Below are 57,671 nucleotides of genomic sequence, written 5' to 3'. Positions count from 1 at the left end.
ATATCGGTTATTCTTCTCAATATGAAGCAATCAAAAAACAATAAAAGGAAATTGGATGTTTTTCCGGTCAAAATGACACGGTTTACTTAATTTTAGAAGGTGCATGAAGGAATTGTTGCGCCTTCTTCTTTTTTTGTTTATAATAAGACCATGGTCTAAAAAAGAAAATGAACTAGGAGGTACTTTTATGCAGGGAGTGGCACAAAAGAAAAAGGACGGAAAAGTCCTCGATTTTATTGAGCGGGTCGGAAACCAGCTTCCTCATCCTTACATTTTGTTTTTATGGTTATGTCTCATCCTTGCGCTGATCAGCCTGGCCTGCAGCATGGCAGGTGTCAGCGTCGTAAACCCCACCAACGGAGAAACGGTTCTGGCCAAGAGCCTCATCAGCAAAGACGGACTGATCTGGCTTCTGGAAAATCTGCTTTCCAACTTCCAGGGATTCTCCCCGCTCGGTCTGGTCCTTGCCATGCAGATCGCAATTGGATTTTCGGAAAAAGTGGGGCTGCTGACCACGGCTATGCGAAGAGCGATTCTTGGAGTTCCGCTCTGGGCATTGACTGCAACCGTATTGTTCCTTGGTATCAACGGAAGTGTCGCTTCTGAGGCTTCCATCATCGTTGTTCCGGCTCTGGCAGCTGCTGCCTTCGAATCCGTTGGCATGCACCCGATCGCAGGACTTCTTGCCGGATATGCCGCAACCAATGCCGGTTTTACCGCCTGCGTGATCGTAGCCGGTACCGATGTGCTTCTTGCCGGTGTTACGGAATCCGCAGCGCAGATGATTGATCCGGCCATGACCGTAAATGCGACCTGCAACTGGTACTTTATGTTCGTATCTGTATTTACCCTGACTATAGCAGGTGTCTTTGTTAACAAGAAGTTTATCGTTCCGCGTCTTGGCACCTATGATCCGGCAGACGGAGAGGGTGTCGATGCTGTAGCATCCAGTTCTGAGATCACACCCGTTCAGGCAAAGGCACTGCGCGGTGCAGGTATCTTCAGCGTTCTCTACATTGTACTGTTCGCACTGATGGTCATCCCGTCCGGCGGTATCCTGCGTGCGGAGGACGGCTCCATCTTAAATGGACCGTTCATCAAAGGTCTGGTTCCGATCCTGATGATCTACTTTATCCTGGTAGGCGTTGTATATGGTCTGATCGCAGGCACGATCAAAAAGAGCTCCGATGTTCCGTTACTGATGGGACAGGCTCTGGAAGGCATGACCGGTTACATTGTACTGGTATTTGTCATCGCGCAGTTCATCAACATGTTCAGCTATACCAACCTTGGCATGATCATTGCCGTGAAGAGTGCCGATGCGCTGCAGGCAGCAGGCTTTACCGGCATCCCGCTGATGCTGTTCTTCATCATCCTTTGCTGCGTAGTTAACCTGTTCATGACCAGCGGCTCCGGTAAATGGTACATCTTCGCACCGATCCTGGTTCCGATGATGATGATGCTCGGATACAGCCCGGCATTCGCCCAGATCGTATACCGTATCGGTGATTCCACCACAAACGCAATCACCCCGATCTATCCGTATATCCCGATCGCGATCGGAATGGCAAAGAAATACGACCGCAACTTCGGTATGGGAAGCCTGATCTCCATGATGCTTCCGTACTCCATTGCATTCCTGCTCGTATGGATCGTCCAGATGATTGTCTGGGTACTGTTAAACCTGCCGCTTGGCCCGGGTGTCAACGTATTTTTATAAACAAACAGGAGACTTATCATGAAAAAAGGGATTATGAGTACACGGTATGCAGCAGCAGAGAAACTCCTGACTGCACATACCAGACATGCCGTTCTGAACGGAAATCCAAAAATCATCTGGAATCCGGATCACACTGCATTCCAGTATGAACGCCAGACCCGTTCTAACGGAGATGTTTTAAACGTTACCGTATGCGTCAATGCATCCGATGGAACAGAAACAACCATAAGCCTGAATCAGCAAGATTTACCTTGTAACGGACAGAGCTGCGAAAGCGGCTCTGTTTCCGGTTGTATTCCGGCAGATGATCGTATCACACCAGACATTTCAAAAATCATTCCAGAAAATACAATTTTTTCTCCGGATGGACATTATGCAATTTCTAATATCCGTCACAACCTGTTTCTGACTGAGGTAAAAACAGGAGAGCAGACACAGCTTACCTCTGACGGGAGCGAAGATTTCGAGTACGGCTGTTATATTGACATTTACAGCCAGATCACCGTAAAGCGTCAGAGAATGAAGGAGTGCCCGAACGTTTTATGGAGTCCGGATGGCACCCGTTTTATCACCTACCTTGCAGACCGCAGACAGACCAAGAAGCTCCCGCTGATCGCGTCCTATTCTGACAGTCTTAAGGATTTACGACCGGAGCTTTATGAATATCCGTGCCCGTTTGTGACGGATGCCGATGACGAGGTTCCTCACTACAGCCTGTATCTTGGCTCTGTCAAAGACAAATCCATGACACGGGTCGATGCACCGGAGTTCCTCTATCCTGTGTTTACCGCAGCAAACCAGTCTACGGTAAAGTGGATGGAAGATAGCAGACATTTCTATTTCACCTGGACCTCAAGAGGCTTTCAGAACGGGCGCCTCTACCTCGGTGATGCCGAAACAGGAGCCTGTGAGATCGTTGTAGACGAAACTACCGATCTGTTTCTGAACCTTGGCGCATTTGGCCTGGTAGACGGCTACGGAAGCTATCTGTTTTCCAACTGCATCACGCGTGACGGTACCTTAGCCTTCTGGCAGAGTGAGCGAAACGGCTATGCCCATCTTTACCGTTACCGCAAAAACAACCAAACATGGAGCTGTGAAGGTGATCTGTTTGATGAGTCTCACAAAGACCTGATCGTGCAAAAGCTGATCCGGGTTGATGAGAATACAGAAACGATCTATTTTATGGCAAACAACGTGCCGGAATGCTCCGACCCGCTGTATTACCAGCTTTATTCCATCCATTTTGATGGCAGCGCCCTTACCCGCCTGACCCCGGAGGATGCCGTTCACCACATTTCTATGGGACAGGATGCCTTTGTGGATACCTATTCCCGCGTTGACCTTCCTCCGGTTACCGTACTCCGGAAAACAGACGGAATGCTGGTGCGCGAACTGGAGCAGGCGGATATCACGGATCTTCTTGCCTTAGGTTACCAGATGCCGGAACGGATCACATTGACGGCAGCAGACGGAAAGACAAAGCTTTACGGCGTTTTTTTCCGCCCGGATACACCGGATTCCGAACATCAGGATTTCTGGCCGCTGATCGACTATATTTACGGCGGTGCCCAGCTTTACAATGTCCCGCGTGATTTCACCTGGGATAACGGCATGGATCGCGAGATCTACGGCGGACTGGAATCGTTTGCAAAGCTTGGATTTGCCGGACTGATCCTCGATGGTCGCGGGATCCCCGGTCGCGGCATGGACTTCCATAAGCTCAGCTACCACAACATTCATGCCTGCGCAGGACTGGAAGACCATGTCTACGCGTTAAATGAGCTGAAAAATCTGTATCCGCAGATTGATTTCAACCGGATCGGCATGTGGGGCAATTCTGCCGGCGGCTATGCAACCGTTTCTGCCATGTTAAAATACCCGGAGGTTTACCGTGTTGGTGTTGCTTCCTCCGGAAACTACGACCAGCGCATGTATGAGCATTCCTGGACCGAGCGTTACAACGGACTTTACAATGAGGAAGTTTACCGGTACGGAGACATCACCAGGCTGGCTGGCAACCTGAGCGGAAAGCTGATGCTGGCTTACGGCGCTATGGATGACAATGTTTCCATGGCACAGACCCTGCGGCTTTGCGATGAACTCAACGCACACAACAAACGGTATGATCTGGTTGTCCTGCCAAGAGCCAACCACAATGTACCGGCAAATGCCTACTTTGTGCGCCGGAAGATGGATTATTTTGTCCGGAACCTGCTTGGTACAGAGGATCCGGAAATCTTCGGAGAATAAGCAATGCCGGATCGCAACACAAAATTATAACAACAGGCTACTGTACTCACATTTAGAAACGGTAACCATAAAAAATGAACGATAAAGAGGATTTACAAATGGAAAAACGTTATCAGGTCCTTCGCTGCGGCTGTCTCTACGATGGCATTACCCCGGAGTGGAAGACTGGGCAAAGTATTTTAATCGAAGATGACCACATTGCTGAGATCGGCAATGAGGTGAATATCCCGGAAGGGGCCAGGATCATTGATCTGACTGACTGCCAGGTTACTCCTGGTATGATTGATGCGCATATGCACATGGACTTTTTTGACTGGCATACCGTACGCGAAGAGGTCTATTCCCAGAGTGAAGAAGCCAAAACACTGGCAATCGCCCGCTGTGCAAAGAAAGCACTGCGCAGAGGCTTTACAACCGTCCGCCATGTAGGCGGCATCACCAGCAACGGCTACGGTGTTCTGGATGTAAAGCATGCCATTGAAAAGGGCTACTTCGCCGGAAGCCGTATCGTGGCTGCCCCGATGTTTCTCTGCTCTGCAGGAAGCCACGGGGATCTCAGCCAGGGCTTTGCCAGAAATCCGCTTCTTTCCCAGAAGCTTCAGAACGAGCGCATGACCCTTGGTGTTGGCAAAGACTATTTTGTAAATGCTGTGCGGGAACAGGTCAAATATGGCTCAGATTTCTTAAAGATCATGGCAACCGGAGGCTTTTTCACGCCCTATGATACCCCGATCCAGCAGCAGCTCAATGACGAAGAATTAAAAGCCATTATGGATACCGCGCATGAGCTTGGAAAGACTGTGACTGCGCACGTGTACACCAATGAACTGATGCAGAAGCTGATTTCTTTCGGCATTGACGGAATGGAGCACGGAAGCCTGATGAATCGGGAAACCGCCCAGATCCTGGAAGAAAAGGGGATTTACCTGGTACCGACCTTCAGCCCGTACGAGGAAGCCGTTCACTATAATCCGGAAGAGATCAAAAAGAAACAGCCGGAGTTCCGCAAAAAACTGGAACTTTACAAGGATGCACTGCAGGCTGGCCGCGAAGTCATCTGCAGCAGTAAGATCAAACTCGGATACGGCACCGATTTTGTGGCAAACCACCAGAATTACGAGAGCGGCTACGAATATGAAGCATGGTTAAGCAGCGGCATGCACCCATTTGCCGCACTGAAGGCCGCAACCTCCGTGAATGCGGATATTTTACAGCTTTCTGACCAGATCGGTACTCTGGAACCAGGAAAACTGGCTGATATCTCTGCATGGAAGCGGGATCTGATGCATGACAAAAAAGCACTTCTGGACTGTGCTTTTGTCATGAAAGAAGGAATCCAGTACCAGACAGAAAGCTGTCTGTAACGCAGCCGAGGCGCAACGGCATTTTGGAGATACCCAATCGAATAAAGAAAAAAGGAAGTTGGTAAAATCCAGCTTCCTTTTTTTCAGGATAAACAGCCATATAAGCTGAATAGCAGTGTTCCTTTGCTATTTCCAACTATTCGCGAAAGAATAGTTTAACGAATAGTTGGAAAGCTACTTACCGGTTGTTCCCATATAATTGATCCCATCTGCATGTAATAAATCACTGCCAACCCACTCCTTATTTTCTGAGTCATAGATAAAATCTGTCACCTGGTACTTTGCTGTCCGGATGTCTCGAAGTACAACATGCAGGTTATCCTGTTCATCTGTCCATACATCGTCTTCATAGAATACGCCTCCAAATTGAAACTTTAAAAAGACAGCTCCAAACCGTGCCCCTTCATCCTGGAACGGATTCCTGAAATCAGAAGCACAACAATAGTCATAACGTATGGCAAAGCCAGGACTATTTGTGAGGGAATTCCGAAATTCTGCATGCTTGCAGCCAGGGCCTGTGCATACGCAAACATAAAACTATATACCGCTGCCATTACAGGATTTCCTTTTGCGATCATGATAGCTGCAACTGCTAAGAAGCCACGTCCGGCAGACATGTTTTCCGTGAAGATGGATGTACCGCCTAACGGCAGGATTGCTCCCGCAATTCCAACAAAAAAGCCGGTAATCAAGACAGAATACCACTTGTAGCGCAGAACGTTTGTCCCTGTTGTCTGGGCTGCCTTTTCATTAATTCCAACGCTTCTAAGCCTAAGGCCAAATGGTGTCTTATACATGGCAATCCAGGCACCCAGTATGGATAAAAGCGTAAAATACACCACAAGATTATGGGCACCCAAAATTTCTCCTAAATATGGGATTTTGCTGAGCAACGGAAGTTTGATCACCGGAAGGCTGATCAGACGAGAATCCATAAATGATCCGCGTTTCCCAAATATATTTAAGAGCAGAAAGGACGTAAATGCATCCATTCCGAGATTCATGGCAATGCTGACCACCATCCCGCTGGAGCCAAGATGAAATACCAGTGTGCCAAATATAACTGCACACACCAAACCGGCCAGAATACCGCATAATACTCCAATATAAGGATTACCTGAATAATATGTACCAAGAGTTGCAAAAAAAGCTGCACATAACATAAAACTTTCTAAGGCAATGTTAAAGATTCCTGTTCTGTCACCAAAGCAGCCTCCAACAGAGGACAGGATCAGCGGCACAGCCATTCTCAATGCCGCTGCCATGGTAATGGTTCCGATTAATATAGACAGCATTATCTTCCCACCACCTTTCTTCTAAACATACCAGCCAGTTTCCTGTAATCCAATGTGATAAACAGCACAAAAAGAGCCTGAATCAGCAATACTGTCAAACGATTTACATTACACATACGCTCCATGTGAAGGGAGCCTGCCTTCAAAATACCCCAAATCACAGCAACCACAAATACCATGATCGGATTATTCCCCGCGATCATAGAAATCATGATACCATCCCAGCCCAGATTGTTAGAAAAGCTGGCTGTAAACTTTCCATATGTACCCTGCACCTCAATACTTCCGCATAATCCGGCTACAAATCCGGAAAGCAGAAAGATTGCGAGGAAGGTTCTTGTCACATTGATACCACCTATTCTGGAAAACCTGCGGTTTTCACCAACCTGCTTTAACTCATAGCCGATGATCGTACATCGATAAACAAGATAAATGATCACTACAAGTCCGACCGCGATCAGGATTCCTGTGCTTGCATTTGTTTTCGGAATCAGATTTGTAAGGCGAGCTGTGTCTTCAATGGGAGGTGTGGACAATGCCAGAGAGTCTCCGGCAGCACTGATCCCCATTACAATGTAGGTAAGATACTCCGTGATCAGAACCGCAATGTAATTCAGCATCAGTGTAGTAATCATCTCATTGACATGAAATACCAACTTCATCACTGCCGGGACCAGCGCAAACAGCATTCCCGATACACCTGCTGCAAGCAGACATCCTGTCACATGAAGAGGCTTTGGCAGATGGATATAAAATCCAAACAGCGCCGCAGCATACGCTCCAAAGTAAAGCTGTCCTTCAATTCCAAGATTCATAACACCTGATTTGAATGCGATTGTTGCCGCAATTCCGGTTAAAATACAAGGTGTGATCCAGCGAAGCGTATTTCCAAAATTCCGGACACTTCCGAAAGCTCCCTGAAGGATGTATTGCATGGCAGTTGCAGGATTTTCACCCTGCCATAAAATAAGGACACTGCCGATCAACATAACAGCCATAAAAGAACATACATATTTCATCACATTCCAGGCGATATACTGCCCAGGAAGCCTTATTATTTTGCTCATGCGCAGCCACCTCCCGCCATCAAAAGGCCGATTTCCGTTTCCGTCTTCTGACCATGCACTCCTCCATCGTAGAGTTGTCCATCGTACATCACAAGAATGCGGTCTGAGACCTCCATAACCTCGTTCAATTCATGGCTGACAAGTAAAATTGCCGCACCTGCACTTGCAAGACTTTCAATCTTTTTCCAGATAAACTCAATTGCTCCGATATCAATACCACGGGTTGGATCCTCAATGATCAACAAACGGTTGTCCTGCAAGAATTCACGTCCAACAATCAGCTTTTGTATATTTCCGCCTGAAAGAGTCTGTATCTTCAGGTTCGGTGAGGATGCCTTTACATGAAAATCCTGAATGATATGATTGGTAAAGGATAATGCCTGCTTTCGATTCAAAAGATAACGGTTACCAAATCCCTTCACAATATGATAGCCCATAATAGCATTTTCCCATAGAGTTGCTTCTCGGTTAATACCCTCACTGATTCGATCCTGAGGTACATATCCAATATGACATAGCCTGTGTTCACGACAGTTTAAACTTGTAATATTTTTCCCATCAAAGAGAATTTCCCCATGACTTCCAGTTCTAAGTCCAAAGAGGGCCTCTACCAGTTCCTGCTGGCCAGAACCTGCTACACCTGCAATTCCGAGAATCTCTCCACTGCGGATTTCAAAGGAAACATCTTTGAGCTTTTCTCTTCCAAGATAATCCGGCATAGATAAATGTCTGACCTTTAAAAGTGCATCTCCCTGTTTCTTATCTTTCTTCTGTGCAGTCAGGATAACCTCTCTTCCTACCATCATAGTAGCAAGGCCGTGTTCATCTGTTTGATCTGGAGTGACTGTATCAACATAATGTCCATTTTTCAAGACTGTTATGCTGTCGGAGATTTCCATTACTTCCTTCAGTTTGTGCGTAATGAACAAAACCGTCTTGCCGTTTTTAACCAGAAAACGGATAGCTTCAAACAAACCCTGAATTCCCTGAGGTGTCAGCACAGATGTGGGTTCATCAAAAATAATAATATCTACTCCACGATACAGAATCTTCACGATTTCTACCTGCTGCAGCATCGAAACCGAAAGATTCTGAACAAATTCATCCAGGGGAATGTTAAAATGGTATTCCCTGCAAATGTTCTCCACATGCCGCCGGGCTTCTTCCCGGTTCAGGAAAATACCCCATTTTTTCTTTTCGTACCCCATCATGATATTATCAAGCACCGTCAATTCCGGGAATAGCATAAATTCCTGATGAACCATTCCGATACCAGCTTTACTGGCATCATTGGGATTTCGGAAATCAACTTTTTTTCCGTGTACAAACAGTTCTCCCTCATCCGGCCGGTACAGACCGCTGATCACATTCATGAGTGTGCTCTTTCCTGCTCCATTTTCACCAATAACAGCGTGAACCGTTCCTTTTCTGACAGACAGGCTGATCTTGTCATTTGCAGTCAGACTTCCGAAGCGCTTGGTTATCCCTCTTAATTCCAGCACAAAGTCCATAGATGCCTCCTTTATGTCACTATGACCTGCTATTTCAGTAAACTCTCCATATCAAGAGATCCGGATTTTACTGCTTCAAGAAGCTCATCCAACTGTGACTTTACATCATCTGGAAGTTTATCATAATCTCTCTCATCATAAATTGCAGACTGCGTCTCAATTCCGTAATTCGTTTTACCTGCTGCGAAATTTCCCTCTTTATATGCGGTAAATGAATCGAATACTGCTCCGTTAATATCCGTTAAGGAGGACCAGAATACACAGTCATCAACATCGCCCTGCCACTCGTCTACACCAATGCATTTAATTCCGGCATCTGAGCAGCCCTGAATTACGCCAAGTCCAGCTAAATTCGCAGTCTGGAAAATAATATCTGCGCCCTGGCTGACCATAATCTTAGTCTGTTCTCCTGCTTTTACCGTGTCACTGTCATCGCCCACATAAGCAGTCTGAACAACTACATCCGGGTTGCCATAATTTGCTCCGGCAAGATATGCATCACGGAAACGGTTAATAACCGGAATATCCAGACTTCCAATCCATCCAATAGTTCCGGACTCCGTTGTCTTAGCTGCTACAAATCCGGAAACAAACGCTGGTTCCAGGGAGTCTACATATACGTTGGCTACATTATCATACTTTGTATCCAAACTGCTATCGATCAGACAAAACATGGTATCCGGATATTCCGGTGCCAGCTCAACAGCCACCTCATTGATCGTATCAAACATGGTGTAGATCGGATTTGCGCCCATCTCTGCCATGGCTCTGATCTGCTCAGAATACTCAGCCTTATCAAGCGCTTCAATTAACTTGACATCCGCTCCATACTCATCCGCAATCCGTTCAAAACCAGTCCAGGTCAGATCTGTAAATGGAACACCAGCCGGCGCCTCAGAGATCAAACAGGTAAACAGTTTCTCATTTTCCGGCTTTTCCTTTTCATCTTTTTGATCCTTATTCTCAGTTTTTGCCTCACTTGCTGCCGGTGCCGGATCCTTAGGAGCTTCCTTCTTGCCCGCACATCCTGAAAGTGCACAAAGCACAGCTGCTGCAGTCAATACCAATCTCATCTTTCTCATATCCTTCTCCTTTTTTCTGAATGGTCAAAAATAGAACACAACTCTTTAATTTCATTTACCACACAATCCGGTGACTGTTCCATAAGGGAGTCCAGTGACCAGTTTCCTGATGGTACCGCTACTGTGTACACACCTGCCGTTACGCCTGCTTTGATATCAAAGGGGGATTCGCCAATATAGACACAATCTTCAGGATTCATCCCACAGGCTGCAGCTCCTTTTAAAATTGGTTCCGGATCCGGTTTGAAACAAGTTACATCATCTCTGGAAACCATATATCGAATATAGCGATCCAACCCCATTTGTTTCAGGATATGTGCGGCATTCTTTCTCCGTTCCGATGTGATCAGGCAGATGGGACATCCCAGACTCTCAATGTACTGCATCGTTTCCAGCGCTCCATCTATGAGCCTTGCATGCTCCATATGTATGGGATACTGCCTTTTATATTCTTCAATAAACTGGGTGATCGTTTCTTTGTTATCCTGACTGATATCTGTAAGGGTAGTAAGCATGACCTCAACCGGAAGGCCAAACATCCCCATGATCTGTTCTTTTGAAGGAATCACCCTGCTTACCTTTTGAAAAGCAGCAAACAGTGCATCACAGATGCAGTCCTGTGAATGGATCAGGGTTCCGTCCAGATCCGTTAGCAGTGCCTGATATCCTGACATTTCAACTTGTCTCCTCATTTTTTCAATATTGCATGATCCAGTGCATGACTGCACGGACAATCTCTGTCGTCGGAAAGCGTCGGTATTGCAAGATACAGAACCTGCTTAAAGTCCTCAATACCCTGCTTGAGTAATCTTGGGAAGTCATCTGCTTCAATCTGTTCTCCGAGACACCAGTTCGTTGGAACGCAGATATGTGCATAACAGATTGCTGCTTCTCTTGCAAATACAGCCTCCGGCAGGGTAGTCATGCCAATAAGATCTGCACCAAGCTGTCTGAACATTTTCAGTTCAAATGGTGTTTCAAATCTAAGCCCCTCATTGACAAAAATAACTGCCTTGTCATGGACATGACCAGGTTTTACCTTATTTGCTGCATCAATCAGAGCCTTTCTTAAATCCGGACAATATGCCGGGGTCATATCCACATGATATGCTTCCACCTCATCATCATATAAGGAACGTGGAAATCTTCTGGTCCAATCACAAAAATCATGAGGAATCACGAGACTGCCGAGCTCAATTTCCGGGTTACTGCTTCCCACACAATTGGTCGCCAGAATCCGCTCGACCCCCAGTTCCTTAAATGCCCAAATATTAGCTCTGTAATTAATACGTGGTACAATGATCTTGTGCTCCTCACCATGACGCGGAAGAAAATAAACCTTACGTCCCTGAATAGTACCCTCAAATATCTCTGAGGAACGCCCATATCGATTATTATGAACAAACATTCTTGGGTTTTCTAAAAGCTCATAAAATCCACTGCCTCCGATAATTCCTATTGGTTTCATTGTTCCTTCTCCTTCTCCTTTTTATTTACTCTCGGAATTTCCGTGAGTATAGAAATATTCCATACTGAAATCGTTTTCAGTATGAGTAAAAAAATGTTGGCCTTTTTACGACCACATTTTTTGCCCTCCAACTATTACAAAAAAGAATGCGCATCCATATGGAGCACTTTCAATTTCATAGGACGCAATTTCCTATGAAATATGAATGACCGATGTACGTTCAATAAACTTTAATTCCAGGCTTTCTATACAGGCACCCGCATTCGTTCCTGCACCTTCCAGTCTGTCAAGCAACAGCTTTACAGCTGAACTGGCAATTGCAGAAGTGTCCAGACGAAAACTGGTGATTCCATAGCGGGCAAATGCCTGTACGTCTTCGTCAGATTCTTCAAATCCAATAAGAGAAATGTCTTTTCCCAGTACCATCCCGTGATTTCGAATAGCCTCAAGAACTCCGACAGTCAGTGTATTATTTCCTGCTATGATAGCCGTTGGTGGATCAGGCTGTTCCAGCAGCAGCGATGCATACCGGATACCTGCTTCAATCTTCCAGCAGTCCTGTATCACATATTCATTCCTCCATGGAAGTCCATGAGACTTTAGGCCATCACGAAATCCGCGGATTCGTTCTTCAGCAATACCATTTCCTTCAGCTCCAACAAGAAATACCATTTTTTGATGTCCATGTTGAATCAAATACTCCGTGCCTCGATAAAGTGCCTCGTAATTTCGGTTCATAACACAGTCAATAGAAGTATTTCCTTCAAAGTAACGGTCAATCAGCACCATAGGCTTTTTTACCTTTTGCAGCGGCAACAATTCCTTTAAAGAAGTAGCATTCAAAATTCCATCCGCCATCTGACAAATCGGACTTCCCAGAAACAGACATTCTTCTTCTGCAGATTCAGTTGTATATACAACTACATAATAGCCATATCTTTTCATTTCCTGGATTACCGTATTAATCAACTGAATGAAAAAGTGATTATTAATGACCGGTACGATCACGATCACCATCTGGCTTCGACCTCGTACCATAGCCTTAGCTGTAAAATCCGGCACATAGTTAAGTTCGTCAATGGCTTTCTGAACGCGTTCCTTTACCTCTGGATTGATCCACTTATAGTCATTGAGTACACGTGAGACCGTAGCTGGCGACACACTTGCATATTCAGCTACATCTTTAATCGTGATTTTTCTTTTTTTCATGTGCACTTTTCCTCTTTTCCATAACTGAAATCCTTTTCAGTAAGGCAATTTTACCATATAGTTATGGATATTGCAATACTGTATACAGTACTTCATTCATACTAAATTGTAATGAGTATTTATAAAAAATCCAGCAATAAAACGGAGTGTATCGCTCATGTCATGAGTTATACACTCCGTTTTCCGAAACATCAGAGCATCATACTATACTTCCTACTCTTCTGCTTGATCCTCGGTGATTGCCACTGCATCTTTGTTGTCTTCCGTATCCGGATCCTGGGCTTCTTCTGAGGAAGAGTCATCATCCACTAACGTGTCTTTCTTGACTTCCTCTGCATCTTCCTTTGCATCGTTCTCAGCTGTCTGCTGATTTGATTTGCTATCATTCGTATTCTTTGATTCTGCAGCATCTGTCTGTTTTTTCTTATCTTCCGAATCCTTGCCTTCAGCAGAATCCATTCTGTCCTGGTCTGTGGATTTTTCATCGCTGTCATCAGAAATGATCGTATCTTCATCAAGAATCTGATCATCATCTGATGCTTCTTCCTCATCAGAGACCAGCATAATTGCTGCTTCTGAATGCTCTTCAGCAATAAGTGCTCCATTCTGATCCAGCATGAATGTCAGATTTTGATAACCATCTGCTGAAATTACGATTTCGTTCTCACTCTCAGTGAGGGAATTCTTACCAATGTAAATTTGGCAATCAGTTGGCCTAAGAAGATACTTATTCTGTTCCAGATAGAATGAATTAGAAACTGCAGTAAGCTCCGTCTCATTCAAGGTGATCAATTTTATAGCATCAAACCAGTCATCTAACTTTTCACCGCTTAATGTTACTGTATAATTGCCAGACAACGTATCTTTTGTGGCGGTACTGACTTCCGGCGCTGCATTTTCCTCACCATCTTCGTTTCCGATATCACCATTCAAACCGTCGGAAATCTTTCCATTCTGATCCAGCGTGATCGTCACAGCCAGATCTTCATAACCCTCTGCCTCAATCACGACTTCGTTTTCCTCAGAATTTTGAAAAGCAAAATTGCTTAATAAGATCTGCTTCAGCATCAAACTCGTACGATATTCATTTCTGTTTAAATCATAATCAGCTTTTTGATACTCAGTTTCATTAACCGTAACGGTAGTGATCTTGTCGAACCACTCTGCATCATCAAACTGAAGTGAGAATCCATCGGTAATACCCTTGATTTCAACAGGTTCTGCAAGCGTTTCCTTATTTTCTGTATCCGGATCCGACGTTTCGTCTACCAGTTTTCCTGTTTTGTCAATATAGAAGGTCAGGTCCTCGTATCCTGCTACTGAAATTACAATTTTATTTTTATCTTCCGTGATTTCCTGATTTCCGAGCATAACAAAACCATCCGTCTCCGAAATCGTATACTGGGCAGACCCATAAACATAGTTTCCTTTTTCGTATGGCTTACCATTGACGCTTACATCACTGATATTTTTGATCCAGTCACAGAAGTCTGTGCCAAACCGGAAGGTATATGCCCCCCAACTATCTTCCCCATCTACTGCTGCCGGCGGCTCCTTCGCTTCATCCGGATTTGTTTCACCAGGATCCGTCTGGTCCGCTTTTGAAATTTCAAAGGTGATCGTCTGGTTTTCATAATATGTAGCTTCGATCGTTACTTCGTATTCACCCTCCGTATCAAACAGATCTTTTCCAAGAATCAGCTGATTTTTCTGTTCCTCACTGATGCTGTAACCAACTTTTTCCCAGATATTCTCCTGTCCATCCGGACGAATGTTTTTCACGGTTCCGTCTGGTTTTTTCAATGACACCTTTGTGATATGCTTCCAGATATCTCCGCTTTCGTCTGCATCATTTGTAAGGATCACTGCATCGCCAACTTTCAGATTCTCCTCTACCGACAGATGAACATCCTTTTTATCCTTTACAACCGGTACCGAAACTGTATTATCCTGATAGCCATCCAGCTTGATCACAAGCGTATTACTGTCCTTTTCAAGACGGAACACATCTGCATCCAGCCGCAATAAACGACCACTTTCCGTTAATGCATATTTCGTGTTGGAAAGCTCCTGATAATCTCCATTAACATAGAGCTTCGCCTCCTCCGCTACAGTCTTAAGATAAGCAAGATCTTCACAGGAAAGATAAACATCCGTTCCTTCTTTGATCTCCGTGATCGTATTTCCGGTCTCATCCGTCAAATGAATCACAGGAGCCTCTTTTCCAAGGTAATTGCCATTCATCTGTGTCTCACCAAGCAGGTTATCTTCCAGTACATATTTCACTGCATAAGGACGATTTGGAGTTGTCTCTGCATTTCCTGCTGCTAAATAATCCGCAAAGCTTAAATAAGTTCCGGCATTCTTTGCCTGCTCTACTGCATCCCGGTATGCTTTAAAGCTGTAAAAGGTTTTTCTGTCCTCGCCAATAACCGCATCGTAACCAGACATATCGGATAACCAGCGATCTGCAATCGCATCAGCAGCTTCATTTTCAACCTGGAGCTTGCTTAAGATCAGCGCGTTTGCGAGAAGATCCGCATCAAAAATCAGGTCAGCAGTCATCGTAGTGCTTCCACCGTCTGATCCGTCAGAACTTCCGCTGCTGCTTCCGCCGCTGACCGTTGCACTGGAGATGGCATCCACTGCGGCAAGTGTATAGGATGCATGTGCTTCTTCACGGACCGCACTTGCTGCGTCAGATACCGTAAAGGTGTAAGACATATCCTTAAATCCGGTAGCATGAACTGTGATGGTATATTTACCCGGAACCGGAATGTTATTTCTGCCGTTTGTGGCAGATTCGTCGTTATAAAGAACAAAGCTGTCACCGATCAGATACCAGTCACGAATCTTTTCCAGATCTTCGGTAGTTCCGTCCGGGCGTTTCAGCTCTACACGATTCACCGGCATCGTTGCTCCATACGTCATATTCTGAACTGTAAAATGAAGATTTTTCCCGCTGACGATCGCACCGGCTTCACTTAAGATCATGGAAGGTGCCGTGCCGTTTACAACCTCGATCGGAATCAGCGTATCCGTATTTCCTGATTTTACACGAAGATAATACAGACCATTGGAATAAAAGTTCGTCTGTCCAAGCGGCACTGTGATCTGTCCAACCGTTTTTCCGTGATGATCCGCAAGATCACTGCTCCATGTCAGATCCGCATTGATCGTATTTTTATTTCCGTTTCCGGAAACAAGATCCACATCAGAAATACTGTCAAACCACTGTTTATCTGCCTCAGATGTATAGTTAAACATCACGATGGCTTCACCACTGACATGATATACATTGTCTGCTGTCTCATCGTCCTTCAATTCTGCTTTCGGCGCATAATACCGGATCTCATCTTTTTTCTGTCCGAGCGAAAAAGTAGTTGTTGACGGCTTCACACGGACCTGACCATGATCATCATAATTGGTCAGCTGATAATCCCATACATTAACAGATCCATGTGCAAGAAATGCAGAAGGTGCTGTATGCTTTCTCACTTGAATCATGCCAGAACCATTCTGACTGCCTCCAAGGGACACGGTCTGTGTGTGACCTTCTGGATCCATCGCAGTAATACTGCCGGGATTTAAAACCGTCAGCTCCCATTTTGCAATGGTACCGTCCGTATCCACCGGAGTCATTGCCTCGGTGACATCAACTCCATCGATCATGACTCTGCAGTTATTCAGAGAATATCCTTTTGCGAAAGCAACTGACACGTATTGGCTCCAGCCAAGATCTACGACTCTGGTCTGGCTTTCCAGAAGAAGGGAACTCTGCTGTTCATCCCGTCCGTTTGAAGTACCAGGAGATGATGGATTGCTGTTCGTATTTCCGGAAGAAGTACCTGAACCGCTTCCAGATCCATTAGAGCTGCTGCCGGATCCGCTGGAGCTGCTGCCGGATCCACTGCCTGAAGAACCGCCACTGCTTGTCTGCGTACTGCCAGAGGCTCTGTTTTGTCCGCTCATCCCTGAATATCCCTGACCCGGGCGTTCCTGAACCTTTCCGTTTTCATCCAGCCATGCTCCATCCTGATCTACCGGATAGCCGTCCGGAGTCGTTCCGTTCGTAAACATTTTTCCAGGGTGTTCACCGGATTCCGGTTCAAAATAATAACATCTGCCATCAATCCACTGCCATCCGGATACCATAGCACCCTCGGTCACATCTGCATTCGTACTGTAGAAATACCAGGCACCTTTCTCATCTTTGATCCACCCGGTATGCATTCTTCCCTCAAGACCATCGGATTGCTGGTCAAAATAGTATTGTTTTCCATCGATAACAGTTTTTCCTGTTTTCATAACTCCGGTATCCGGATCTAAATAATACCAGCCGGATGCCGTATGAATCCAGCCCTTTGCAAAGCTTCCATCTGCTGCCTGGTATCTCCAGTTCTGCCCCTCACGGACCCAGCTTCCATGATCCGGTGCCCCCCCAGCTGTGATCGTCGCACCGTAACCAGTCATTGTCTGAGCTGCAGTCATAATAGCCAGACATACAGCAAACGCCTGTTTTTGAATCTTGCGTGTTCTCATTTTTCTTCCCCTTCCGTTACGCAATTTCATCCTGTAAATTAGCATATGCTAACTCCAATAACGGATTTAGTATAAAAAGTAGAACTTCGATTGTCAATTTCATATTCGTCAGATGAGAAACATTGCTCAATAAAGATAAGTATGACGCAGAAGCTTTTTTGTGGTAAGATAGTCTTACGTTTTAGAGAAAGGATCCTCGTATAAAAAAGATGAAACTTCAAAAACTACTCAGCCTGCTGCGTCAGGCCATTGACCAATATCATATGATTGAAGCAAAAGATCACATAGCGATAGGAATCTCCGGCGGCAAAGACAGCCTTACCTTACTGTATGGTCTCGCCAGTCTTCAGAAATTCTATCCGATTCCCTTTACATTATCTGCCATTACCGTAGATCTCGGACTGGAACCTATGAATCTGAGACCAATTCAGGAACTTTGCAGCAGCTTTCACATTCCTTACGAGATTGTGACCACCGAGATTGGAAAAATCCTCTTCGACATCCGCAAAGAAACAAATCCATGTTCTCTCTGCGCAAAGATGAGAAAAGGCGCGCTAAACCAGAAAGCCATGGAACTTGGATGCAATAAAATCGCTTATGCCCACCATAAGGACGACATCATCGAAACTGCAATGATGTCTCTTCTCTATGAAGGACGTTTCTATGCATTTCCACCAGTTACCCATTTAGACCGCACAGACCTTACCGTCATTCGGCCGCTGATGCTGGTTTCCGAGGCAGATGTAAAAGGCTTCCGGAACAAGTATCAGCTTCCGGTCTGCAAAAATCCCTGTCCAATGGACGGTCACACAAATCGCGAAGCAATCAAAAATCTGATCCGTTCCATCAATGCGGAGGCACCTGGTGTGCGGGAACGACTGTTTCATGCAGTATCATATGGAAACCTTCCCGGATGGGAAAACCCTGATAAACATAAATAACAAATTCGGAAAGAGACACAATTATGGCAAATATACCTTATTATCAGCAGAAAGACATTGAAAATATCAAAAAGCTCAGGGAAATGATGAAAGAGCTTCCTCCATTTTGCACCGAGTTTTTCCGTGGGATTGAACCGCGCACCTCTACAAGGACCCGGATTGCCTATGCCTATGACTTATCTGTTTTCTTTGACTTTCTGAAAAAAGAAAATCCTGTCTTTTCCAAAATGAAACGAATGGATTTTCAGCTGGAACAGCTGGATGAAATCTCGGTGACGGATCTTGAAGAATATATGGAATACCTGAAATACCGATTCAACGAACAGAATCATGAGATTATGAATCAGGAACGAGGTATCATGCGCAAAATATCTTCTCTGAAAAGCTTTTATAATTATTTTTTTCGAACAGAAAAGCTTGCAACAAACCCGGCAGCTCTCGTCCGGCTCCCAAAGCTGCATGATAAAGAAATCATCCGCCTCGATGTAGATGAAGTAGCCCTTCTTCTGGATGCCGTAGAGCAGGGAGAAGGCCTGACTGAAAAACAAAAAACCTTTCATAAACGTACACGGCTTCGTGATCTGGCACTCCTGACGCTGCTTCTCGGAACCGGAATCCGCGTTTCCGAATGTGTCGGTCTCGATATCAACGATGTAGACTTTAAAAACGGTGGCATACATATTCATCGCAAAGGCGGAAAAGAAGTAACGGTGTATTTCGGGTCAGAAGTAGAAAATGCACTTCAGGACTATCTTGATGAACGCTTTGGAATCATTCCGGAAGAAGGAAGCGAGCAGGCACTCTTCCTTTCCATGCAGCGCAAACGCATGAATGTCCGCTCGGTAGAAAACCTGGTTAAAAAATACGCTCATATCGTCACACCGCTCAAAAAGATTACCCCGCACAAACTGCGCAGTACCTATGGCACCAATCTGTACCGGGAAACAGGCGATATCTATCTTGTAGCAGATGTTCTCGGACATTCCGATGTAAACACCACCAAAAAACACTACGCCGCACTGGAAGATGAACGGAGAAGAAGTGCCAGAAATGTAGTGAAATTGCGGGAACCATAGAATTAAAAAGTAAATAAATTTTTCACTTTTAAGAACGAAAGGAAGAAACATTATGAATGGAACGTTATACGGTGTTGGTGTTGGTCCTGGAGATCCTCGCCTTATGACCTATCTTGCAGTCGACACAATTAAATGCTGTCCGGTCCTTGCGGTACCGGCAGATGGCAAGGGAAAGGCAGTCGCTTACCGGATTGCAAGCGGCATTGTTAAGAATCTCGATCAGAAAGAATGTCTGGATCTTACCACACCCATGACAAAAGACCGGGCTGTTCTGGACGCTGCATATCAGACCGCAGCGGACCGAATCATAGAAAAGCTGGAACAGGGACTGGATGTAGCCTGTCTTACCCTTGGAGATCCGACCATCTACAGCACTTATATTTACATTCACCGTCTGGTAAAAGCCCGCGGATATGATGCAAAGATCATCAATGGAATTCCGTCATTCTGTGCTGTCAGCGCCAAGCTTGAAGATAGTCTTGCAGACCGTTCTGAGCAGATCCATATCATCCCATCTACCTATGGAGTCGAAGATGCACTGAACCTTTCGGGAACAAAAGTGCTGATGAAAGCTGCTTCCAAAATGCCGCTTGTAAAAGAAGCTCTAAAACGCAGCAATACAACCTGCTCCATGATTGAAAACTGCGGCATGCCGGACGAGCATATCTATCACTGTATTGACGAAATACCGGATCAGGCAAGCTATTATTCTATTATTGTTGTAAAAGAGGAACCGCATGATTAAATTACAAGATCTAACAAAACAATATGATAAGTTCCTTGCGGTGGATCATCTGAACCTTACGATCGAAACCGGAGAGTTTTTTGGACTTCTGGGGCCAAATGGTGCAGGAAAAACAACAACGATCAGCATGCTGTCTACACTTCTGCTTCCTACCAAAGGCTCCATTCAGATTGACGGAGAACCGCTGACCAGGCAAAATGACCGGTTAAAAAGAAAGCTCAGCGTCGTTACACAGGAGTACTCGATGCGTCAGGACATGACTATGGATGAGATCATGGAATATCAGGGACGTCTTTACTATATGCCATTAAAAAAAATACGGGAACGTTCAGAACAATTATTGAACTTTTGTGAACTGCTGGATTACCGGAAAAGAACCGTCCGGAAGCTGTCTGGCGGAATGAAAAGAAAACTGATGGTCTGCCGTGCACTGTTAACAGAACCGGAAATATTATTGCTGGATGAGCCAACAGCCGGAATGGATGCTCTGGCCCGCAGACAGATGTGGAATCTTTTAAAAAAGCTGAACCAACAGAATCTGACGATTCTTCTTACTACACATTATATGGAAGAGGCTGAATCACTCTGCGACCGTGTCGGCTTTATGTGCCGCGGTGTGCTGAGAGAAACTGATACGCCCAGGCACATGATTGAAGTGCTTGGGCGCTATGCGGTAGATGAAACAAAACCGGAGGGTGTCAGATGCCATTATTTTTCAGAGAAGGAGGAAGCAATCCGTTATCTGTCCGACTCGCCATATGAGACATCACTGCGCAATACAACGCTGGAAGATGTCTTTCTTGAGCACATCGGAAAAGAAATGGAGCGCAGATGACCATGGGAATTCTTACTGTATTATGGGAAAAATGGGTGGAATTCCACCACAATTTTTTTAAGATCACATCCGCAGCCATGATTGCTCCGCTCCTGTATATTCTGGTATTCGGCTTTGGTGTCCAGACCGTATCACACGGCCAGCCCTATCTGAACTTTCTGATCCCAGGGGTAGTGGCTCTTACTACCATGAACGGAAGCTTCAATGCCATTGCCCAGACACTGAATGTACAGCGCCTGTATGAAAAAGCATTTGACCAGGTCATGATCTCGCCGACTCCTCTCTGGCAGTTTATTGCGGGTCAGATCATCGGCGGAAGTCTGCGCGGTGTCTATGCGGGAAGTGTGATCATACTTCTGGTCCTTCCTCTGCGGACCGGCCTCTGCTTTAACGGCTGGTCATTTCTGTTTATGTTTCTGAACGGAGCGGTGTTCTCCACCATTGGTGTTGTAGTTTCTTTTTACGCGAAAAACCATGCAGATGTGCCGCGGTTTTCAAACTATGTTATCATGCCGATGGCGTATCTGTGCAACACCTTTTTCTCCGCCCAGAATATGCCTGACGGGATCCGCCAGCTGATCAGCTGGCTTCCTCTGTCACAGACCAGTGCTGCCCTGCGGCAGATTGCCAATCAGGAAGCATTCTCCTTCACAGGGATCTGGATTCTGGTATTATATCTGGCCTGCTTTTCTGCTGCCGCATCCTGGTTTCTATACAAAAAGAAAAATCTGTGATCAAAGCTCCTTCACTGCAGCAAGCAGCTCTTCGGCTGCTTTTTTCGGGTCATCTGCTTTCATGATAGCAGATACCACTGCAATACCGTCCGCTCCGCTCCCCTTTAAAATATCCATATTTTTCCGGTTCAGTCCTCCGATGGCAACCGCCGGGATCGGAACGGCCTTGCAGATGGCAGCCAGTGTAGAAACCTCTGTGAGCACGGTGGTCACCTTGGTTGTGGTCGGATAAATTGCTCCGACTCCAAGGTAATCTGCGCCATCCTGGTAAGCCTTCTGCGCAGCTTCAACGGTTTTAGCGGTTGCTCCCACAATTTTATCCGGTCCGAGAAGACGGCGAACCTCTGCTACCGGAAGGTCTGATGCACCAACATGAACACCGGCAGCACCGCAGGCCATGGCAACATCCACACGGTCATCGATGATCAGCGGAATATGATAACGGTCTGTAATCGCACGAAGCTTGCAGGCTTTTTCCAGATAATCCCGCCCGCCGGTATTCTTCTCGCGAAGCTGCACCATGGTAACACCACCCTTGCACGCTTCCTCTACGGTATAAAGAAGAGATTCTTCGGTATGGTAAGTACTGTCAGTTACAAGATATAAGCTTAAATCCAGGTTGTTTTTCATCTTAAGTTCCTCTTTTCTATGAATGGCATCTGTGTTACCTGATACGGCGTATCTGTGCTTGATTCTGCAGCTGACTGTCGGTCATGCAGAAAACCTCATCCAGAAGAGCTGCCTGAAAGCTTCCGGGACCTCTGGAGCCGGATGCGGCATGTTCTCCTGAGATTCCCATGGTAATGGCTGCCAGCAATGCAGCAGGTGTACCGGCAAAAGCCAGTGCTACGCTTGCGGGAAGGTATGCCGCAGTCAGTGCTCCCACCATACAGCCGGTTCCCGTAATTCCAGACAATGCCTCATGACCGTTTGATACCAGAAAAACACTGTCTTTATCTGCGATCAGGTCCTGTTTGCCTGTTGCCATAACCGCGCACCCAAAATGAGCCGCCAGTTCTTTGGCAATTTTACAATACAACGCTTCATTTTCCGAGGATATCGCATCCTGTGCTCCGGCATCAATTCCAGTCCCATGGAAGGGAAGGTTTGCAACTGCCAGGATTTCAGAAATGTTTCCCTTTATCACAGAAAAGGTACCCTCCGTAAAAAGCTGTCTTGCAAAATCCCGGCGAAGTTTACTGCAGGTAACCCCGACCAGATCGATAAGCACCGGAATCTTTTTTCGATTCGCAACATCGAGTGAACGCTTCATGGATTCCATACGTGCATCCGTAATATTTCCAAGATTCAACATGAGAGCTGACGCCACTTCTGTTATTTCCTCTACTTCTTTCGGATGCTCTGCCATAATGGGGCGGGCTCCCGTCGCCAGAATGATGTTCGCACAGTCATGAATCGATATGGGATTCGTAATGCAATGAATCAGCGAAGCGTTTCTTTTCGTATGCTTTCGAATTTCCAGCATTTCCAGCATAACCTGCTGTACTGTTGTTTCCTTCTTTGTTTCTTCGATTTCTGTCATATACTTTTGCACCAAGACTTTCCTGAAATTTTGCAAGCATCCCGGTCTGGCTAAGCGCCTTTAAAAATACATAGGCTGCGATGCCACCCATAATGGTTGCAGAGATAAACATCGGGGTATAATAAAATGCATTGAGTCCATCCCTGCCCATGATAAATGCCATAACCGGATAAGAGACGATAGAGCCAATGATACCCGTTCCAATGATTTCGCCAATCACTGCACAGATAATTTTTCCCTTTGATGCCCGATAGAGCACACCAGATAAAAATGCACCAAACACAGCACCTGTTAAAGCTAATGGCGGAATTCCCATAAACATCATGCGGATTACGCCAATCATGCATGCACACAGCAGAGAATACCACGGTCCCATAAATACAGAACAGGTAATATTGATCAAATGGGCCGTAGGACACATTCCCTCAATTCTCAGAATTGGAGAAATAACCACTCCAATTGCAACCATCATAGCCAGAAATACCATGCGAAACGTTTTCATTCTTTGTTTTTCCATTTTCATCCTCCTGTTTTTTCGGATTTCTGACGCCAGAAAGGGGAATGATTTCTGCTTTTAGCGACAAAAATCCCTTGTTCGGTCGAAGTTCTCTTACTTCCTCTCACTCCGAAAACACGGATTCCCATCGCTATATCAACTCCTCCTGCCTGGCTGCAGGGCGCTCCCCCTCCGGCCATCTTTTCCAACAGAAAAATGCCGATTTCAGAAAACCAGATCACAATTTCCGGATTCTTTCTCATATCTGTTGTGCAGTCAGATTCTATTTTTCATGAAACAAAATGGAACGCCATGCGCATCCTGGCGGAGCGCTTTTTGCTCCATAGGAGGCAATTCCTATAAAGTCAGCGGACGCGCCAGTGGCGCCTCCTCGACATGCAAAGCAATAAAAATGCATCTTCCGGTAACTCGCAGAAGATGCATTCTATCGTTCTTGCTTCCCTCCGTTGGCATTACCCAAATCAGGTACGGTCGAAGATTCATCTTCCTCTCAGCCTGTCACACAGGCTCCCGCGCACTTATATTCATTTGTAACTGTTTCAATCAGATGATAGCATAGCACAGAGTTTTTTAGATGTCAACGGTTAAACTTTTTTATGCCAGTCAGAGTCAGCAGCATTGTCATGAGCTCCGCACATGGGAATGCTAGCCATACTCCATTCATACCAAATAAAAAAGATAGCAAACATGCACATGTCAGGATTGCAATAAACCCGCGTGACATGGAAGATAAAAAAGCCCATTGAACCGATTCTACCGCGCTGAGTATGTTTGCTCCCACAATATTAATTCCAGCGAATAAAAAGCCGGTAAAATAAATCCGCAATCCCTGTTCAGCAAGACTGGCAAGTTCCATATCCTGTTCCCGGTTAAAAATACCAGCCATCGGTTTTGACCAGATCTGGACACTTACTAACAATACAGCGGCAACGCACAATGCAGTTTTCAGAGCCAAACCAATTACCGTCTTTAAACTGTTTTTGTCACCCTGCCCATAAAAACGACTGATGAGTGGCTGGGACCCCTGGGCAATTCCATTGAAAAGAGCGACTGCAACCAGAGAAAAGTTGGCTACAACACCATATGCCGCTACTCCGACATTCCCGGACAACCCTAAGATAATGGTATTAAATGCCACGGTAATGACTCCGGAAGAAATTTCCCCCACAAAAGCAGACACACCAACCTGACAGGAAAAAAACAACTTCCGGATCGACAACGGAACCGGTTTGAACAAAATCGTATTCCGCGAAGACCGGAAATGTTTCATACAAATGAAAATACTGACAATTGGAGACAGCGCGGTTGCCAACGCTGCTCCAGCCATAGAGAGACCAAATGGGAACATCAAAACATAGTCAAACACAATGTTAAACAGATTGCTCCCAAGTGTTGCAAACATGGCAATGGATGGATCCCCGTCATTTCTCACAAATGCACTGACAATATGGTTCCACATGAAAAAAGGCGCAAACATGAGAAAAATACGGGTATATAAAATACCAGTAGCAACAATCTGCTCATCTCCCCCAAGAATATGAATGATTTTTCCCGGGAAAAAGATTCCTGCAAACACAAACACCAGACTTAGAACAGTAGCCCAGGCCAAGGCATGAAAAAAGTATCCTTCCGCTTCTTTTATTCCGTGGTTGCGCTCTACGGCAAAGCGAATTGCCGAACCTACACCAATCATGGCTCCAAATGCAAAAATCAGATTATAAAGAGGCAATACCAGATTCAGTGCTGTAATACCGTTGGCACCAACTGCTTTGGCAATAAAAAATGTATCTGCTAAAATGTAGAGCGACATTCCAAGCATGCCCAGCATATTCAGGGATACATAACGAATAAACTGTCTTCGGATGGTCATGTTACGCGTTTCCCTCCACTCTCTGATTTCCAAGCTGCCAGAAAGCTACTGCACTTGCAGCGGCTACATTCAGAGAATCCACTCCATGTGTCATGGGAATACGGATGGTATAGTCACAATCTGCAATGGTATCTTGTGCAAGTCCATCTCCTTCGGTTCCAAGTACAATGGCAAGTTTTTCTTCTGCAAGCACAGCCGGGTCGTCAATGCGTACAGACTGATCCGTCAATGCCATGGCAGCTGTCTTGAAACCAAGCTGGTGTAACGTATCCATCGCGGGGCGCGGCCATGTACCGTTTCGTTCGAACACAGTCCACGGGATTTGGAAAACCGTTCCCATACTCACCCGGATTGCGCGTCTGTACAGGGGATCACTGCAGCCAGAGGTTAACAGAACCGCATCCATATTCAATGCTGCGGCTGAACGAAATATCGCTCCCACATTGGTAGGATTCATCACATTTTCCAAAACAGCAATACGCCTTGCCCCGGAACAGACGGTCTCAATGGATGGCAGGTGCTTCCTGCGCATGGCGCAAAGAAGTCCTCTTGTTAATGCAAACCCGGTCAATTTTGTTAATACTTCCATAGGGGCTGTATAGATTGGAACATTCCCACAACGGGCAAGAATTTCAGCAGCTGCCTTGTCCAGCTCGTTTTCTTCTGCTAGGATTGAAACCGGGATATATCCAGCATCCAGTGCCCGTCCAATTACAATTGGGCTTTCTGCTATAAAAATTCCAGTATCCGGTTCAAAATAATGGAAAAGCTGATTTTCCGACAATCTCGTATAGACTTCCAATTCCGGCATCTGCAGATCTGTTACTTTTATGATGTTTGTATGCAGCATAAATTACTCCTTAGTCAAATTAATATCATATCCCATCTCAGGCACTGAGTGGGTATATAAGAATTCTAGTAGTATGATTTCAAAACAAACATAATTATAACGACTGCCAACGCCTTATGCAAGTTATTCAGCAAAATATACGACTGTCAGAAATTCTCCGGAATGAATCTGTTCGGATTTCAAACCATTCATGCGTTTCAATTCCTCGACATATTCTGCTTTGGAATAACCGCTCCCTTTATAATACTGATCCGCGAGATTCCAGAGATTATCCCCCTGACGAAGCTGTACACTGGTATAATAACGGTTCAATTGTACTGCAGCTTTCTCTTCTGCCCTCGCGTTCAACAAGGTGTGTCCGAAAAAACCAGAGCAAAATGCCAGAATCATTAATAAAATAACCATAAGGTTCCGTAATCTGCGTTTCGTATTTCTGCCTGTTTTCATAAAGATTCCCCCTGCGTAAAAATATTCCGAACGTACGTTTGTTATGCTGTCATTATACGTTTCGAACAAATGTTTGTCAATATGTTTTCCAAGAAAAACGAACAAAAGTTTGCTTTTTGAGTAAAACTATGCTACTATAATCCTATAAAAAAGAAACACTTTATATTGAATATATCCGCATGGAGGAATGATGATGGGTCAGGGTAAAATTACAGCAAAACAACAGGAAATTTTATCATATATCAAAGAATGTATTTTGAAAAAGGGCTATCCGCCTGCAGTACGTGAGATCTGCGAAGCAGTTCAGCTTAAGTCGACCTCATCGGTCCACTCTCATCTGGAATCCCTGGAGGCAAATGGATACATACGCAGAGATCCGACCAAACCACGCGCCATTGAAATCCTGGACGATGAATTTGCATTAAACCGCCGGGAAATGGTTCAGGTTCCTGTAATTGGTACAGTAGCTGCCGGAGAACCGATTCTGGCACAGGAGCACATCGAAGACTATTTTCCGATTCCGGCTGAAATACTTCCAAACAAAGATACCTTTATGTTAAAAGTCAAAGGGGAAAGTATGGTCAATGCGGGAATCTATAGCGGCGATAAGGTCATCGTCGAGCAGACCAATACGGCAGAAAACGGAGAGATCGTTGTCGCACTTGTCGATGATTCTGCCACAGTCAAACGGTTTTACAAGGAAAACGGGCACTACCGTCTCCAGCCGGAAAACGATGCCATGGATCCGATCATCACGGATCATGTAGAGATTCTGGGGAAAGTCATTGGATTATTCCGCATGATGGCGTAAATACGTAAATGCCATTCTGAAAGAATCGGATTTTTGTATTGAGCAAATACTGAAGTTCACCAAATGTTCACCATTTTCCGGAAAACTTAATAAAAAATCAATGGCTTTTTCATCTGCTTTGTAGTAAACTCTTGTTTGTTGGTTCCAAAAGTATGAATTGACAAAGAAAGATCAGAGGAGTGATATTATTATGAAAAAGGCATTATTGTTTACTGCAATCGCAGCAGTTTCCATCAGTGCAGCAGCCTGTTCCGGAAAAAAAGCAACCGAGACTACCGCTGCTCCGGAAGAAACGACGGTAGCAGAGTCTACTACGGAGGCAGAAGTTGATGAAGATTATACCAGTGGTGTGATCACAGCGATTGACGGTGATGTTCTTACCATAAAAGACGACTATAGCGATGAAGAAAAGAAATACGATATCTCCAGTGCAGACGTAACCAAAGAATTCCCGCTTTCTGAAGGCGACTGGGTAGATATCACGTTCCCGGCAGAAACTACGGACGACCCGGTACCTGTTATTGCCATGGAAGTTACCGCTTCCATGTTAGAGCAGTCCATGGATCCGGTTGCAGAAGGAACCGTTAAGGAAGTAGCTTCTGACACGATGACCCTGGAAGTAGACGGAGAAGAATATAAGATTCTGACCGGCAATGCTTATGTAGTCGGAACAGATGGCATCAAGGCAGACGCAGACGTTGAAGTTACCTACCTCGGCGACCTGGACGACGAGCCGCTGGCAATCAAGATCGTTGCTGCAGACGCAAAAGATTCTGATGAAGCCAAGATCAATGCTTTCGTAGGTAAAGTTGCACAGATCGGTGAGGATGGAGATCATATCGTTCTCGAAGCACAGACCGGCGATTTCTTCACCTTTGTTTCCAGTGATACGGACTTAAGCCAGTATGCAGAAGGTGACACCCTTCAGATTCAGTACGAGGGTTCCATCAACGACAAAGAAATCCAGATCACAAAGATCACAAAGAAATAATATCAAATACGCAAAATGCCACACCAGGCAGAGGATACCTTTCCTCGATATGCAGCGAAATCGAAAAGAGCCAGCAGACACAGTATCTGCTGGCTCTTTTCGATCTTATCGTATGTCACTTTGTTATCCGGTCACTTCGTCGCCCCGTTATCTGACTGCCGTTTTTCGTTGTCCGATTATGAAATATCATAGCCGACCATTCGGATATAATCCTTGATGAGTTCCACAACCTGATCGAGTTCCAGTTTGCTGGCATTGATCGGCAAATCATAATTCGTTAAATCTTCCCATTCCTTACCGGTAAAATACTTATGATACGCTCTGCGCTGTTTCGTGATCTTGTTTAACTTGTTTAAGGCCTCTTTGGTATCGGTAATACCGTCTGTTTCCTGCGTTCTGCGTACACAGGTAGAAATATCCGCATAAACAAATATTTTGATCAGATCCTCTTTTCCTGCGGTTTCCAGAATATAGTCTGCACACCGGCCCACAATGACACAGGACTGTGCAGCTGCCAGTTCCCGGATCACTTCTGACTGAAACCGGAACAGGTTATCTGGCGAAGTTACATCGCCCTCTTTTTTCGGCTCATCAAAAATACCAGACGGCAGGTGCAGATTGCCTACAATTTTTCTCAGCAGGTTATTTCCGGCTTTTTCATCTGCAAGACGGAAATAGCGTTCTCCGACCGCACTTTTTTCAGCTGTCATACTTAAAATTTCATCGTCATAAAATGGAATGTTTAAATCCTCTGCCAGTTTTTTGCCGACAATTCGTCCACCACTTCCGTACTGACGCTCTATCGTAATAACAAGTTTGTGTTTATCCATAAGATGTCCCCCTTTGGAAATCATATTCTGTCTTTTATTTCCCTATTTAGTATAACACAAAACCGGCAGAGTGCCAAACTTTTTTACACTCTGCCGGTTTGATTCTTTTTTTCTGATTATTCAAATGGATTTTTCCACTATTTTGCAAGGATCATACGATCGTTTGCAAACTCTTCTCCGCTGGCTTCCTCAAATTTATGAAGAAGATCCTCGACGGTCAGACGCTTCTTTTTTTCTCCCGCCACATCATAAATAACATTTCCCTCATGCATCATGATCAGGCGGTTTCCCATCTGGATCGCATCGCGCATATTGTGGGTGATCATCAATGTGGTTAACTTTTGCTCTTCGACCATTTCCGCAGTCAGATCGAGCACCTTTTTTGCTGTCTTCGGATCCAGAGCGGCTGTATGTTCATCCAAAAGCAATAATTTCGGTCTCTGCAGGGTAGACATCAGTAAGGTCAGAGCCTGACGCTGTCCGCCGGAAAGGAGTCCCACTTTGGAGGTTAAACGGTCTTCCAGACCAAGTCCGAGGCGTTTTAACATATCCCTATACAGCTTGCGTTCCTCATTTTTGATTCCTGGTTTTAAGCTGCGGACCTTTCCGCGGCGCAATGCCAATGCCAGATTTTCTTCAATTCCCATGGTCGCAGCAGTTCCATTCATCGGATCCTGAAACACACGTCCCAGAAACGCTGCACGTTTATACTCTGGAAGTCTGGTCACGTCTTTTCCGTCAATGACGATCGCACCACTGTCAATTGGCCAGACACCTGCAATCGCATTTAAAAGCGTCGACTTGCCTGCTCCGTTTCCGCCGATCACTGTTACAAAATCCCCGTCATTCAAGGTGAGATTCACACCGCGGAGGGCTTTCTTTTCATTCACAGTGCCCTTATTAAAGGTCTTTGTGATATTTTTAATCTCCAGCATCATTCACTACCCTCTCTTTCCCATTTTTGAAAAATAACGGTTCTTCCAGGTAGGAATTGCCAGAAATACAGCAACCACGGCTGCAGACAGAAGTTTCAGCAGATCCGTATCAATACCAAGCCAGATCACAACCTGAAGCACCAGATAATAAATAATGGAGCCAAGGGCAACTGCAAGCAGTTTGAAGCCGAAATTACGGAATATTTTTCCGAAGATTGCTTCTCCGATGATTACTGCGGCAAGACCGATCACGATTGCGCCGCGTCCCATATTGATATCGGCAAATCCCTGATACTGACACAGCATAGCTCCGGAGAGCGCTACCAGACCATTGGATATCATAAGCCCCAGAACTCGGTTAAAATCGGTGTTGATGCCCTGTGCACGGGCCATTTTATCGTTGCATCCGGTTGCCCTTAAGGAACAGCCAAGTTCTGTACCGAAAAACCAGTACAAGACAACGATCAGAACGATGATCGCGATCGCTACGATCAAGATCGTATTTTTGTAAAATGGAACCTTGCGGATAAAGCGCAAGGAAACCAAAAGATCAAATTTATCCACGTTAATGGCCTGATTGGATTTTCCCATGGTCTTTAAGTTGATGGAATACAGACCAAGCTGGGTCAGGATTCCGGCAAGGATCGCCGGAATTCCCATAAAAGTATGAAGAATTCCGGTTGCCAGACCTGCCGCCATACCGGCTATCGTAGCACCTGCCATAGCTGTCCACACATTATGTCCAGAGAGCATCAGCATAATGCATACTGCACCTCCGGTTCCAAGAGATCCATCTACGGTCAGATCTGCAATGTCCAGGATACGGAAGGTCAGATAAACTCCAATTGCCATAATTCCCCAGATCAGTCCCTGTGCCACTGCACCAGGCAGTGCATTTATCAAACTCATCATATATCAGTTACTCCTCAATCGCAACGTAATCATCCGGAACGGCAACACCAAGTGCTTCGCAAATGGTTTTGTTATATTTCTTGGTAAACTGTGGAGCATATTCGATCGGCATCTCGGATACATTGGACTCGCCAGTTAAAATCTTTGCTGCCATCTTGCCGGTTGCAACACCAAGATCATAGTAACTGATGGAAAGGGTTGCGACACCACATCCGCTGCAGATGCCCTCTTCTCCTGCAATGATCGGAACACCGGCAGGCTGGCAGATATTATTGATAATTTCTGTATTTGCTGCTGCGGTATTGTCAGTCGGAATATAGATCACATCTGAATTATTTGCTGCGTTGGTAGCAATGGTAGCCAGATCGTTGGAATCAGAAAATGCATAGTATTCACAGGTATAACCAAGTTTTTCCAGTTCTGCCTTTACCGTATCTACCTGATACTGGGAGTTTGCTTCTGCGGAACAATACAAAAGTCCTACCTTCTTGGCATCCGAGAACAGCTCTTTTATCATAGCTGCCTGCTCATTTAACGGAGCCAGATCAGAAGTTCCGGAAATATTGCCGCCCACGGTTCCATCGAATCCATCGATGCCAAGAGCCACACCATATTCCGTAACTGCGGTTCCAAGTACCGGAATCGTGTCGGTGCCAGCCTGTGCAGCCTGAAGTGCTGCGGTCGCGTTTGCAAGGATCAGGTCCACATCTTCCGATACAAAGCTGTTGATAATGGTAGCGCAGGTATTGGAATCGCCCTGTGCGTTCTGCTCGTCAAAGGTGACCTGATCGCCAAGTTCCTCAGTCAGCGCATCTTTAAATCCTTCGGTCGCAGCATCCAATGCAACATGCTGTACCAGCTGGCAGATGCCTACGGTATATTTGGCATCCCCGGATGCAGCATCTTTGGATTCTCCGGATTCTGCTGCCTTTGTGTCTTCCGTCTTAGCGTCTGCTGCTGCCTGTGTCGTTTCTGCGGTTTTACCAGAACCACATGCTGTCATGGATGCAGCCATCACTCCAGCCAAAATGAGTGCAAGTGCTTTTTTTGATTTTTTCATAATATTACCCTCCCTTTTCTTCCTATTCTGATTTCAGAATATTGCTTGAACTTTTTCCATCATACTACACTTTTTGCGCCGCGTCAATTTTAATACTTTAAATTCGTGTAAATTCAACGCATTAAAGTGATAAGGTTTTCTTTATATAGGTCATAACTTATTAAGTATTTGCACTTTTTTAAAATTTAACCTATAATAAATCCTGTAACAACGAAGTAATGTTCTGAAATCCAGTAAAGCTTCTGTTTCAAAACCAATGGCATTCAAATCCGATTTCTGCCAAATGATCGTGAAAAATGCTTGCCATACGGGGGAAATGGGGAGCTTTATTGGCATATATATGATTCACTTACAGGGGGATTTTCATGGAAGAAGTTAGTCTGCAGGAAATGCTTACAGCAAGAGAAGAGCGCTGCTGCCTGCAAACGAAATTGCTGCAGCAGTACAAAAAATGTCTGATCAGTTTTACATTAAATATACCAGGACCGGTTAAGGTTCTTCCAGGTGTTCCAAATGCCTTCGCTGCAGGGTGCCAGCGGATTGAAGCCTTATTAAAAGAACGGCTGCTGCTCATCCAGCATATGGAAACCATAAAAGCAAAAACCGGCTACGAGGCTTTTTACAGCGTAGATGCAAATCCAAATTTTGTAAAAGAACTAATGATCACTTTGGAAGACCAGGATCGCATTGGCCGTTTATTCGATATCGATGTACTCCGCGCGGACGGAAGCAAAGTGTCACGGGAAGAGCTCGGATTTGCGCCAAGGACCTGTCTGCTCTGTAAACAGCCGGCTCATGTCTGCAGCCGCAGCCGCAGACATACGGTTGCTGAACTCACATTAGAAATTGAACATATTCTGGAAAGTCTGTAAAAAATGTTGCAGTTTGCGCAGCACATAAACTGCGACAGCATAATTACATATTGTGGAGGGACTGGTATTTATGATTTCTTCTCTTTTTGCCAAAGAATGTGCCTACGCACTCATGGCCGAAGTTGGTGCAACACCAAAACCAGGGCTTGTAGACCGCCACGACAGCGGCGCGCATACTGATATGAATTACGATACGTTTGAAGCCAGCACCAATGCGATCGTCCCATATTTAAAACGCATGTTTGAAGCAGGAAACACCTGGGAAAACACAGATTTTAATGCATTATTTGAAAGCATTCGTCCGATCGGAATGGAAGCAGAAACAGCCATGTTTCAGGCCACCCATGGTGTCAATACCCATAAAGGCATGATCTTTTCCGTCGGAACCATTGCCGCGGCAGCAGGCCTTTTTTACAAACGCCACCAAAAATTTGATGCAGAAAAAATCCTGATGCTTTCCGGTTATCTCTGCTATGACGCCATGCGCAAAGATTTTCAAAAGATTGACCGGAAAAACCCGAAAACGCATGGGGAACTGCTTTATCTGCGCTACAGCACAAAAGGCATCCGGGGAGAAGCCCAGAAAGGCTTCCCTTCCGTCCGCACGTTTTCGCTGCCAGCCCTCCGCGCTGCCTTTCTGGCTGGTCAGTCCGAAAATGAGGCATACTTAAACACGCTTCTCACCCTCATGGCAAATGTAGATGACACGAACGTCTTAAGCCGCGCCAACACGGTTATACAGGGCTATGTAAAATCGGAAGCAGCCCAGATTTTAAAAGCAGGCGGCGCTTCTTCTGCTTCCGGAATCGAGGCCTTAAAAAAACTGAACCAGAAATATATCCATATGAATGTCAGTCCTGGCGGCTGTGCCGATCTTCTGGCTGTTACGATTTTACTCTATCGTCTGGAGCAGATCACCGTCTCATAACGCACATGCGGCAATCTCTTAGAGAAGTTCGAACCTTGAAACATAGGAAACCGTTACAGAAGTTCTTTGTAAACGCGCAGGACGTTATCGTGAAATACTGCCTCGATTTCCCCGGTAGTAAATCCTTCCCTGCTCATTTCATCTGCCAGAAGCTGCATGCCGGAAGCATCTTTCATCTCGGTCATGGTATTGATTCCGTCAAAATCGGAGCCAAGTCCAATGCAGCCGATGCCTCCGATCTGCTTCATATGTTTCATATGCGCTACCATGTCGCTACACAGACCGTGCAGCGGCTTTTTTTGTGTATATTGAGAAACTGTCTCTCCAGAGCCCGTGAACTGGTCTTCCCTGTCTTTTAAAAATGGGGCATAATAGTTAATACCAGCCACCCCTCCGCGTTCTGCCAGTGCCCGGATCATTTCATCGGTTAAGTTTCTCGGATGATGTGCCAGTGCCCGCGCGTTGGAATGACTTGCTACAAACGGTTTTTTTGTATAACGGAAGACGTCCCAGATTCCTGCATCATTCAGATGCGAAATATCTATGATCATTCCGAGGCGTTCCATTTCTTCCAGAAAAGCAATCCCGGTTTCTGTCAGTCCATGCTCCGTGTCAGGAACTGCCCTGGCCGGAGAGACGCTCTCATCCTTTCCATTTGGGAAACCAAGCTCATTTGGAAAATTCCAGGTAATCGTCATCATTCTGGCTCCCAGACGGTAAAAATCACGCAGGCATGCCAGATCGCCTTTGCAGATGCCCCCCTCTTCCAGTGTCAGCATGGCTGACATTCTGCCCTGATGCCGGTTTTCTTCGATATCCTTCCAGCTTTTTACGATACGGATCTGATCTGCATACTGCTCCAGTTCCGTATAAAACAGATCCACCAGCTTCATTGCATAATGAAACGGATCCTGTTCTCTTCCGAGATGTACAAACATCGCAAAATTCTGCAGAAAATAGTCTCCTTGTTCCATCTTATTTAAATCAATATGAAAATGGTTATCCAGAATGGATCCTGTTTCTCCCCGCTCCCTGGCCTGAAAAAGTTCCGAGATGGTGTCACAATGCATATCTACTACTTTCATGGATTTCTTTCCTCCCTCTAAAAACAGGAGACCGGGTTTGCCACCGGTCTCTTCTCTTATACCCATTATAATGTTTCTGCACGCTCTTCGATATTGCGCTTAAAATTGATTACCTCATGCTGGTAATCGCTATTCATAAAGCAGGATGTGATCATGAAATCCGCAGTGGCTTTGTTAACCGCCATAGGAATATCATAGACCTGTGCGATTCGCATCAGGGCTTTCACATCCGGGTCATGAGGCTGGGCTGTTAACGGATCGGAAAAGAATACGACAAAATCGATCACGCCTTCTACGATCTTTGCGCCAATCTGCTGATCACCCCCCAGTGGACCGCTGTTGTATCCCTTAACGGTAAGTCCAGTCTGATCCGTGATCATGCGGGCAGTTGTGCCGGTTCCATACAGATTATGCTTTTCCAGCTCTCCTTTATGTTCTTTGCACCATGCGATCAGTTTTGGCTTTTCGTTATCATGAGCGATCAGTGCAATGTTCTTTTTGCTGCCGATAGTAAATGTAATGTATTCCTGAGACATATAACAGATCCTCCTTAACGCTGCCGTTCACCCTTTTTTGTAAATAGCAGCTATTTTTCTCCTGTACGGATTAGCTAAAAGGTATCACACATTTGAAAAACATACAAGTGAAATTTTTGTAAAATCCTATTTGGGATCAGGATCATCCCCGGTGTCCGGCAATGTATTGAAGGAACTGTTTTCACTTTCAGAAACAGGATTCTGTAAAGAATCGATCAGTGCCCAGATCTCATCCCGCCCCTGTTTGGTCTCCGCAGAGAACGGGATCAGGATATCTTCTTTGGCGAGCCCCAGTCCCTCGCGCACCATCTTCACATGCTTCTGAATCTGGCTGCGTTTTAATTTGTCGAGCTTCGTCGCAACGATAACCGGCTTATACCCATTGGAAACGATCCAGTCGTACATCATCTTATCATTGGCAGACGGATCGTGCCGGATGTCGATCAGAAGGAAAATGCATTTGAGCATTTTCGATTTCTTTAAATACCGTTCGATCATCTTGCCCCATTTGGCCTTTACCTCAACAGATACCTTTGCGTAACCATAGCCCGGCAGATCGACAAAATACAGGTTGTCATTGACATTATAAAAATTGATCGTCTGGGTCTTGCCAGGCTGTGAGGAAGTCCTCGCGAGGGCCCGGCGGTTTAACAGACCATTGATCAGGGAAGATTTTCCTACATTGGACTTCCCTGCAAAAGCAAATTCCGGCAGAATATTTTCCGGCAGCGTGCTGGTAATGCCACAGACTGTCTCCAGTTCCGCTTTTTTAATAATCATCGTTCTTCCTCACTTTACCGTTATGCAAGTGCTGCAGCCAGCACATCATCCATAGTCTTCATATAAAGGATATTCAGTCCCCTGGTAATTTCCTTCGATAATTCTGCAATGTCGGCACGGTTTTTCTCTGGGACCAGAACCGTCTCCATATGAGCCATCTTGGCGGCAAGAATCTTCTCCTTGAGTCCACCGATCGGAAGTACGCGTCCGCGCAGGGTAATTTCCCCTGTCATAGCCACTTTTGCCAGCACCTTGCGGTTTACTACAGCAGAGAACATGGCAGTCGCCATGGTGATTCCGGCCGATGGACCGTCTTTCGGCACAGCGCCTTCCGGAATGTGGATATGAATATCATGCTTTGCAAAATAATCGTCCGGCACATCATACTGCGGGCAGATGGAACGGACATACGTCAAAGCCGTCATGGCAGATTCTTTCATAACATCTCCCATCTGTCCGGTCAATTTCAATTCACCCTTACCAGGCATTACATTGACCTCAATCTGCAGGGTGTCACCACCCACACTGGTCCAGGCGAGACCGCGGACAATGCCAACCTGATCTTCTTCATTCGCATCCTCAAAGGTAATTTTCTCCTTACCGAGATACTTTTCCAGGTTAGACTCTGTGACACGAATATGCTCTTTTTTGTGCTCCAGATACTCTCTTGCGGATTTGCGGCAGATTTCTCCGATGCGGCGCTCCAGATTACGCACACCGGCTTCGCGTGTGTAATTGTGGATGATCTTTTTCAGAGCAGAATCGGAAATGACAATCTGATCCTTCTTCAGACCACAGCGCTCCCGCTGCTTTTCCACCAGATAATCGCGCGCAATATGGAACTTTTCATTTTCCGTATAACTGTTAACCTCAATAACTTCCATACGGTCCAGGAGCGGTCCCGGAATGGTCTGGGTCGTATTCGCTGTTGCAATGAATAAAACATTCGACAGATCGATTGGAAGCTCTACATAATGGTCACGGAACTTTACATTCTGTTCGCCGTCCAGTACTTCCAGCAGTGCAGATGAGGTATCGCCTTTATAGTCGCTGCTGACTTTATCGATCTCATCCAAAAGCATCAGTGGATTGGCTACGCCTGCCTGACGCAGTCCGTCGACCAGGCGGCCTGGCATAGCGCCGACATAGGTTTTCCGGTGACCGCGGATCTCAGCTTCATCGTGAACACCACCCAGACTGATGCGCACGTACTTTTTGTTTAAAGCACGGGCAACCGAGCGGGCAATGGAGGTTTTACCGGTTCCCGGAGGTCCCACCAGACAAATGATCGGACTATTGCCTTTCTTTGACAGGACACGAACTGCCAGATACTCCAGCACGCGTTCTTTCACTTGTTCCAGACCATAATGATCTTCCTCGAGGATCTCTTTCGCGTGTTTTAAGTCATTATTGTCTTTGGATGTTTTATTCCACGGGAGTTCCAGAACGGTCTCGATATAAGTGCGAATCACATTGCTTTCCTGTCCGCCGCCGGGCATGCCTTTCAATCGGTCGATTTCCTTCTGGATTTTTTCTTTCACCTCTTTGTCTGCTTTCAGGGCGGCCAGCTGTTTTTCATATTCGTCTGCATCAGACATCAGGTCCTCACCGAGTTCTTCCCGTATGACCTTCATCTGCTCTCTCAGAATATAATCTTTCTGGTTTTTGTCAATATTTTCTTTGACCTTTTCCTGCAGTTCGCGGTGAATCTGGGATACCTCGATTTCATGGATCAGGTTTGATAAAAGCACTTCATACTGTCCTGCCAGGGTTGTCTCCTCCAGATAATTCTGGCGGATCTTATAATCCCAGGGAAGTTCGCTCGCCATCTGCAGCATCAGACTTTCCAGGTCTTCGCAAAGCAGCATATTCGGCAAGATCTCTTTGCTGAATTTGGGATGCTGACGGCCATAGGACTCCAGCTTTTCTTTTAAAATACGGGACATAGCTTCTGCAGCAGCTGCGTCAACATCCGATTCCTGTTCTTCGGTAAGCAAAATTTCACCGATCAGGGCAGGTTCCGTACTGTCTAAATCCAGAAGTTCTGCACGTTCCTGTCCTTCGGCCATGACACGGACAATTCCGCCTGGCATTTTCACCAGTTGTTTTATGTAAGAAGCGGTACCAATGTGGCAAAGCTGTTCCAATGTCGGATCCTGAATTTCCGGATCTTTCTGTGCAACCAGACAAACGCGCTGGTCACTGACCATAGCCTTTTCCACTGCAGCAATCGATTTTTTGCGGCTGATATCGAAGCTGATGGTCATTTCCGGAAGCATGGTAAGACCGCGAAGCGCAATCACCGGCATTGTTATAATTTTTGTATCTTCCATCAGGTTCCTCCTAAAAAGATTTAAAAGCAGAAAATGGGAGCCATAAGCTCCCATTCTCCTTTTTACGATCCGGCTTATGACAGTTAAGCAATTTCGTCGGACTTTTCTTTCTTCAGTCTCTGGGAGAGGGTCTTGCGCGGCACAGCCGTTTCGCGGTATACCAGCTCCGGCTCTCCTGTTTTGTCTACAACATCTTTTGTAATGGTACAGATGCCAATATTATTGTCAGATGGAATCTCATACATCAGATCCATCATCACAGATTCCAAAATGGAACGCAGTCCTCTGGCGCCTGTTTTTCTTGCGACTGCAAGTTTTGCAACCTCAGCAACAGCCTCCGGGGTAAACTCCAGTTTTACGCCGTCCAGTTCGAATAATTTCTGGTACTGCTTGGTCAGTGCGTTCTTCGGCTCGGTCAGGATGCGGGTCAGTGCCTCTTCATCCAGAAGATCTAGGGAAACTGTTACCGGCACACGGCCAATAAACTCCGGGATCAGTCCGAATTTTACCAAATCGTGCGGCTCTACCTGACGTAAAAGCTCATCGATATCTGTTTTATTTTTATCGACTACTTCCGCATTAAATCCAATGGAGCCGGCGCTGAGTCTGCTCTCAATGATCTTCTCCAGACCGTCAAAAGCACCTCCGCAGATAAACAGAATGTTGGTGGTATCGATCTGGATCAGTTCCTGATGCGGATGTTTTCTTCCACCCTGCGGCGGTACACTTGCTACGGTACCCTCCAGAATCTTTAAGAGTGCCTGCTGGACACCCTCACCGGATACGTCACGTGTGATGGAAACGTTCTCGGACTTCTTTGTGATCTTATCGATCTCATCCACGTAAATGATCCCGTATTCTGCCCTGCTGATATCATAATCTGCAGCCTGGATCAGCTTTAAAAGGATATTCTCTACATCCTCACCCACATAACCGGCTTCTGTCAGAGCAGTGGCATCTGCAATGGCAAATGGAACATTTAAAACCTTTGCAAGTGTCTGTGCGAGATAGGTTTTACCAGAACCAGTCGGGCCCAGCATCAGAATATTGCTTTTCTGCACATCGACATCGCTTCCTGCGCCGGAAGTAATCCGTTTGTAATGATTATACACTGCAACAGACAGCACTTTTTTCGCTGCATCCTGCCCAATGACATACTCATCTAAGAATGCTTTGATCTCCTTCGGTTTTAACAGGTTGATGCCTGCCAAAGGTGAAACAGGTTCCACTTCCTCTTCATTTTCATCCAATTCCTCTGCAAGGATTTCCCCGCAAAGTTCGATACATTCATCACAGATAAATACATTGTTGGAACCGGCAATCAGTTTTCTTACCTGATCCTGGGTCTTTCCGCAGAAAGAGCATCTGACCCTGTCATCTGTTCTTGTCGGCATAAAATAACACCTTGTCCTTTCCTGGTTGTAACAATTCCTGCATGTCAGACAGCCGCTTTAGTGTTTTGCGATCACCTGGTCGATCAGGCCGTATTTTAACGCTTCTTCGGCAGTCATATAGTTGTCACGCTCTGTGTCGCGGCAGATGACCTCATACGGCTGACCGGTATTTGCTGCAAGAATCTCATTTAATTTCTTTTTGGTCTGCAGGATTTTCTCTGCAACAATCTGAATTTCCGTTGCCTGACCCTGTGCACCGCCGGATGGCTGATGGATCATCACCTCTGCATTCGGAAGCGCGAAACGTTTTCCCTTTGCGCCGCCTGCCAGAAGAAATGCACCCATACTTGCTGCCATACCGATGCAGACCGTAGATACATCACATTTGATGTAATTCATGGTATCGTAGATCGCCATACCAGCTGTTACGGAACCTCCCGGGCTGTTAATATATAAGTTAATATCCTTGCCCGGATCCTCAGACTCCAGGAACAGAAGCTGTGCGACGATCAGACTTGCTGAAACGTCGGTCACCTCTTCTCCAAGGAAAATAATTCTCTCTTTTAATAATCGGGAATAAATATCGTAGGAGCGTTCTCCTCTGCTGGTCTGTTCAATTACATAAGGTACCAATGCCATCGTCAAATCCTCCTGTTTTTTCTTGCATTCCTTGCATCACAGGAAGTACCAGTGACAACCTTCACGGTTTCCTGTCTTTTGCAATGATAGGTGCAGACTCCAGGTCTGGCCCGAAATCTGCACCTAGTCATAATCATACTATTTCCTTTTCTGGAAGATATTATACTAACTTAGCCTCAGCTACCAGGAAATCTACTGCCTCCTGAACAGCCATATCAGCCTTCATCTGAGCCATTCCAGCCTCACCCATAATGTTCTTGATCTGCTCAACGTCCATCTTGTAGTTCTCAGACATCTTCTTGATCTCAGCCTCTACTAACTCGTCAGACGGCTCGATCTTCTCAGCTGCTACAACAGCCTCGAGTACCAGACGGGTGCGCAGTCTTAACTCAGCCTGCGGACGCATCTGCTCCTGGAGCTGCTCGATGGTGCTGCCGGTGAACTGCAGATACTGGTCAAAGCTGATGCCCTGGCTCTGCAGTCTGCGTGCATAGTCCTCGATCATGTTGCGAACCTGCTCGTCAACCATCGGTGCCGGGATATCCATCTGAGCGTTGTCAACAACTTTCTGTACTACGTTGTTCTCGTTCTCAGCGGTAGCCTGTGCCTGCTTGGTCTCAGCCAGTTTGTTCTTAACATCCTCTTTGTATGCGTCGAGAGTCTCGAACTCAGAAACTTCGCTTGCGAACTCATCGTTCAGCTCCGGAAGCTCTTTCATCTTGATCTCTTTGATCTTAACCTTGAAAGTTGCCGGCTTGCCAGCCAGCTCAGCTGCATGATACTCAGCCGGGAAAGTTACGTTTACTTCTACATCCTCACCGATGTTCTTGCCGATCAGCTGATCCTCGAAGGTATCGATGAAAGAATGAGAACCGATCACCAGGGTGTAATCCTCTGCCTTGCCGCCCTCAAATGCCTTGCCATCTACAAAGCCCTCGAAATCGATCACGGTCTGGTCACCATCTGCTACTGCACGGTCTTCTACGGTTACCAGTCTGGAGTTCTGCTCCTGAACTTTCTTTAACTCTGCCTCTACGTCAGCGTCGGTAACTTCCGGTTTTGCTTTCTCTACTTCGATGCCTTTGTACTCACCAAGGGTAACTTCCGGCTTGGTAGCTACGGTTGCAACGTAGATGAATGCTTTGCCCTTCTCAACCTGCTCGATGGAGATTTCCGGTCTGGAAACGATCTCAAGACCGCTCTCTTTTGCAGCATCCGGGTAGGAAGCGTTGATTGCTTCGTCTACAGCGTCCTCATAGAAAACGCCCACGCCGTACATTTTCTCGATCATTGCCTGCGGAGCTTTTCCTTTACGGAAACCAGGAATGTTGAATTTGTTTTTATTCTTGTTATAGGAAGTTTTAAGAGCTGCCTCAAACTGCTCTGCCGGTACTTCTACGGTTAATTTCGCCATGTTTTTTTCTAATTTTTCTACCTGTAAACTCATAATATGGGTTCCTCCTTACATCTATGTATGGCCGTCCCGGCAGGGCGCCACACTTCAATTCACCATTATAGCATAGACTTTTTATAATTACCAGTCCTAATTTTATCAGAATTCACAAAGTGCCCGCATTTTCTGGATCACATAAGGGTTAACCGGGCGGATTTCCAGTTCCGGACGTCCAAGATAATAGCCCTGGAACAAGTCTGCCCCGAGCATCATCATGGTATGGAGTTCTTCAATCCGCTCTACCCCCTCTGCAAGCACCAGAATCTTTCGTTCCTTGCAGTAGTGGATCAGATTTGCTGCCATTTCCTGCTTGTCCGGATTTTCATGAATGCCCTGAACCAGTTCCATGTCCAGCTTTACGATATCAACATCCAGATTCAGAAGTGTTCCTTCGCTGCTGTATCCGGAGCCAAAATCATCCAGTGCCAGCATACCGCCTGTCTGGTTCACGGAACTGATCTTAAATTCCATATCACCGCTGTTGATTGCTTCTCCCTCCGTGATCTCAAGCACAATCCGCTTAAAAAGATCCGGATAAGTTTCTACCAGATTGTCCAGACATTCCTGAGACAATGCCGTGTTTGCAATGGAATTGATGAACAGATGACTGCCTTTTGGCAATTCTGCTTCATGTTCCCGGAACCATTTTAATGCACAGACCCAGGTCAGTTGTTCAAACTGTGGCAATTTTGCCTGGCTTTTTGCCAGATTCAAGGCTTCCTGGATATTTTTCAGATTTTTTCCGTTCGGCCGCATCAGTGCCTCATATCCAAATACACTTCCATCCCGGCTTAAGATTGGCTGAAGTGCAAACGGGACATCATCACGCTCCAATAGCTGGTTCAGTTCCTCTCGTCCGGAAAGCAGATAAGCATTTTTCTGATAACTGGAAAAATCAAATTCCTGCAAAACCCCTTTTGTGCTGTGTTTCGACATATACATGGCAAAGTCCGCATAACGTGACAGTGTCAAGAAATCTCTTGCCTGACGCGGATACCATGTAATTCCGGCCGATGCACGAAGCGGCAGTTCGTAGTCTTCGTCTACTTTCAAAGCCACATTTCGGGCAGCTGCAAAAAATTTCTGGATTTCCGTACGGATCTGTTCTTCATTCTCCCCGCACAAAAATGCCATAAATTCATCGCCGGAATGGCGTTCTACAATAGCCCCCAAAGCGACAAGCTGCTTTAACTGATCTGCAAAGAGTTTAATGTAACGGTCTCCCATTTCATGTCCATACGTATCATTGACATACTTTAAATTATCAAGGTCCCACATAACCATTGCAGCACAGGACAACGTTCCACTGTCTAAAAGACTTTCCGTGTTCTTACGGAACGCTCCGCGGTTGTAAAGTTCCGTAAGCTGGTCATAATCCCGTTCCAGTTCCAGGCGTCTCTGTTTTTCTACTTCTTCTGATACGTCCAGAAGGACACCCGTTTCATTTCCATGTTCTGTTTTTACAATCTTCAGGCGCAGATAACGGTTCGCTCCATTGCGGGAAATCTGGTAAAGACGGACATCTTCGCTCTCTTTGATTCCGGTTCCAAGAACCTGCATCATTTTTGCAAACCCCTCTGATTCCAGATAGGTATATTCTTCGTCTATTTCCTGAAGACCAAGAAGTTCAAAAAGGCTGCGGCTGCAAAATACCTGTTTGCTCTCCGGGAGGTATTCAAACACACCAATCGGAACTCCGGATGCATCCAGAATACGCGAAATACGCAGCGCAGACTCTGCAACATCCGCGCTTAAATGCTCGATTGCACGGCTTAGTTCATCCAGTTCACTGATCCATGTCCGCTGCAGCCGGATGCGGCTTCCGTTCTTGAAAGAACGCAGCTGGCGGATCAGCCGCCGGATCGGACTTGTGAAATACTCTCCATATAATAATGCAAACAGAATTCCCGGAATCAGGGAAAAGGCGCATCCCTTTAAAAGTCCGTTCAGAAGTTTCTGATAAAACGATTCCATAACGCTTTGCCTGCGCAGCACTGCGATCATCCATTCTGTCTGGCTGTATGGAGAATCCGCTCCATAAATCGGAAGCTTCATGAAAGTAAGATACCAGCTGTCGTTCTTTTCATCTGTGATCTTCTTGATTCCTTTCCATTTTGTATCCACATAAGAAAGGCTTTCCCTGTTTCCAAAGCTGCAGTTATAGGCCGAGCCGTATGCCAGAACCGGAGTCAGCCGGACTTCATCTGTATTTTTTTCCGCAATCAGCTGAATGGTATCTGCATCACTTTGGAAAAGTTCATTTTTCAAAAGTGCATAAATCTGGGTTTTATTCAGGGTTCCGCCAAGAACACCAACAACAGAACCATCTTCCAGCACCAGCGGGATGGAATAACTGAGCCCATCCGTATCTGTCTGAAGTGCAGGGGAAATGCTGCTTAAATACCCATACTGCTCTGTGCTTTCAAGGATTTTCGCACTCTTTGCAATGGTATACGGGGTATAAAACGGATACTCTGAGACTTCTGTCTGTGACAGGTCATAATCCATCTGCCAGTCTCTGGAGAGTGGAATTTTGTAATCTTTTGAAACAGATGCCGTTCCCCTTACAAGAAGTAAATCGGAATTGTCGGCAGCAAAACTGCTGCTGTCCGTATCCGTGACTCCTACACCGGCTTTGTGCCCTGACTTGTTATGAGCGGAAGAAGGGCCGTCTAATATTACGTAAATGCTATTTCCATAGCTTCGGTGCAGCAGATCCAAAACATCCGGCATGATCGCATTTAAAATAGATGCATTCAGCTGCCAGTCTGTCTGAATATCATCTGGCTGGCGGTTTTGTTCCTCCAGAACGATTTGAATCTTTTTCTGAACCGTAACAGAAGTCCGGATATCGTTGAGCCAGTGCTGGACCATCTCCCGTTCCAGCAAAAGTTCGCTGTTCTGGACATCTTTCTCTATGGAATCGATCTCATTTGCATATAGGCTTTTCGCCACCGTGCCATTCGACAAAAAGATCATCATAAAAACAGTCTGAAATATCAGGATCAGGCAGAACGGAACAATAAGCCTGGATTTCATAGATCTTGCATTTTTCATGCGCCTCAACCTCAATCAGCTAAATGGTTCAGCTGGCTTTCTGTGTCTTCATACCACGCTTCAAACATATCATCCGTGCTATACTGTGCTACTGCATCTGCAAGGGAACTTCCCTCTGCAAGCAATGCCTGTACCTGTTCTCTGTTTGCTTTTGCCAGTGCAGGTAATGTCGAATCGATTATCTTTCGTGCATCATTCGCATGTTCAAAAGGTTTTGTCGTATACAGTTCGTACTGCTGTACCTGAGGAATCGCTGTATGGAGCATAGCTTCCAGTTTTGGATTCAGTTCCTGCCCGGATTCCTTAAAATAATTGTTGATTTCTTCCATATTATTGGCACTTACTTTCACAGGAAGATAACCGGATGCAGCAGAAAAGCATACATTCTGTTCGTCCTCAGTCAGCCATTTCAAAAAGGTCACGGCAGCTTTTTCTGTTTTTTCATCGGCATCGAACATGACAACACCTGCCCCCTGCTGGACTGCACATGCCTCAGTTCCCTCAAAATTCGGAAGAGGAAGCTGACTGCAGGTAATGTCCTCAGTTGTACCATCGTCGTAGGTAACCTGCTCCGGTGTATAAGCAGCCCCACTGGTAGACCCCACATATGCGGCAATCCGGCCAGTCTTTAAGTCATCGCTCCGGAACTTTCCTTCTGCAAGATAATAACCACTGATATAAGGTACATAATAATGATCCCAGAGTCTGCGCATCGTTTCTTTCTCTGCATCGGTTTTTATTGCACCGTCTTCACTTACATAAATCGTATGTCCAAGCTGATGACTTCCGATCAGCATGTAGTTTGCAAAAGAATCTCGACCAAAGAATGCCTGCCCGTCGTTTGGCTCCTCTGTTTTCGCATCCGTCCATTCATAATAACTTTTGGCTGTCTGTGCCAGACCTTCCCAGGTAGAAAGATTTTCCAGGGATGCACCGGTTTCCTTTGCAAATGGCTCCCAGGCAGTATTGTTGAGTGTCAGGACCTCGGTTGACTTTGCAATTGGGAATATCATCATGGAGGATTCCGAACCGAAATTGCCCTCTTCCACATAACCGGACACATAACTGTTATATTCCTCGTCTGTCAAAAACGGTCTGTAGTCCACAAGCAGGTCTTTTTGATACAGTTTATATGCCGTATCCGCATAAGAAGAACACAGATTCGGCAATGGATCGCTTCCTGTTTTCCCATCCATGCTGGCAGTAATTGCATCTTCTAATTCCGTGACACTGCCTTTGCTGAATGTTTCCACAATAATTTTCTGATCCAGTCCGACAGTATCATTGAACTTCTGAACCAGCTCATCGAATTGATCCTTCTGCGCTCCATTGTAATAATGCCACATGGTAATGTGTACCGGTCTGTCGTCCGGTGCTTCAGACTGGCTGCATGCAGTCAGCACAAAAGTACCCGCCAGCAGAATCGGAAGAACAACGTTTTTCTTCATAGTATGATTCACCTGACCCCTCCCCTTGTTTGTGCTTATTTTTTCATTACTATTTATCATACCACAAACCCTTTATCTTTCCAACGATTTCCGTTATACTTATGGAAAGAATTATAAACTTTCAGATATACAGGAAAAAGGATACAAAACTCGACAAAAAAGGAGAAATTATGGAAATTGAACGAAAATTTTTAGTCTCAGCGCCACCCTCAGATTACCATTCCTGGGAATCCATTTCCATGGAACAGGGATATTTGAGTACCAATCCGGTAGTACGGGTCCGAAAGGAAAATGAAGCATATTTCCTTACCTACAAATCCAAAGGTCTCCTGGCACGGGAAGAATACAATCTTCCGCTCACCAAAGAATCCTACGAACACCTGCGTTCCAAAGCCGACGGAATCATCATCACCAAAACACGCTACAAAAAGCCCATAGAAGGCACCAGTCTCATCATCGAACTCGATGTATTTTCCGGCGTATACGAAGGGCTTATGCTCGCAGAAGTAGAGTTTTCTTCCATCGAAGAAGCGAACCGCTTTACACCGCCTGACTGGTTCGGAGAAGATGTCACACTCTCTGGAAAATACCAGAACAGCAGGCTTAGCCAGGGAGCTAAATAACAATTTGATTCACTTTAATAGGGCCGTGTGAGTTGCCTTTCGGCAACTCACACGGCCCTTGTCATATGTTAATATGGTTATTGGATATCGATGACGCTCATGACATCGGACACATCCACTGCTTTGTCGATCAGTCCGTTTTCTAACATCCAGTCGATGTTCTCCTGCCAGCATTCTTCGGTCTGACTTAAAAACTCTGCGGAGTCTGTTTCCATGAGCGGAAGCAGCGTCTTGCAGGACTGCTCTTCTACACTCTGGGTCAGCGGGAAGTTTGCCTCGTTCTGGTTGTTCATTAAGATCGCAAGGCAGCCATCCGGATCGGTCTTGAAATCGTCAAAACCTTTCTTGGATGCACGGAGGAATCCTTCTACCACTTCCGGTTCTTCTTCCAGCAGCTTGTTGTTAGTCAGGAACACTTCTTCATAGTAATTTGGGATTCCATATCCGCTTACCGGGAAATAGTTTAATTCGAAGCCTTCTTCTTCCATCTGCGGAACCTCGTGGTTCACCAGACAGCCGATCGTGGCATCGACATTGCCGGTCGTCATGGAGCTCATCAGGTCAAAACCAACGTCGACCAGATTGACGTCGGAAGCATCCGCACCCACATACTCCATCATGCATTTTACCAAAGATTCACTTAATACGGTCCCGCCGTAACCAATGGTCTTTCCAACCATATCTTTCGGGCTGGTGATGTTTTTATCCTTCAGGGAAAGGATGATGTTCAGCGGAGACTGTACAATGGCTCCGATGGAACGGATCGATGCCTTCTGGTTTGCCACTGCCTGGATCAGGTCCTGCTGGTAGTACATGCCGATTTCGGCTTTTCCGGCAGCTACCATGGAAAGTGCATCGTTTGCGTTAGCCGGGAAACGGATCTGAACATCCAGTCCCTCTTCCTCGTAATAGCCACGCTCAATCGCGGTATAAAGGAAAGTATGGATGGCGTTCGGATACCAGTCCAGAACCACATTCACTTCGCGGAGATCTTTTTTCTCATCTTTTGCAGCATCAGAAGCCTGTTCTTTGGTCTCTGCATCGCTTGCTTCTGCTTTGCCGGTAGTTTCAGCCTGTGCAGAGGTCTCTGCCGGTTTTGCGCTGTTTGAGCAGCCGGAAAGAGCTGCGACGGTCATAGCTGCTGCGGTAAATGTTGCGATCAAAGTTCTTTTTTTCATAATGTTAAAGTCCTCACTTTTATGTATTATTCGTGTCATCTATCGTTGTTCATTTGTCCATAACTTTTTTCATTGCTGCTCACGCATGCGTGCCAGCAGGCATTGAATCCTGGAAAGCCGGATTCTTCTTTATCTATAAATCATTTCTCCAGCGGATCATCCGCTTTTCCAACAGTGTGACAAGCCACACAAAGAGCATGGCTACCACCGACAATAACAAAATCGGTGCAAAGACTCCGGCACCATCTAACTGCGTCATCATACGGCGGCTGAAGTAGCCGAGTCCATTCTGCGCCCCAAGCCATTCGCCAATTGCTGCTCCGATGATGGAAAGCGGTACTGCCATCTTGATCGCGGAAAAAAAATACGGCAAAACTGCCGGTACTTTCAGCTTCCAGAAGATCTGGACAGGGGATGCCCCGAAGGTAAAGAGCAGCTCTTCCATCTCGGTTTTTACGGACTGAAAGCCGTCAAACACGGTGATGGTGATCGGGAAAAAGGTAATGAGTACCGTAACCAGCACCTTTCCCCAGATGGAATAGCCGAACCACAGCACAAAAAGCGGAGCCAGGGCTGTAGTTGGGATGGTCTGTGACGCGATGATGAGCGGATACAATGCCCTTCTTGCGGTATCATTGGCATCCATCAAAACAGCAAGACCTAAGCCAAGCACAATGGAGATGCCAAGGCCAATCGCTACCACAGACATGGTTGCCGGCAAATGTGCCGTAAAAAGCGGTTCCCGAAGTTCCCAGAGCCGTACCAGGATCTGGATCGGGGAAGGGAGGATATAAGCCGCATTCACACCCATTGCTGCTGCCTGCCAGAAAAACAGCAGGAGAAACATTAAGATCATAGCCGGAAGGCTGGAATTGTTTCTGATTTTCTTTTTCACGCCTGGTTCCTCCTTAACATCTGGATCAGTTCTTCTTTTAATGTAAGGATTTCCGGACGTGCCAGTTCCTCCAGGGTCCGCGGATAGGCGGCCGGAACTTCAATGGAGCGCAGGTGGGTCATCGGTGTTTCCTCGACCACCAGGATCCTGCCGGATAAGAAAAGCGCCTCTTCTACATCGTGGGTGATAAATAATACCGTTTTCTGGTCCTGTTCCCACTGTTTTAACAGCCACTCCCGCATGGAAAGGCGTGTCAGATAGTCGAGTGCGGAAAATGGCTCATCGAGAAGCAGCAGATCCGAGCCGGTCAGAACGGTCCGCGCAAAAGCTGCCCGCTGACGCATGCCGCCGGAAAGTTCTCTCGGACTTTTCTCTCCCCAGTCGGAAAGACCGACCGAGACCAACGCTTTCTCTGCCCGTTTTTCCATTTCTGCTTTCGAAATCCCACCCTGGATTTCAAGCGGAAGCATAATATTTTCTTTCACTGTTCTCCACGGAAACAAAAGGTCATGCTGCGGCATATAGCCACAATAGTTTTTTTGTGTTTCAATCGGATTCCCATTGACCCGGATGGTTCCCTGATCCGGGGAAAGAAGCTTGTTAACCAGTCGGAAGATCGTACTTTTTCCACATCCAGATGCGCCGATCACACAGACAAATTCGCCATCCTGTACCTGAAAGGACAGCTGGTCCATGATCGGATACGCATCGGTATCGTACTGGAAACACACATGATCAAATTCCAGCATCCTAATCCCTCATTTCCCATGCCATGTCCCAGAACGCCATTTCATAACGGGAGCAGACTTTAAAAATATCAATCAGATGGTCCATCTGTGCCGGAGTACACTCTGCAGCAAGGCGGTCCATCAAACAGATCAGGGTCTCATTTTCCTCGTGGTAGGAATCGCTCGCATAGCCGGATACCCACTCTCCGTAAAACGGATGATCCTTCGCATTTGGATTATGCTGCACAAGTTCCTTTGCGATCGCCTCATAGCTTAATGCACAGGAAAGGATGGCTGCCATAACCTCTGCTTCTCCCCCTTCATAAGCTGCCCTTAACATATAGGAGGTATAAGAACGGTTATCAAGGGATACCGGGGTGGTTTCTGCCTCTTCCTGGGTAATGCCGAGCCGTTTCATGTAAGTGCGGTGAATGTCCATCTCCCCGTCTAAAATGTTATGTGTATAGGCTGCAAACAGCTTCATCACGGTTAAGTCCTTTGCCTTGGCCGCACCAATGGCAAAGACTCTGGTATAATCGATCAGATACAGATAATCCTGTATCATATAATAGCGGAATTTTTTCTGGTCCAGGCTACCATCACCGATCCCAGTCACAAACGGATGGTTATGGTACCCTGCCCAGATGTCTTTTACAGACTCTAAAAGCTTCTCGGTCGGTGTCATACTCATGCTTCCTCCTTGGCAAAGCCTTTGCCGCAAAATTCGAATGCATGATTCATCGGGCCGGAGCCGGCTCCCAGATCCAGCATGGCAGCAAGTGCGCCGGAGATGTATGCCTTTGCCTGCTCTACTGCGGTATCCAGATCATATCCCTTTGCCAGATTGGAGGCAATGGCGCTGGATAAGGTGCAGCCGGTGCCATGGGTATTCGGGTTATCAATCCGTTTTCCATTAAACCAGCGGTATCCGCCATCCCGGTATAACAGGTCATTCGCATCATTTAACTGATGACCGCCCTTTAAAAGAACGGCGCAGTGATACGTCTCACTGATCTTTTTCGCTGCTTCGATCATTTCCTCTGCCGTGGTGATATCCATATCGGAAAGCACCTTTGCTTCCGGAATATTTGGTGTCAGAACCGTTGCAAGCGGGAACAGACACTCCTTTAAGGTTCCGATGGCATCGTCACTAATGAGTTTTGCGCCGCTGGTTGCCACCATCACCGGATCTACTACAATATTTTCTGCTTTATATTCTTTCATTTTTTCTGCAATCGCCTGAATGAGGCCTGCAGAGGAAACCATGCCGATCTTCACCGCGTCCGGGCGGATGTCCGTAAAGACACTGTCAATCTGCTGCTTCAAAAACTCGGGTGTTACTTCAAAGATTCCCTGGACTCCGGTCGTATTCTGGGCTGTCAGCGCAGTAATTGCACTCATGGCATAAACACCATTTGCAGTCATGGTCTTTAAGTCAGCCTGGATTCCGGCGCCTCCGCTGGAATCACTTCCAGCGATCGTTAATGCTGTTTTCATTTTCATGATGAAACTCCTCTCATGCATCCATATTTTTTAGGCGGCTCAAGGTGGTGCCCCCAATGCACCGCCGCAAAGAAAAAGAGTTGCCGGGCACACCTTCATGAACCGTAAAAAAAGAAAAGTGAAACCGCGCAGGGACGCAATTCCACTTTCTGTTTTTATCCAGTCACAGTCACTTCCTACGTTGGCATGATCCAAATCAGGTATACGGGTCCTGGCGGTCTCACAGCCAGCTCTCAGCCTGTTTCCACAGGCTCCCCGGTACTTATGTTCTATTTTCTTTACAAATAATACTATACGCAGATTCGGGTGTTTTGTCAAGTATTAGCATCCCTGATATAGATCCTTTTCGGAATGCAAATGAAGTTCCACCTATGATGCCAGATGCGCAGTTCTCGCAATGATCGCATCCTGTACCGTCTTATCCAGTTCCGTAAAATAAGCCATATATCCGGCTACGCGAACAAGGATATTCCGGTAATTCTCAGGATTTTCCTGTGCTGCCCGCAATGTCTTATCATCCACTAGATTGATCTGGATATGCTGTACATCATGCTGTACATATTCCCGGATCACACTTTCTATGTTTCGACTTTCTCTTTTCAAAATCCGACGAGCGCTGTATAATAAATGAGAATCAAATTCAGCAAAGAGAGGAAATTCTAATGAAAAAAAATGACATTATCCTGATACATGGAACCAATTACAAGCAGATGGCAAAAAAAGTCATGGAAGCAGCCAACGTTGCAGAGGACATCGGTGATAAAAAGAAAAAGATCGCTTTAAAACCGAACCTGGTTACCGCAAAAGCTCCTTCCAGTGGCGCGACCACCCACAGTGAGCTTCTTGCCGGTGTCATTGAATATCTGCAGGAGCATGGCTTTGAGAATATTACCATTATGGAAGGCTCCTGGGTTGGAGACCGTACCGGGGAAGCATTCCGCGCAGCAGGCTATGACATGGTCTGCGACCGTTACCATGTTCCGTTTGTTGACCTTCAGCGCGATACCTGGAAAGAATACGATGCAGCAGGAATGAAAATCAAACTCTGTGACAAAGCAGCTGCTGTCGATTACATGATCAATATGCCGGTCTTAAAGGGTCACTGCCAGACTACCGTAACCTGTGCCTTAAAGAACAACAAGGGTGTAATCCCGAACCAGGAAAAACGGCATTTTCATACCATGGGACTTCATAAGCCGATCGCACACTTAAATACGATCGCCCGCAACGACTTTATCCTGGTAGATAATATCTGCGGCGATCTGGACTTCGAGGAGGGCGGAAACCCGGTTGTCATGAACCGTGTTCTCGGCTTCAAAGATCCGGTGCTTTGCGATTCCTTTGTCTGCGACAGCATGGGCTATTCCATCCAGGATGTTCCGTACATTCCGCTTGCGGAAAAACTTGGTGTTGGAAGCAGTGATACCGCACATGCGAACATGATCTACTTAAACCAGCCCGATCAGGCCGGAGTCAAATTCCGCATGACTCACCGTGTTCAGAAGCTGGCAGCCTACACCGAGCCGAAGGATGCCTGCAGTGCCTGCTACGGTTCCCTGATCTACGCTCTGGACCGTTTAAACGATGCTGGTTACCTGCGCCGCGGTCTTCCGTCCGTTGCCATCGGTCAGGGATATCAGAACATGCCGGAAGGATGTGCAAAGATCGGTGTCGGTCGCTGCACCAAGTGCTGTGAGAAGAGCCTCACCGGATGCCCGCCAAAAGCAGCAGATATTGTCGAATTCCTGAAAGATAACTGGAAGTAAGCATAGTCTTCTTTCATATATAATCTGTCGGATATATAGCCAAAATGAGAACGCATAAAAAACTGCGTTCTCATTTTTTATTGATCTTTCTTAATATTGTTTTGCATCTGTTTGCAAGTAAACCGACAGAACCTGTATCAGCTCTTGCACCCCGATCGGCTTTGCAATATGTGCATTCATACCGGCAGCCAGAATAAGGCTCTAACGGCATTTTCGAACTTATCGTTTCTTTTGTACATATGCGATAAATTCATCTTCCGGCATTGGTTTCGCATAATAAAAGCCCTGAATCTCATCGCATTTCAATTCTTTCAATATCTCCAGTTGTTCTTTTGTTTCTACTCCTTCCGCAACGACCTTCATATTCAGCAATTTCGCAAGCATGATGACCTGCTCTACTAACGTCTTCCCCTTTGCTTCACAGATATGGTCGATCAGGCTTTTATCAATCTTTAAAGCACTAAACGGCAGCTGGTTTAAGCTGATCATGGAGGAATACCCCGATCCGAAATCGTCCATATGCAGTTTGAATCCTGATTCTACCAGCTGTCCGGCTGTCTTGCGAAGCCGTTCCCCATAAATCGCAGCCGATTCTGTAAGTTCCAGTGGAACACAGGAAAACGGAATCTCATTTTCTTTCACAATATTGATGTATTGCTCTGCGACTCCATCCCGGAGGATACTGGACCTGGAAAGATTTACAGAAATCGATAATAACGGTTTTTGTGAATGGATCATTTTTTTCTGTAACTGGCAGACCTTCTTAAAGACATACTCATCCAGTTTTTCAATCTGACCATCTTTTTCATAAATAGGGATAAATCTTCCCGGCGGCACCATGGTGTCATCCGGTCGTTTCCACCGGACCAGGGCTTCTGCTGCAACAACCTGTTCCGTGAGGATATCAATTTTCGGCTGGTAATAAACCGTAAACTCCTGGTTTTCAATCGCACTTTCAAAACTATTTTCCATAATTTGATCACGGATCCGTTTTAAAGCCACATCTTCCGTATAGTATGCGACATCCGAGTCATAACTTTCCATAATGGTTTCGATAGCCAGTGACGCATAATCACACATCGTTGAGATCGGCAGGTCATGGTCTGCATCTTCATAAATGCCATATTTTACCTTGACACCATGAATGGGTGCATTCGCTGCAATCTTATTGGCCGTATCGACCAGTTTCAAATGATCCAGTTTTTCATCCCCGTAAAACATACAGACAAAAGAAGTGCTCCCTTTCCGCGCAATCAGTCCATCTTCTAATTTTTCACTGTAACAGGATGCCAGATAGCATAAATATTCATCCGCACGTTTTGTCCCGTAAATGCTGTTCACCAGCTTAAAATCTTTGATCTTTGCCACAATGATCTGCATTTTCTTGTTTGGCTTGAAACTCATGATCTGTTTCGCATAATGTAAAAATGCCTGTTCTGTATAAAATCCTGTGAGTTCATCCCGTTCTACTGCCTCCAGCGTCAGGGATGATTCCTTCAGGCGGATCACGTTGCGGATTCTTTTCCGGATGATATCGGAATTGTAAGGTTTCGTGATAAAATCAGATGCTCCCATATCCAGGCACAATAATTCTGTATCAATTCCATCCTTTACCGTAATAACGATGATGGGCACAGAAGAAAGCAATGCATCTTCCCTTACTTTCTTTAAAAATTCAAAGCCATTCATGACAGGCATCTGAACATCCAGCAAAACCAGGGACAATTCCTTATAATGATCCGACAGCAGCTGATAGCCCTCTTTCCCATTCTGCGCCGTGATAATTTCATAACGGTCTTCCAGAAGAGCACTTAACATTTCCCGATTTAACGCATCGTCCTCTACGATCAGGATTTTTCGTTTCCCTGTTGCTCCACTGAATTTCATCATGATTCCAAGTTCATTCAGCCGGACATCTTTGTCCTCACTTGCAAAAGCAAAGATAATTCTCTGGAATGTGTCAGCATCTCCCATTCTGGCACATTTCATACGGTAAAATGATATTTCATTATTTCGTTTTACACGGTAATGAATCGTAAACTGCGAAGCATGCTGCAGCTGCCGGCAGACATTGTCAAGTTTCGTGGCAACTTCCATTTTTTCTTTATCGTCCTGCAGCACATTGGCATCTATATAACGTTGCATCGCAATTTTGTATGGTTCTTCCTCATGCAAAACTTCTTTTACACCGACATCGGCATTTTCATATCGGTAAATATCTACACTTTCACCATCCCGGCTCACACAATAGATATTACTAAAATCTTCTCCAAGTACATTGATGATATCAGAAACGACGACGATTTCGTTGTCGACTGCTATGTTTTTCTCGTGTTTGTTTTTGGGGGCATTTGTCATATATAGTTCCCGTCTTTCTGAAATTGTAAATATACTAAACATTATACCCCCCCCGCAAGGGAGTGTCAATTCATTAACATGATAGATATGAAACGGAAAACGACTTTTTCCGGCACAAAATACCTTTATCCAATATAAAAAAGCGGTATGGTCTCTTTCTAACTTTTCCAGCTTAAAACCCAGATGCTTTCTTCTCCATTTCTGCATCCAGAACCGCTCTTAATTCCTCTGCACTGCCAACACGTGCACCCTCAAAGCGACCATTATTACCATTAATCTCGTTCAGCCACTTCACGCCAAGACCGCCTGCTTCCTCCCAGCGGTGCAGATTCGGCGTATGGTCATCAATGAGGATATCCGCCGTACTGAGTTTCCGATGCAGCATAGCTTCAATGAACTCCGCTTTATTCTTTCCATACGGAACAAACAGGCAGTGCGCAGAATCAATCTCAGGAAGATATTTGTCAAGCCACTTTTTCTTTTCCAGAAGCGCCCTGGTGTCTGTATAGTAAGAGGACAAAATATAAATGTTCTCACCAGCTTTCATTGCATCACGCATGAAATCCAGCAGTTCCACTTCTGGCTCCAAATCTGCATAATATCCTGGCTTTCTTGTTTCCTCAACTGGAACATTACGCCACTTTGCAATCGTGCCATCCATATCAAAATAAACCCGTATCTCATTTTTTAATTTCATTTTCCTCTGCTCCTTTTCTGCTTCTTTTCTTCCCCTTTTTCAGTTTCTAAAAAGAATATGGGAAACAGCTTGTAAAATAAAACGCCAAAAACATCCTTTTTACTTCTTATAAAATAGTAAAAAATTGTTATATCTTATAAAAGTTTGTCAAAAATACCAGTAAAAAGGATATCGGCGTGTGCAAACATCTGTTCTCAATCATAACAGATTCTGTGTAAAGTCGCAAGAGGGATTCTAAATTGCCCTATTTTTATGATTCTCATGGTGGGCAAAAATGGCAGGGATTATGGTTGCCTATCCCTGCCACTTTTATATGTTTTAATTCTTTGCTCCAAAAGTTCGAGAATACCCATCGCAAAAATAATAAATTTGATATCCTGAAAACTTAGGTTTTATTTCGGATGGTCGGATGACAGAAAACTGACCTGCTTTCAGTTTTACTGTTGTTCCATCTTTGTAATTAATCGTATCAGAAATGTTCTTCCACATATCATCAGTAATGGATGGATCATAATCATATTTCCCAGTTGCCTGATAATCTGCCATCAACACCGAGTAGTAACTTCTGAGGTTTGCTTCGTCCGTTGCAACCTTCGCTTTATGCAGTTGTGAAGTGAAAACCGGAATGGAAATTGCTACAAGAATACCAACAATTGCAACCACAATTAATAATTCTGCCAGTGTAAAGCCGCTGTCTCTCTTCTGTGTCTTCATCTTGCGTCTCCTGTTCAGTGAACTACATCGGCAATTGAATTACCGAGCATCTGATTACGAAGCATAGCTCCGTAGT

The 57,671-nt window shown here is 45.7% G+C and carries 51 protein-coding genes, 1 pseudogene and 2 riboswitches (1 of these 54 running past the window's edge); of the genes and pseudogenes, 15 read left to right on the top strand and 37 right to left on the bottom strand.

All coding sequences use genetic code 11. From position 1 onward, the window contains the following. The 4 genes from DXB18_RS13850 to DXB18_RS13835 all read left to right on the top strand — a co-directional run. A protein-coding gene (locus DXB18_RS13850) for a TetR/AcrR family transcriptional regulator (protein WP_182430587.1) crosses the window boundary here: on the top strand, positions 1-44 show its final stretch. The gene continues 574 nt to the left of window position 1, outside the view; 44 of the gene's 618 nt are visible here — the last part of the coding sequence; the start codon falls outside the window, past its left edge; its stop codon occupies positions 42-44. A 143-nt stretch (positions 45-187) separates the two neighbouring features. Beyond that, positions 188-1,720, top strand: coding sequence for an AbgT family transporter (locus DXB18_RS13845; protein ID WP_118708418.1), 1,533 nt, complete (start codon positions 188-190; stop codon positions 1,718-1,720). Positions 1,721-1,738: 18 nt separating this feature from the next. Then, positions 1,739-3,973, top strand: coding sequence for a DPP IV N-terminal domain-containing protein (locus tag DXB18_RS13840; RefSeq protein ID WP_118708416.1), 2,235 nt, complete (start codon positions 1,739-1,741; stop codon positions 3,971-3,973). Between the two features lie 98 nt (positions 3,974-4,071). Next, positions 4,072-5,337, top strand: coding sequence for an amidohydrolase family protein (locus DXB18_RS13835; protein ID WP_118708414.1), 1,266 nt, complete (start codon positions 4,072-4,074; stop codon positions 5,335-5,337). A 374-nt stretch (positions 5,338-5,711) separates the two neighbouring features. On the opposite strand, the gene DXB18_RS13830 is transcribed toward DXB18_RS13835, so the two are convergent. The 8 genes from DXB18_RS13830 to DXB18_RS13795 all read right to left on the bottom strand — a co-directional run bounded on the left by DXB18_RS13830 (position 5,712) and on the right by DXB18_RS13795 (position 17,511). Next, positions 5,712-6,632: an ABC transporter permease gene (locus DXB18_RS13830; protein WP_118540593.1), complete on the bottom strand. Its 921-nt coding sequence runs from the start codon at positions 6,630-6,632 to the stop codon at positions 5,712-5,714. Further along, positions 6,632-7,699: an ABC transporter permease gene (locus DXB18_RS13825; RefSeq protein ID WP_118540594.1), complete on the bottom strand. Its 1,068-nt coding sequence runs from the start codon at positions 7,697-7,699 to the stop codon at positions 6,632-6,634. The genes DXB18_RS13830 and DXB18_RS13825 overlap by 1 nt, the downstream gene beginning before the upstream one ends. Beyond that, positions 7,696-9,210: an ABC transporter ATP-binding protein gene (locus tag DXB18_RS13820; RefSeq protein WP_118540595.1), complete on the bottom strand. Its 1,515-nt coding sequence runs from the start codon at positions 9,208-9,210 to the stop codon at positions 7,696-7,698. The genes DXB18_RS13825 and DXB18_RS13820 overlap by 4 nt, the downstream gene beginning before the upstream one ends. Before the next feature lie 29 nt (positions 9,211-9,239). After that, the gene (locus tag DXB18_RS13815) at positions 9,240-10,292 is read right to left on the bottom strand and encodes a BMP family ABC transporter substrate-binding protein (protein WP_118708412.1); all 1,053 of its coding nucleotides are present in this window, start codon (positions 10,290-10,292) and stop codon (positions 9,240-9,242) included. Continuing rightward, positions 10,289-10,966: an HAD family hydrolase gene (locus DXB18_RS13810; protein ID WP_118540597.1), complete on the bottom strand. Its 678-nt coding sequence runs from the start codon at positions 10,964-10,966 to the stop codon at positions 10,289-10,291. The genes DXB18_RS13815 and DXB18_RS13810 overlap by 4 nt, the downstream gene beginning before the upstream one ends. A gap of 14 nt (positions 10,967-10,980) precedes the next feature. Further along, positions 10,981-11,760: an MTAP family purine nucleoside phosphorylase gene (locus DXB18_RS13805; RefSeq protein ID WP_118540598.1), complete on the bottom strand. Its 780-nt coding sequence runs from the start codon at positions 11,758-11,760 to the stop codon at positions 10,981-10,983. A 192-nt stretch (positions 11,761-11,952) separates the two neighbouring features. Next, the gene (locus DXB18_RS13800) at positions 11,953-12,969 is read right to left on the bottom strand and encodes a LacI family DNA-binding transcriptional regulator (protein ID WP_118540599.1); all 1,017 of its coding nucleotides are present in this window, start codon (positions 12,967-12,969) and stop codon (positions 11,953-11,955) included. Positions 12,970-13,182: 213 nt separating this feature from the next. After that, positions 13,183-17,511, bottom strand: a complete 4,329-nt coding sequence (locus DXB18_RS13795; protein WP_182430586.1) for a hemoblobin-interacting domain-containing protein — start codon at positions 17,509-17,511, stop codon at positions 13,183-13,185. 209 nt (positions 17,512-17,720) lie between these two features. On the opposite strand from DXB18_RS13795, the gene DXB18_RS13790 reads away from it, so the two are divergent. From DXB18_RS13790 to DXB18_RS13770, 5 genes are read left to right on the top strand one after another with little or no spacing between them, the layout of a single operon-like run. Further along, positions 17,721-18,452: a tRNA 2-thiocytidine biosynthesis TtcA family protein gene (locus DXB18_RS13790; RefSeq protein ID WP_118708408.1), complete on the top strand. Its 732-nt coding sequence runs from the start codon at positions 17,721-17,723 to the stop codon at positions 18,450-18,452. Positions 18,453-18,475: 23 nt separating this feature from the next. Further along, positions 18,476-19,528 carry a tyrosine-type recombinase/integrase gene (locus DXB18_RS13785; protein ID WP_118708406.1) on the top strand — a complete coding sequence of 351 codons (1,053 nt, stop codon included), beginning with the start codon at positions 18,476-18,478 and terminating at the stop codon, positions 19,526-19,528. A 52-nt stretch (positions 19,529-19,580) separates the two neighbouring features. After that, positions 19,581-20,273 carry a precorrin-2 C(20)-methyltransferase gene (cobI, locus tag DXB18_RS13780; RefSeq protein WP_118708404.1) on the top strand — a complete coding sequence of 231 codons (693 nt, stop codon included), beginning with the start codon at positions 19,581-19,583 and terminating at the stop codon, positions 20,271-20,273. Continuing rightward, positions 20,266-21,108: an ABC transporter ATP-binding protein gene (locus DXB18_RS13775; RefSeq protein ID WP_118540608.1), complete on the top strand. Its 843-nt coding sequence runs from the start codon at positions 20,266-20,268 to the stop codon at positions 21,106-21,108. The genes cobI and DXB18_RS13775 overlap by 8 nt, the downstream gene beginning before the upstream one ends. 2 nt (positions 21,109-21,110) lie before the next feature. Beyond that, positions 21,111-21,842: an ABC transporter permease gene (locus tag DXB18_RS13770; RefSeq protein WP_118708430.1), complete on the top strand. Its 732-nt coding sequence runs from the start codon at positions 21,111-21,113 to the stop codon at positions 21,840-21,842. Here DXB18_RS13770 and thiE read toward each other — a convergent pair whose 3' ends face one another. The 7 genes from thiE to DXB18_RS13735 form a co-directional block, all read right to left on the bottom strand. After that, the gene (gene thiE / locus DXB18_RS13765) at positions 21,843-22,472 is read right to left on the bottom strand and encodes a thiamine phosphate synthase (RefSeq protein ID WP_118540610.1); all 630 of its coding nucleotides are present in this window, start codon (positions 22,470-22,472) and stop codon (positions 21,843-21,845) included. Between the two features lie 34 nt (positions 22,473-22,506). Further along, positions 22,507-23,328, bottom strand: coding sequence for a hydroxyethylthiazole kinase (gene thiM, locus DXB18_RS13760; RefSeq protein ID WP_243103501.1), 822 nt, complete (start codon positions 23,326-23,328; stop codon positions 22,507-22,509). Then, positions 23,252-23,902: an energy coupling factor transporter S component ThiW gene (gene thiW, locus DXB18_RS13755; protein WP_118540614.1), complete on the bottom strand. Its 651-nt coding sequence runs from the start codon at positions 23,900-23,902 to the stop codon at positions 23,252-23,254. The genes thiM and thiW overlap by 77 nt, the downstream gene beginning before the upstream one ends. A gap of 2 nt (positions 23,903-23,904) precedes the next feature. Further along, positions 23,905-24,144 carry a hypothetical protein gene (locus DXB18_RS16370; RefSeq protein WP_118540616.1) on the bottom strand — a complete coding sequence of 80 codons (240 nt, stop codon included), beginning with the start codon at positions 24,142-24,144 and terminating at the stop codon, positions 23,905-23,907. Positions 24,145-24,322: 178 nt separating this feature from the next. After that, a riboswitch (TPP riboswitch) is annotated at positions 24,323-24,426 on the bottom strand. A 53-nt stretch (positions 24,427-24,479) separates the two neighbouring features. Beyond that, positions 24,480-25,772, bottom strand: coding sequence for an MATE family efflux transporter (locus DXB18_RS13745; protein WP_118540618.1), 1,293 nt, complete (start codon positions 25,770-25,772; stop codon positions 24,480-24,482). A 1-nt stretch (position 25,773) separates the two neighbouring features. Then, positions 25,774-26,622: an RNA methyltransferase gene (locus DXB18_RS13740; protein WP_118540620.1), complete on the bottom strand. Its 849-nt coding sequence runs from the start codon at positions 26,620-26,622 to the stop codon at positions 25,774-25,776. A 123-nt stretch (positions 26,623-26,745) separates the two neighbouring features. Then, positions 26,746-27,069, bottom strand: coding sequence for a LysM peptidoglycan-binding domain-containing protein (locus DXB18_RS13735; protein ID WP_118540622.1), 324 nt, complete (start codon positions 27,067-27,069; stop codon positions 26,746-26,748). Positions 27,070-27,262: 193 nt separating this feature from the next. Between DXB18_RS13735 and lexA the strand changes: the two genes are divergently transcribed. Both lexA and DXB18_RS13725 read left to right on the top strand, forming a co-directional pair. Next, the gene (gene lexA / locus DXB18_RS13730; RefSeq protein ID WP_118540624.1) at positions 27,263-27,880 is read left to right on the top strand and encodes a transcriptional repressor LexA; all 618 of its coding nucleotides are present in this window, start codon (positions 27,263-27,265) and stop codon (positions 27,878-27,880) included. A gap of 190 nt (positions 27,881-28,070) precedes the next feature. Continuing rightward, positions 28,071-28,871 carry a hypothetical protein gene (locus DXB18_RS13725; RefSeq protein WP_118708400.1) on the top strand — a complete coding sequence of 267 codons (801 nt, stop codon included), beginning with the start codon at positions 28,071-28,073 and terminating at the stop codon, positions 28,869-28,871. A gap of 176 nt (positions 28,872-29,047) precedes the next feature. Here DXB18_RS13725 and DXB18_RS13720 read toward each other — a convergent pair whose 3' ends face one another. The 4 genes from DXB18_RS13720 to DXB18_RS13705 form a co-directional block, all read right to left on the bottom strand. Beyond that, on the bottom strand, positions 29,048-29,701 hold the full coding sequence (locus DXB18_RS13720) for a cytidylate kinase-like family protein (RefSeq protein WP_118708398.1): 654 nt from the start codon (positions 29,699-29,701) through the stop codon (positions 29,048-29,050). A gap of 137 nt (positions 29,702-29,838) precedes the next feature. After that, complete coding sequence (locus DXB18_RS13715; RefSeq protein ID WP_118708428.1) at positions 29,839-30,636, bottom strand: ABC transporter ATP-binding protein; 798 nt, start codon at positions 30,634-30,636, stop codon at positions 29,839-29,841. Between the two features lie 6 nt (positions 30,637-30,642). Further along, positions 30,643-31,548 carry an ABC transporter permease gene (locus DXB18_RS13710; RefSeq protein ID WP_118540630.1) on the bottom strand — a complete coding sequence of 302 codons (906 nt, stop codon included), beginning with the start codon at positions 31,546-31,548 and terminating at the stop codon, positions 30,643-30,645. 7 nt (positions 31,549-31,555) lie between these two features. Further along, entirely contained in the window at positions 31,556-32,608 is a 1,053-nt protein-coding gene (locus DXB18_RS13705; protein ID WP_243035171.1) for an ABC transporter substrate-binding protein, read from the bottom strand. Positions 32,609-32,973: 365 nt separating this feature from the next. On the opposite strand from DXB18_RS13705, the gene citX reads away from it, so the two are divergent. Together citX and citG are read left to right on the top strand one after the other, a co-directional pair. Continuing rightward, on the top strand, positions 32,974-33,480 hold the full coding sequence (gene citX / locus DXB18_RS13700) for a citrate lyase holo-[acyl-carrier protein] synthase (protein WP_118540632.1): 507 nt from the start codon (positions 32,974-32,976) through the stop codon (positions 33,478-33,480). Between the two features lie 70 nt (positions 33,481-33,550). Continuing rightward, positions 33,551-34,408, top strand: coding sequence for a triphosphoribosyl-dephospho-CoA synthase CitG (gene citG, locus DXB18_RS13695; RefSeq protein WP_118540634.1), 858 nt, complete (start codon positions 33,551-33,553; stop codon positions 34,406-34,408). A 53-nt stretch (positions 34,409-34,461) separates the two neighbouring features. On the opposite strand, the gene DXB18_RS13690 is transcribed toward citG, so the two are convergent. From DXB18_RS13690 to DXB18_RS13650, 9 genes and pseudogenes are all read right to left on the bottom strand, one after another. Further along, on the bottom strand, positions 34,462-35,493 hold the full coding sequence (locus DXB18_RS13690; protein WP_118540704.1) for a dipeptidase: 1,032 nt from the start codon (positions 35,491-35,493) through the stop codon (positions 34,462-34,464). A gap of 65 nt (positions 35,494-35,558) precedes the next feature. Then, the gene (locus DXB18_RS13685) at positions 35,559-36,029 is read right to left on the bottom strand and encodes a methylglyoxal synthase (protein WP_182430585.1); all 471 of its coding nucleotides are present in this window, start codon (positions 36,027-36,029) and stop codon (positions 35,559-35,561) included. Positions 36,030-36,155: 126 nt separating this feature from the next. Beyond that, positions 36,156-36,809: a ribosome biogenesis GTP-binding protein YihA/YsxC gene (yihA, locus tag DXB18_RS13680; RefSeq protein WP_118708396.1), complete on the bottom strand. Its 654-nt coding sequence runs from the start codon at positions 36,807-36,809 to the stop codon at positions 36,156-36,158. Between the two features lie 20 nt (positions 36,810-36,829). After that, entirely contained in the window at positions 36,830-39,142 is a 2,313-nt protein-coding gene (gene lon / locus DXB18_RS13675; RefSeq protein WP_118540640.1) for an endopeptidase La, read from the bottom strand. An 83-nt stretch (positions 39,143-39,225) separates the two neighbouring features. Then, on the bottom strand, positions 39,226-40,536 hold the full coding sequence (clpX, locus tag DXB18_RS13670; protein WP_118540642.1) for an ATP-dependent Clp protease ATP-binding subunit ClpX: 1,311 nt from the start codon (positions 40,534-40,536) through the stop codon (positions 39,226-39,228). 57 nt (positions 40,537-40,593) lie between these two features. Beyond that, a pseudogene (gene clpP, locus DXB18_RS13665) lies at positions 40,594-41,184 on the bottom strand (ATP-dependent Clp endopeptidase proteolytic subunit ClpP); the annotation flags it as partial. A 151-nt stretch (positions 41,185-41,335) separates the two neighbouring features. Next, positions 41,336-42,622, bottom strand: coding sequence for a trigger factor (tig, locus tag DXB18_RS13660; RefSeq protein ID WP_118540644.1), 1,287 nt, complete (start codon positions 42,620-42,622; stop codon positions 41,336-41,338). A gap of 105 nt (positions 42,623-42,727) precedes the next feature. Then, positions 42,728-45,685, bottom strand: a complete 2,958-nt coding sequence (locus tag DXB18_RS13655; RefSeq protein ID WP_118708394.1) for a bifunctional diguanylate cyclase/phosphodiesterase — start codon at positions 45,683-45,685, stop codon at positions 42,728-42,730. Between the two features lie 11 nt (positions 45,686-45,696). Next, on the bottom strand, positions 45,697-47,133 hold the full coding sequence (locus DXB18_RS13650) for an extracellular solute-binding protein (protein WP_182430584.1): 1,437 nt from the start codon (positions 47,131-47,133) through the stop codon (positions 45,697-45,699). Positions 47,134-47,303: 170 nt separating this feature from the next. Between DXB18_RS13650 and DXB18_RS13645 the strand changes: the two genes are divergently transcribed. Continuing rightward, positions 47,304-47,756 (top strand): CYTH domain-containing protein, encoded by a 453-nt coding sequence (locus DXB18_RS13645; protein ID WP_118540650.1) that lies wholly within the window; start codon positions 47,304-47,306, stop codon positions 47,754-47,756. Positions 47,757-47,833: 77 nt separating this feature from the next. Here the strand turns inward: DXB18_RS13645 and DXB18_RS13640 are convergent, their stop codons facing one another. From DXB18_RS13640 to DXB18_RS13615, 6 genes are all read right to left on the bottom strand, one after another. Beyond that, the gene (locus DXB18_RS13640; protein ID WP_243103495.1) at positions 47,834-48,934 is read right to left on the bottom strand and encodes an ABC transporter substrate-binding protein; all 1,101 of its coding nucleotides are present in this window, start codon (positions 48,932-48,934) and stop codon (positions 47,834-47,836) included. Positions 48,935-49,067: 133 nt separating this feature from the next. Continuing rightward, positions 49,068-49,790 (bottom strand): ABC transporter permease, encoded by a 723-nt coding sequence (locus tag DXB18_RS13635; RefSeq protein ID WP_118540708.1) that lies wholly within the window; start codon positions 49,788-49,790, stop codon positions 49,068-49,070. Between the two features lie 35 nt (positions 49,791-49,825). After that, positions 49,826-50,578, bottom strand: a complete 753-nt coding sequence (locus tag DXB18_RS13630; RefSeq protein WP_118540652.1) for an ABC transporter ATP-binding protein — start codon at positions 50,576-50,578, stop codon at positions 49,826-49,828. Between the two features lies 1 nt (position 50,579). Beyond that, entirely contained in the window at positions 50,580-51,248 is a 669-nt protein-coding gene (gene tenA / locus DXB18_RS13625) for a thiaminase II (RefSeq protein WP_347560898.1), read from the bottom strand. Continuing rightward, entirely contained in the window at positions 51,245-52,054 is an 810-nt protein-coding gene (gene thiD, locus DXB18_RS13620; RefSeq protein WP_118540709.1) for a bifunctional hydroxymethylpyrimidine kinase/phosphomethylpyrimidine kinase, read from the bottom strand. The genes tenA and thiD overlap by 4 nt, the downstream gene beginning before the upstream one ends. 162 nt (positions 52,055-52,216) lie before the next feature. Beyond that, positions 52,217-52,328: riboswitch (TPP riboswitch) on the bottom strand. Between the two features lie 101 nt (positions 52,329-52,429). Next, positions 52,430-52,663 carry a glycine radical domain-containing protein gene (locus DXB18_RS13615; protein WP_243103490.1) on the bottom strand — a complete coding sequence of 78 codons (234 nt, stop codon included), beginning with the start codon at positions 52,661-52,663 and terminating at the stop codon, positions 52,430-52,432. A 59-nt stretch (positions 52,664-52,722) separates the two neighbouring features. Here DXB18_RS13615 and DXB18_RS13610 point away from each other — a divergent pair, with 59 nt between their 5' ends. After that, complete coding sequence (locus tag DXB18_RS13610) at positions 52,723-53,826, top strand: DUF362 domain-containing protein (RefSeq protein WP_118708386.1); 1,104 nt, start codon at positions 52,723-52,725, stop codon at positions 53,824-53,826. Positions 53,827-54,045: 219 nt separating this feature from the next. Here DXB18_RS13610 and DXB18_RS13605 read toward each other — a convergent pair whose 3' ends face one another. The 3 genes from DXB18_RS13605 to DXB18_RS13595 form a co-directional block, all read right to left on the bottom strand. Next, positions 54,046-56,226: an EAL domain-containing protein gene (locus DXB18_RS13605; RefSeq protein ID WP_243103487.1), complete on the bottom strand. Its 2,181-nt coding sequence runs from the start codon at positions 56,224-56,226 to the stop codon at positions 54,046-54,048. Positions 56,227-56,356: 130 nt separating this feature from the next. Then, on the bottom strand, positions 56,357-56,881 hold the full coding sequence (locus DXB18_RS13600; RefSeq protein WP_118708384.1) for a hypothetical protein: 525 nt from the start codon (positions 56,879-56,881) through the stop codon (positions 56,357-56,359). 318 nt (positions 56,882-57,199) lie between these two features. Then, positions 57,200-57,595 (bottom strand): type II secretion system protein, encoded by a 396-nt coding sequence (locus DXB18_RS13595; RefSeq protein WP_118708382.1) that lies wholly within the window; start codon positions 57,593-57,595, stop codon positions 57,200-57,202. Positions 57,596-57,671: the final 76 nt, after the last annotated feature.

Origin of the sequence: Clostridium sp. OM02-18AC, from assembly GCF_003481825.1 — a bacterium.
GTDB lineage: Bacteria > Bacillota > Clostridia > Lachnospirales > Lachnospiraceae > Brotaphodocola.
This window is presented reverse-complemented; position numbering and strand designations above follow the sequence as displayed.

Excerpts from the sequence above, each read along its gene's own strand:
- DXB18_RS13645 (WP_118540650.1), top strand. The coding sequence starts at position 47,304 with ATGGAAATTGAACGAAAATTTTTAGTCTCAGCGCCACCCTCAGATTAC.
- lon (WP_118540640.1), bottom strand. The coding sequence starts at position 39,142 with ATGGAAGATACAAAAATTATAACAATGCCGGTGATTGCGCTTCGCGGT.
- DXB18_RS13690 (WP_118540704.1), bottom strand. The coding sequence starts at position 35,493 with ATGAAAGTAGTAGATATGCATTGTGACACCATCTCGGAACTTTTTCAG.
- DXB18_RS13805 (WP_118540598.1), bottom strand. The coding sequence starts at position 11,760 with ATGAAACCAATAGGAATTATCGGAGGCAGTGGATTTTATGAGCTTTTA.
- DXB18_RS13605 (WP_243103487.1), bottom strand. The coding sequence starts at position 56,226 with ATGTTTAGTATATTTACAATTTCAGAAAGACGGGAACTATATATGACA.
- tenA (WP_347560898.1), bottom strand. The coding sequence starts at position 51,248 with ATGAGTATGACACCGACCGAGAAGCTTTTAGAGTCTGTAAAAGACATC.
- DXB18_RS13650 (WP_182430584.1), bottom strand. The coding sequence starts at position 47,133 with ATGAAGAAAAACGTTGTTCTTCCGATTCTGCTGGCGGGTACTTTTGTG.
- DXB18_RS13655 (WP_118708394.1), bottom strand. The coding sequence starts at position 45,685 with ATGAAAAATGCAAGATCTATGAAATCCAGGCTTATTGTTCCGTTCTGC.
- DXB18_RS13810 (WP_118540597.1), bottom strand. The coding sequence starts at position 10,966 with ATGTCAGGATATCAGGCACTGCTAACGGATCTGGACGGAACCCTGATC.
- DXB18_RS13820 (WP_118540595.1), bottom strand. The coding sequence starts at position 9,210 with ATGGACTTTGTGCTGGAATTAAGAGGGATAACCAAGCGCTTCGGAAGT.
- DXB18_RS13740 (WP_118540620.1), bottom strand. The coding sequence starts at position 26,622 with ATGCTGCATACAAACATCATAAAAGTAACAGATCTGCAGATGCCGGAA.
- DXB18_RS13715 (WP_118708428.1), bottom strand. The coding sequence starts at position 30,636 with ATGCTGGAGATTAAAAATATCACAAAGACCTTTAATAAGGGCACTGTG.
- DXB18_RS13735 (WP_118540622.1), bottom strand. The coding sequence starts at position 27,069 with ATGAAAACAGGCAGAAATACGAAACGCAGATTACGGAACCTTATGGTT.
- DXB18_RS13785 (WP_118708406.1), top strand. The coding sequence starts at position 18,476 with ATGGCAAATATACCTTATTATCAGCAGAAAGACATTGAAAATATCAAA.
- DXB18_RS13800 (WP_118540599.1), bottom strand. The coding sequence starts at position 12,969 with ATGAAAAAAAGAAAAATCACGATTAAAGATGTAGCTGAATATGCAAGT.
- DXB18_RS13640 (WP_243103495.1), bottom strand. The coding sequence starts at position 48,934 with ATGAAAAAAAGAACTTTGATCGCAACATTTACCGCAGCAGCTATGACC.
- DXB18_RS13775 (WP_118540608.1), top strand. The coding sequence starts at position 20,266 with ATGATTAAATTACAAGATCTAACAAAACAATATGATAAGTTCCTTGCG.
- DXB18_RS13790 (WP_118708408.1), top strand. The coding sequence starts at position 17,721 with ATGAAACTTCAAAAACTACTCAGCCTGCTGCGTCAGGCCATTGACCAA.
- DXB18_RS13825 (WP_118540594.1), bottom strand. The coding sequence starts at position 7,699 with ATGAGCAAAATAATAAGGCTTCCTGGGCAGTATATCGCCTGGAATGTG.
- DXB18_RS13600 (WP_118708384.1), bottom strand. The coding sequence starts at position 56,881 with ATGAAATTAAAAAATGAGATACGGGTTTATTTTGATATGGATGGCACG.
- citG (WP_118540634.1), top strand. The coding sequence starts at position 33,551 with ATGATTTCTTCTCTTTTTGCCAAAGAATGTGCCTACGCACTCATGGCC.
- yihA (WP_118708396.1), bottom strand. The coding sequence starts at position 36,809 with ATGATTATTAAAAAAGCGGAACTGGAGACAGTCTGTGGCATTACCAGC.
- DXB18_RS13710 (WP_118540630.1), bottom strand. The coding sequence starts at position 31,548 with ATGATGAGTTTGATAAATGCACTGCCTGGTGCAGTGGCACAGGGACTG.
- cobI (WP_118708404.1), top strand. The coding sequence starts at position 19,581 with ATGAATGGAACGTTATACGGTGTTGGTGTTGGTCCTGGAGATCCTCGC.
- DXB18_RS13685 (WP_182430585.1), bottom strand. The coding sequence starts at position 36,029 with ATGTCTCAGGAATACATTACATTTACTATCGGCAGCAAAAAGAACATT.
- DXB18_RS13720 (WP_118708398.1), bottom strand. The coding sequence starts at position 29,701 with ATGGATAAACACAAACTTGTTATTACGATAGAGCGTCAGTACGGAAGT.
- DXB18_RS13630 (WP_118540652.1), bottom strand. The coding sequence starts at position 50,578 with ATGCTGGAATTTGATCATGTGTGTTTCCAGTACGATACCGATGCGTAT.
- DXB18_RS13610 (WP_118708386.1), top strand. The coding sequence starts at position 52,723 with ATGAAAAAAAATGACATTATCCTGATACATGGAACCAATTACAAGCAG.
- DXB18_RS13840 (WP_118708416.1), top strand. The coding sequence starts at position 1,739 with ATGAAAAAAGGGATTATGAGTACACGGTATGCAGCAGCAGAGAAACTC.
- DXB18_RS13745 (WP_118540618.1), bottom strand. The coding sequence starts at position 25,772 with ATGACCATCCGAAGACAGTTTATTCGTTATGTATCCCTGAATATGCTG.
- DXB18_RS13725 (WP_118708400.1), top strand. The coding sequence starts at position 28,071 with ATGAAAAAGGCATTATTGTTTACTGCAATCGCAGCAGTTTCCATCAGT.
- citX (WP_118540632.1), top strand. The coding sequence starts at position 32,974 with ATGGAAGAAGTTAGTCTGCAGGAAATGCTTACAGCAAGAGAAGAGCGC.
- DXB18_RS13770 (WP_118708430.1), top strand. The coding sequence starts at position 21,111 with ATGGGAATTCTTACTGTATTATGGGAAAAATGGGTGGAATTCCACCAC.
- DXB18_RS13845 (WP_118708418.1), top strand. The coding sequence starts at position 188 with ATGCAGGGAGTGGCACAAAAGAAAAAGGACGGAAAAGTCCTCGATTTT.
- DXB18_RS13595 (WP_118708382.1), bottom strand. The coding sequence starts at position 57,595 with ATGAAGACACAGAAGAGAGACAGCGGCTTTACACTGGCAGAATTATTA.
- clpX (WP_118540642.1), bottom strand. The coding sequence starts at position 40,536 with ATGCCGACAAGAACAGATGACAGGGTCAGATGCTCTTTCTGCGGAAAG.
- DXB18_RS13835 (WP_118708414.1), top strand. The coding sequence starts at position 4,072 with ATGGAAAAACGTTATCAGGTCCTTCGCTGCGGCTGTCTCTACGATGGC.
- lexA (WP_118540624.1), top strand. The coding sequence starts at position 27,263 with ATGGGTCAGGGTAAAATTACAGCAAAACAACAGGAAATTTTATCATAT.
- DXB18_RS13830 (WP_118540593.1), bottom strand. The coding sequence starts at position 6,632 with ATGCTGTCTATATTAATCGGAACCATTACCATGGCAGCGGCATTGAGA.
- DXB18_RS16370 (WP_118540616.1), bottom strand. The coding sequence starts at position 24,144 with ATGAGAAAGAATCCGGAAATTGTGATCTGGTTTTCTGAAATCGGCATT.
- tig (WP_118540644.1), bottom strand. The coding sequence starts at position 42,622 with ATGAGTTTACAGGTAGAAAAATTAGAAAAAAACATGGCGAAATTAACC.
- thiM (WP_243103501.1), bottom strand. The coding sequence starts at position 23,328 with ATGCTGGAAATTCGAAAGCATACGAAAAGAAACGCTTCGCTGATTCAT.
- DXB18_RS13815 (WP_118708412.1), bottom strand. The coding sequence starts at position 10,292 with ATGAGAAAGATGAGATTGGTATTGACTGCAGCAGCTGTGCTTTGTGCA.
- DXB18_RS13635 (WP_118540708.1), bottom strand. The coding sequence starts at position 49,790 with ATGATCTTAATGTTTCTCCTGCTGTTTTTCTGGCAGGCAGCAGCAATG.
- thiD (WP_118540709.1), bottom strand. The coding sequence starts at position 52,054 with ATGAAAACAGCATTAACGATCGCTGGAAGTGATTCCAGCGGAGGCGCC.
- thiE (WP_118540610.1), bottom strand. The coding sequence starts at position 22,472 with ATGAAAAACAACCTGGATTTAAGCTTATATCTTGTAACTGACAGTACT.
- thiW (WP_118540614.1), bottom strand. The coding sequence starts at position 23,902 with ATGGAAAAACAAAGAATGAAAACGTTTCGCATGGTATTTCTGGCTATG.
- DXB18_RS13705 (WP_243035171.1), bottom strand. The coding sequence starts at position 32,608 with ATGAAAAAATCAAAAAAAGCACTTGCACTCATTTTGGCTGGAGTGATG.
- DXB18_RS13795 (WP_182430586.1), bottom strand. The coding sequence starts at position 17,511 with ATGAGAACACGCAAGATTCAAAAACAGGCGTTTGCTGTATGTCTGGCT.